Source organism: Acerihabitans sp. (assembly GCF_036398755.1).
In the GTDB taxonomy this organism is placed as follows: Bacteria; Pseudomonadota; Gammaproteobacteria; order Enterobacterales; family Enterobacteriaceae; genus Acerihabitans.
The window spans coordinates 1-48,967 of sequence record NZ_DASWOM010000128.1; the positions used below are offsets into that span (position 1 = coordinate 1).

44 protein-coding genes are annotated in these 48,967 nt (G+C 58.6%); 19 read left to right on the top strand and 25 right to left on the bottom strand.

Annotation, left to right across the window (positions count from 1 at the left end; translation table 11 throughout):
- From VGC33_RS20865 to bolA, 4 genes are all read right to left on the bottom strand, one after another.
- On the bottom strand, window positions 1-73 hold a 73-nt coding region (locus tag VGC33_RS20865), incomplete at its 3' end, for a hypothetical protein (protein ID WP_331122732.1).
- Between the two features lie 141 nt (window positions 74-214).
- The gene (clpP, locus tag VGC33_RS20870; protein ID WP_331122692.1) at window positions 215-847 is read right to left on the bottom strand and encodes an ATP-dependent Clp endopeptidase proteolytic subunit ClpP; all 633 of its coding nucleotides are present in this window, start codon (window positions 845-847) and stop codon (window positions 215-217) included.
- Window positions 848-1,259: 412 nt separating this feature from the next.
- Window positions 1,260-2,564 carry a trigger factor gene (gene tig / locus VGC33_RS20875; protein WP_331122693.1) on the bottom strand — a complete coding sequence of 435 codons (1,305 nt, stop codon included), beginning with the start codon at window positions 2,562-2,564 and terminating at the stop codon, window positions 1,260-1,262.
- A 465-nt stretch (window positions 2,565-3,029) separates the two neighbouring features.
- Window positions 3,030-3,344, bottom strand: a complete 315-nt coding sequence (gene bolA, locus VGC33_RS20880; RefSeq protein WP_331122694.1) for a transcriptional regulator BolA — start codon at window positions 3,342-3,344, stop codon at window positions 3,030-3,032.
- Window positions 3,345-3,650: 306 nt separating this feature from the next.
- Here bolA and VGC33_RS20885 point away from each other — a divergent pair, with 306 nt between their 5' ends.
- The 8 genes from VGC33_RS20885 (at window position 3,651) to VGC33_RS20920 (ending at window position 12,578) form a co-directional block, all read left to right on the top strand.
- Window positions 3,651-4,229, top strand: a complete 579-nt coding sequence (locus VGC33_RS20885) for a lipoprotein (RefSeq protein WP_331122695.1) — start codon at window positions 3,651-3,653, stop codon at window positions 4,227-4,229.
- A 76-nt stretch (window positions 4,230-4,305) separates the two neighbouring features.
- Complete coding sequence (gene ampG / locus VGC33_RS20890) at window positions 4,306-5,808, top strand: muropeptide MFS transporter AmpG (RefSeq protein ID WP_331122696.1); 1,503 nt, start codon at window positions 4,306-4,308, stop codon at window positions 5,806-5,808.
- A gap of 434 nt (window positions 5,809-6,242) precedes the next feature.
- Window positions 6,243-7,175 (top strand): cytochrome o ubiquinol oxidase subunit II, encoded by a 933-nt coding sequence (cyoA, locus tag VGC33_RS20895; protein WP_331122697.1) that lies wholly within the window; start codon window positions 6,243-6,245, stop codon window positions 7,173-7,175.
- A 5-nt stretch (window positions 7,176-7,180) separates the two neighbouring features.
- Window positions 7,181-9,175 carry a cytochrome o ubiquinol oxidase subunit I gene (gene cyoB, locus VGC33_RS20900; protein ID WP_331122698.1) on the top strand — a complete coding sequence of 665 codons (1,995 nt, stop codon included), beginning with the start codon at window positions 7,181-7,183 and terminating at the stop codon, window positions 9,173-9,175.
- Entirely contained in the window at window positions 9,165-9,785 is a 621-nt protein-coding gene (locus VGC33_RS20905) for a cytochrome o ubiquinol oxidase subunit III (RefSeq protein WP_331122699.1), read from the top strand. The genes cyoB and VGC33_RS20905 overlap by 11 nt, the downstream gene beginning before the upstream one ends.
- The gene (locus tag VGC33_RS20910) at window positions 9,785-10,120 is read left to right on the top strand and encodes a cytochrome o ubiquinol oxidase subunit IV (protein ID WP_331122700.1); all 336 of its coding nucleotides are present in this window, start codon (window positions 9,785-9,787) and stop codon (window positions 10,118-10,120) included. The genes VGC33_RS20905 and VGC33_RS20910 overlap by 1 nt, the downstream gene beginning before the upstream one ends.
- 15 nt (window positions 10,121-10,135) lie before the next feature.
- Complete coding sequence (cyoE, locus tag VGC33_RS20915; protein ID WP_331122701.1) at window positions 10,136-11,026, top strand: heme o synthase; 891 nt, start codon at window positions 10,136-10,138, stop codon at window positions 11,024-11,026.
- 187 nt (window positions 11,027-11,213) lie between these two features.
- Window positions 11,214-12,578: an MFS transporter gene (locus VGC33_RS20920; RefSeq protein ID WP_331122702.1), complete on the top strand. Its 1,365-nt coding sequence runs from the start codon at window positions 11,214-11,216 to the stop codon at window positions 12,576-12,578.
- Between the two features lie 305 nt (window positions 12,579-12,883).
- Here the strand turns inward: VGC33_RS20920 and VGC33_RS20925 are convergent, their stop codons facing one another.
- Window positions 12,884-13,375 carry a YajQ family cyclic di-GMP-binding protein gene (locus tag VGC33_RS20925; RefSeq protein WP_331122703.1) on the bottom strand — a complete coding sequence of 164 codons (492 nt, stop codon included), beginning with the start codon at window positions 13,373-13,375 and terminating at the stop codon, window positions 12,884-12,886.
- A 195-nt stretch (window positions 13,376-13,570) separates the two neighbouring features.
- Here VGC33_RS20925 and panE point away from each other — a divergent pair, with 195 nt between their 5' ends.
- A complete protein-coding gene (panE, locus tag VGC33_RS20930; protein ID WP_331122704.1) occupies window positions 13,571-14,488 on the top strand; it encodes a 2-dehydropantoate 2-reductase in 918 nt (305 codons plus the stop codon).
- Between the two features lie 88 nt (window positions 14,489-14,576).
- On the opposite strand, the gene thiI is transcribed toward panE, so the two are convergent.
- Window positions 14,577-16,025, bottom strand: coding sequence for a tRNA uracil 4-sulfurtransferase ThiI (thiI, locus tag VGC33_RS20935; protein ID WP_331122705.1), 1,449 nt, complete (start codon window positions 16,023-16,025; stop codon window positions 14,577-14,579).
- A 230-nt stretch (window positions 16,026-16,255) separates the two neighbouring features.
- Between thiI and xseB the strand changes: the two genes are divergently transcribed.
- The 3 genes from xseB to dxs are packed head-to-tail and all read left to right on the top strand — an operon-like array spanning window position 16,256 to window position 19,299.
- Complete coding sequence (xseB, locus tag VGC33_RS20940) at window positions 16,256-16,498, top strand: exodeoxyribonuclease VII small subunit (protein ID WP_331122706.1); 243 nt, start codon at window positions 16,256-16,258, stop codon at window positions 16,496-16,498.
- A gap of 3 nt (window positions 16,499-16,501) precedes the next feature.
- Window positions 16,502-17,398, top strand: a complete 897-nt coding sequence (gene ispA, locus VGC33_RS20945) for a (2E,6E)-farnesyl diphosphate synthase (RefSeq protein ID WP_331122707.1) — start codon at window positions 16,502-16,504, stop codon at window positions 17,396-17,398.
- Between the two features lie 38 nt (window positions 17,399-17,436).
- Window positions 17,437-19,299, top strand: a complete 1,863-nt coding sequence (gene dxs / locus VGC33_RS20950; protein ID WP_331122708.1) for a 1-deoxy-D-xylulose-5-phosphate synthase — start codon at window positions 17,437-17,439, stop codon at window positions 19,297-19,299.
- A gap of 156 nt (window positions 19,300-19,455) precedes the next feature.
- On the opposite strand, the gene VGC33_RS20955 is transcribed toward dxs, so the two are convergent.
- Complete coding sequence (locus VGC33_RS20955) at window positions 19,456-20,712, bottom strand: dicarboxylate/amino acid:cation symporter (RefSeq protein ID WP_331122709.1); 1,257 nt, start codon at window positions 20,710-20,712, stop codon at window positions 19,456-19,458.
- A gap of 220 nt (window positions 20,713-20,932) precedes the next feature.
- On the opposite strand from VGC33_RS20955, the gene VGC33_RS20960 reads away from it, so the two are divergent.
- The gene (locus tag VGC33_RS20960) at window positions 20,933-21,907 is read left to right on the top strand and encodes an aldo/keto reductase (protein WP_331122710.1); all 975 of its coding nucleotides are present in this window, start codon (window positions 20,933-20,935) and stop codon (window positions 21,905-21,907) included.
- A 43-nt stretch (window positions 21,908-21,950) separates the two neighbouring features.
- On the opposite strand, the gene pgpA is transcribed toward VGC33_RS20960, so the two are convergent.
- The 6 genes from pgpA to nrdR form a co-directional block, all read right to left on the bottom strand.
- Window positions 21,951-22,439, bottom strand: a complete 489-nt coding sequence (gene pgpA, locus VGC33_RS20965) for a phosphatidylglycerophosphatase A (RefSeq protein WP_331122733.1) — start codon at window positions 22,437-22,439, stop codon at window positions 21,951-21,953.
- A 15-nt stretch (window positions 22,440-22,454) separates the two neighbouring features.
- Complete coding sequence (gene thiL / locus VGC33_RS20970; RefSeq protein ID WP_331122711.1) at window positions 22,455-23,432, bottom strand: thiamine-phosphate kinase; 978 nt, start codon at window positions 23,430-23,432, stop codon at window positions 22,455-22,457.
- A gap of 73 nt (window positions 23,433-23,505) precedes the next feature.
- Window positions 23,506-23,925, bottom strand: coding sequence for a transcription antitermination factor NusB (gene nusB, locus VGC33_RS20975; RefSeq protein WP_162367690.1), 420 nt, complete (start codon window positions 23,923-23,925; stop codon window positions 23,506-23,508).
- 15 nt (window positions 23,926-23,940) lie between these two features.
- On the bottom strand, window positions 23,941-24,411 hold the full coding sequence (ribH, locus tag VGC33_RS20980) for a 6,7-dimethyl-8-ribityllumazine synthase (protein WP_331122712.1): 471 nt from the start codon (window positions 24,409-24,411) through the stop codon (window positions 23,941-23,943).
- Window positions 24,412-24,495: 84 nt separating this feature from the next.
- A complete protein-coding gene (gene ribD / locus VGC33_RS20985; protein WP_331122713.1) occupies window positions 24,496-25,620 on the bottom strand; it encodes a bifunctional diaminohydroxyphosphoribosylaminopyrimidine deaminase/5-amino-6-(5-phosphoribosylamino)uracil reductase RibD in 1,125 nt (374 codons plus the stop codon).
- Between the two features lie 10 nt (window positions 25,621-25,630).
- Window positions 25,631-26,080 carry a transcriptional regulator NrdR gene (gene nrdR, locus VGC33_RS20990; RefSeq protein WP_331122714.1) on the bottom strand — a complete coding sequence of 150 codons (450 nt, stop codon included), beginning with the start codon at window positions 26,078-26,080 and terminating at the stop codon, window positions 25,631-25,633.
- Window positions 26,081-26,256: 176 nt separating this feature from the next.
- Here nrdR and VGC33_RS20995 point away from each other — a divergent pair, with 176 nt between their 5' ends.
- Window positions 26,257-26,847, top strand: a complete 591-nt coding sequence (locus VGC33_RS20995) for a SadB/YajI family lipoprotein (protein ID WP_331122715.1) — start codon at window positions 26,257-26,259, stop codon at window positions 26,845-26,847.
- Window positions 26,848-26,924: 77 nt separating this feature from the next.
- Here the strand turns inward: VGC33_RS20995 and secF are convergent, their stop codons facing one another.
- The 5 genes from secF to queA form a co-directional block, all read right to left on the bottom strand.
- Window positions 26,925-27,893, bottom strand: a complete 969-nt coding sequence (gene secF / locus VGC33_RS21000; protein ID WP_331122716.1) for a protein translocase subunit SecF — start codon at window positions 27,891-27,893, stop codon at window positions 26,925-26,927.
- A 9-nt stretch (window positions 27,894-27,902) separates the two neighbouring features.
- Complete coding sequence (gene secD, locus VGC33_RS21005) at window positions 27,903-29,750, bottom strand: protein translocase subunit SecD (protein ID WP_331122717.1); 1,848 nt, start codon at window positions 29,748-29,750, stop codon at window positions 27,903-27,905.
- A 27-nt stretch (window positions 29,751-29,777) separates the two neighbouring features.
- A complete protein-coding gene (gene yajC, locus VGC33_RS21010; protein WP_331122718.1) occupies window positions 29,778-30,101 on the bottom strand; it encodes a preprotein translocase subunit YajC in 324 nt (107 codons plus the stop codon).
- Entirely contained in the window at window positions 30,102-31,250 is a 1,149-nt protein-coding gene (tgt, locus tag VGC33_RS21015) for a tRNA guanosine(34) transglycosylase Tgt (RefSeq protein ID WP_331122719.1), read from the bottom strand.
- 96 nt (window positions 31,251-31,346) lie between these two features.
- Window positions 31,347-32,420: a tRNA preQ1(34) S-adenosylmethionine ribosyltransferase-isomerase QueA gene (gene queA / locus VGC33_RS21020; RefSeq protein WP_331122720.1), complete on the bottom strand. Its 1,074-nt coding sequence runs from the start codon at window positions 32,418-32,420 to the stop codon at window positions 31,347-31,349.
- Window positions 32,421-32,524: 104 nt separating this feature from the next.
- Between queA and VGC33_RS21025 the strand changes: the two genes are divergently transcribed.
- Window positions 32,525-33,112 (top strand): acyl carrier protein phosphodiesterase, encoded by a 588-nt coding sequence (locus VGC33_RS21025; protein WP_331122734.1) that lies wholly within the window; start codon window positions 32,525-32,527, stop codon window positions 33,110-33,112.
- Between the two features lie 228 nt (window positions 33,113-33,340).
- On the top strand, window positions 33,341-33,943 hold the full coding sequence (locus tag VGC33_RS21030) for a peroxiredoxin C (protein WP_331122721.1): 603 nt from the start codon (window positions 33,341-33,343) through the stop codon (window positions 33,941-33,943).
- A 192-nt stretch (window positions 33,944-34,135) separates the two neighbouring features.
- Here the strand turns inward: VGC33_RS21030 and proY are convergent, their stop codons facing one another.
- From proY to phoB, 6 genes are all read right to left on the bottom strand, one after another.
- The gene (gene proY, locus VGC33_RS21035; RefSeq protein ID WP_331122722.1) at window positions 34,136-35,512 is read right to left on the bottom strand and encodes a proline-specific permease ProY; all 1,377 of its coding nucleotides are present in this window, start codon (window positions 35,510-35,512) and stop codon (window positions 34,136-34,138) included.
- A gap of 70 nt (window positions 35,513-35,582) precedes the next feature.
- Window positions 35,583-36,902, bottom strand: a complete 1,320-nt coding sequence (gene brnQ, locus VGC33_RS21040; protein ID WP_331122723.1) for a branched-chain amino acid transport system II carrier protein — start codon at window positions 36,900-36,902, stop codon at window positions 35,583-35,585.
- Window positions 36,903-37,361: 459 nt separating this feature from the next.
- Window positions 37,362-38,474 carry a cobalamin-independent methionine synthase II family protein gene (locus VGC33_RS21045; RefSeq protein ID WP_331122724.1) on the bottom strand — a complete coding sequence of 371 codons (1,113 nt, stop codon included), beginning with the start codon at window positions 38,472-38,474 and terminating at the stop codon, window positions 37,362-37,364.
- A 251-nt stretch (window positions 38,475-38,725) separates the two neighbouring features.
- Window positions 38,726-39,664: a PstS family phosphate ABC transporter substrate-binding protein gene (locus VGC33_RS21050; RefSeq protein WP_331122725.1), complete on the bottom strand. Its 939-nt coding sequence runs from the start codon at window positions 39,662-39,664 to the stop codon at window positions 38,726-38,728.
- A complete protein-coding gene (gene phoR, locus VGC33_RS21055; protein ID WP_331122726.1) occupies window positions 39,661-40,998 on the bottom strand; it encodes a phosphate regulon sensor histidine kinase PhoR in 1,338 nt (445 codons plus the stop codon). Before phoR ends, VGC33_RS21050 begins: the two co-directional genes overlap by 4 nt.
- A gap of 24 nt (window positions 40,999-41,022) precedes the next feature.
- Window positions 41,023-41,712 (bottom strand): phosphate response regulator transcription factor PhoB, encoded by a 690-nt coding sequence (phoB, locus tag VGC33_RS21060; RefSeq protein ID WP_331122727.1) that lies wholly within the window; start codon window positions 41,710-41,712, stop codon window positions 41,023-41,025.
- A gap of 211 nt (window positions 41,713-41,923) precedes the next feature.
- Here phoB and VGC33_RS21065 point away from each other — a divergent pair, with 211 nt between their 5' ends.
- Window positions 41,924-43,246: an exonuclease SbcCD subunit D gene (locus tag VGC33_RS21065; protein ID WP_331122728.1), complete on the top strand. Its 1,323-nt coding sequence runs from the start codon at window positions 41,924-41,926 to the stop codon at window positions 43,244-43,246.
- Window positions 43,243-46,929, top strand: a complete 3,687-nt coding sequence (locus tag VGC33_RS21070) for an AAA family ATPase (protein WP_331122729.1) — start codon at window positions 43,243-43,245, stop codon at window positions 46,927-46,929. The genes VGC33_RS21065 and VGC33_RS21070 overlap by 4 nt, the downstream gene beginning before the upstream one ends.
- On the opposite strand, the gene VGC33_RS21075 is transcribed toward VGC33_RS21070, so the two are convergent.
- A complete protein-coding gene (locus VGC33_RS21075; protein ID WP_331122730.1) occupies window positions 46,889-47,971 on the bottom strand; it encodes an SDR family oxidoreductase in 1,083 nt (360 codons plus the stop codon). The two genes, VGC33_RS21070 and VGC33_RS21075, sit on opposite strands and share 41 nt — an antisense overlap.
- A gap of 107 nt (window positions 47,972-48,078) precedes the next feature.
- Here VGC33_RS21075 and VGC33_RS21080 point away from each other — a divergent pair.
- Window positions 48,079-48,967: LysR family transcriptional regulator (locus VGC33_RS21080; RefSeq protein WP_331122731.1), on the top strand; the 889-nt coding region annotated here is incomplete at its 3' end.

A 48,967-nucleotide genomic window follows, 5' to 3' on the forward strand; every position in this document is an offset into this window, starting at 1 on the left:
CCTCATGCTGGCTTTTACCGCAGAAAGAGCAATACAGCAGCTTTCCTGAACCGTCTTTGCGCTTATCTGTCATCAGTAAACCTCTTTCTCTAGTCTTTGTCCCGCAGGCCAACCACGGCGGCAACGCGACTGCTTAACGTAAAACCGGCGTTTGAGTGGTGTTAGTCTACTCGAATGACTCAATACTGTAACTATAGTCTATCGGTATCCAGATTTACGCCGTCAAATCGCGTTTACTTAATATGGAATCCACTAAACCGTAGTCTACCGCCTCTTCGGCCGAGAGGAAACGATCCCGTTCCGTATCTTTTTCTATCGATTCAAGGGAGCGTCCCGTATGTTTGGCCATCAGCTCGTTCATGCGCGCCTTGACCTTGAGGATCTCCCTGGCATGAATCTCTATATCCGTCGCCTGGCCCTGGAAACCGCCCAACGGCTGATGGATCATCACCCGCGAGTTCGGCATGCAGAAACGTTTGCCCTTGGCGCCTGCGGTCAGCAAAAACGCGCCCATGGAAGCGGCCTGCCCCATACAGAACGTACTGACGTCGGGTTTGATGAATTGCATGGTGTCATAAATCGACATACCGGCGGTAATGACGCCGCCCGGTGAATTGATATAAAGATAAATATCTTTTTCCGGGTTTTCCGCTTCCAGGAACAGCATCTGCGCCACGATCAGATTGGCCATATGATCTTCAACCTGGCCGGTCATGAAAATAATGCGCTCTTTCAGCAGGCGGGAAAAGATATCGTAAGAACGCTCTCCGCGTGAAGTCTGCTCAACAACCATCGGCACCAATGCCATATGGGGTGCATATTGTTCTGTTTCGCCACTGTATGACATTATCGTCTCCTAGATAAAATTCGCTCGGCGTCTTTATATTTTCCGATTCTACTTGAGATGAAGATTGGAAGCCATGCTCAAGCCGTCGGGTCGCCTTGGTGTTCGGACAGATGTAATCAGCCAGGGACGTATCATTGTCTGGGCTTTATAATCCCATCTATATAGCTAGTTGGGGGGTCAAACGTCCCTTTTCAAGCGCCCGCCGCGTTTTCTTTAACGGTTTTCGTCCATGTCCTGGGGCGCCGCGCTCTGCCGCCCCACTTTTAGCATCGCGCAGCCGTTAAATATAGCGTTAATTACTTAACGCCGGCATCGGGAAGCACAAACCAACAAAAAGCCCGCCATCGGATGATGACGGGCTTTTAATGATAAACACACCGCACGGCCCGGGGCAAGCCCGGCCGGCCGTTTATCAGGCCGCGGTGGGCTGATTCATCAGTTCGGTGAACGTGGTGGGTTTATCCACCACCTTGGCGTTGGCCAGCAGAGCCTCAACCGCTTGTTCTTCCAAAGCAACATTACGCATATTATTCATCATTTCTTGATTTTTCGAATAATATTCAATCACTTCGCGCGGATCTTCGTACGCCGAGGCCATTTCCTCGATCAGGGTTTTAACCCGTGAATCGTCCGCCTTCAGCTCGTTGGTCTGGATAACCTCGCCCAACAGCAAGCCAACGCGCACGCGGCGTTTCGCCTGTTCCTCAAACAATTCGCGCGGCAGCTCAAGCGCCTGCTTTTCATTGCCGCCGAACCGCTGTGCCGCCTGGCGACGCAGCACGTCGATTTCGCCATCGATAAGTTTGGCCGGCACGTCGATTTCATTAGCGCTGATCAGGCCGTCGATGACCTGGTTCTTCACCCGGTTGCGCACGGCGTTTTTCAGTTCGCGTTCCATATTCTTGCGTACTTCCGCGCGCAGACCCGCGATGGAGCCGTCGGGCACACCGAAACGCTTGATAAACTCCTCGGTCAGCTCCGGCAGTTCGCGCACTTCGACTTTCTTCAGTGTTATCGCGAACTTGGCCGCTTTGCCTTTCAGATTTTCCGCGTGGTAATCTTCCGGGAAATTGACATCGATATCAAAAGATTCGCCGGCCTTATGACCGACAACGCCCTCTTCAAAGCCCGGGATCATGCGGCCCTGGCCCATTGCCAGAACAAAATCGCTGGCCTTGCCGCCGTCAAATTCCTCACCGTCGATGGTGCCGGAAAAATCAACGGTGACGCGATCTTCCGCTGTCGCGACGGCATCGCTTTCTTTCCAGTCAGCCTGCTGTTTACGCAGGGTTTCCAGCATTTGGTCGACGTCGGCGTCGTTAACTTCCACAATGGGTTTTTCGACTTCGATGGCGTCCAGGCCTTTCAACTCCACTTCCGGATAGACTTCGAACTCTACGTGGAAAGTGAAATCTTCGCCGGCTTTGTATTCGCCGGGTATGTAGTTGGGCGCGCCGACCGGATTAATCTTTTCCTGGATAATGGCATCGACGAAGTTGCGCTGCATAACATCGCCCAGCACGTCCTGGCGTACCGACATGCCATAACGCTGCGCAACGATGTTCATAGGGACTTTCCCTTTGCGGAAACCGTCGATGCGTACTTTCTTGGCGACATTCGCCAATTCGCTTTTTACCGCTTGTTCTATGCTGTCGGCGGCAACGGTAATTGTTACACGACGCCCCAGGCCTTCAGTGGTCTCAACAGAAACTTGCATCTTGTTACCTCAAAAAATCACAGTGCTCGGTCAACGCCAGAAGCCGTTTTCAAAGAAGCGGTCATCCAGGTCCACTGACGTGAAAATGGCCTCTGAGAACCGGGAGATCTGAGTGAACAGATACCTGTTCCCCGTCGTCGTCAGAAGCATCCCGAATACATTCCGGAAATATAAGACGCGGCATTATAGCGGCATAGAGTTTATGAGTCGAGAACAGCGCGAAAATTGCCGCATACAGAGCGCCATGGCGCACAAAAAACACAAAAACAGCGCCGGCGCCCGCCAACGCCGGCTTGGACCCCGGCGTGTTCCAGGGAGATCGCGCCAACACCCGATTGGTCCCCCCGGCGTGTTCGAGGTAAAGGGGAGCTATGAAGTGGATTAAGGCGTGGTATGGCGGCCCGACCGGGCGCCCCATGTCGGGGTAGCCCGCCCATTGCCGGGTTTTGATGAGGGGTTAACCGGTCAGGCGATAAGCCTGGCGCCGCGGCACGGCGGCGACGCGGGAACCGCGTTCTGCAGGCTGGTCCACTCTTTAAGGGTATAGGCATGCAGCGCGAGCGCATGAACCGGCCCGGCCAGTTCTTCCGCCAGCACGGCATAAAGTGAACGGTGCCGGGTCAATATGCGCTCGCCGCTGAAACTCTCGCTCACCACGATCACCTTAAAATGGCTTTCCGCGCCCGCAGGAACGTTATGCCGGTAGCTCTCATCCGCGACTTCCAGATAGACAGGATCAAACGCCGCCCTTATTTTTGCTTCAATCTGCTCGCGAAACATTTTAATCTCCTTACCGCGTAGGCCGCGTATCCCGCATCATCAATAAACTTTAGCCGACTTTTTATTAACCCATAGCACTATTATCATAATTATTTGTCTTAAAAAGCCGATACATCAGCTTGCTTTAACAATATATGAAGTTACGAAACGGTTAAAGAAACTTTTTGTGCCGTCCGCGGACAGGCTATGGGAATCGGGGCATTACACAATTTAGCGCGATTCAGATCTTCCCCCGGCGAGCGGCAATGTTATGATGTGACCAATTTATCTCACCCCCAGTGCATCTTAATGATTGAGAAGGCGATTATGCTTAAAAAATTATTTTTCCCCTTATTGGCCGCGCTACTGCTTGCCGGCTGCGCCGGTAAGAGCAACACCCTGGACATCACGCCTAAAATCGAATTGCCGCAGCAGGATCCGATGATCCGCGGCGCCACCGTCAGCGTTAACGGCGCCGATCAGCGTACCGACCAGGCGCTGGCCAAGGTTAACCGCGACGGCGAGCTGGTCGTGCTCACGCCCTCGCGCGACCTGCGCTTCCTGCTGCAGGAAGTACTGGAAAAACAAATGACCGCCCGCGGCTATATGGTTGGACCGAACGGCGGCGTCGACCTGCAGATCATCGTCAACAAACTCTACGCCGATGTGTCCCAGGGCAATGTGCGCTATAACATCACCACCAGCGCGGATATTTCTATTATCGCCCAGGCTAAAAACGGCAATAAACAGATAAAACATTATCAGTCGACCTACAATGTCCAGGGCGCGTTTGTCGCCAGCAACCAAAAAATAACCAATGCGGTCAACAGCGTGTTGGGAGACGTCATCAGCGATATGGCGCAGGACGCCAGCATCACGACGTTTATCAAGCAAAACGGCCAGTAATTTTTACGTTTCCTGCCCGCCTTCGGGCGGGCAGTCGCAGGTCGCGCACCGCCATAGAGACAGCAGAAAGCCGCCCATGCCTAATCACCAGCTCAGCCTTGCCACGCTCGCCCAGCCGCGATCCCTGATGTTACTGTGCCTGGGCTTCGCCTCCGGCCTGCCGCTCGCGCTGACCTCCGGCACGCTTCAGGCCTGGATGACGGTAGCCAATGTCGATCTTAAGACCATCGGTTTTTTTTCCCTGGTGGGTCAGGCCTACGTTTTCAAGTTTCTCTGGTCACCGCTGATGGACAGGTACACCCCGCCGCTGCTGGGCCGGCGGCGCGGCTGGCTGGTGATAACCCAGCTGTTGCTGATGGCCGGGCTTATCGCCATGGGCACGAGGGACCCGTCGCGGGACCTGATGCTGATGGCTCTGCTGGCGGTATGGGTGGCATTTTGCTCCGCCTCGCAGGATATCGTGTTCGATGCCTATAAGACCGATCTTCTGGCGCCGCAGGATCGCGGCACCGGCGCGGCGGTATCGGTGCTGGGCTATCGCATCGGCATGCTGGTATCCGGCGGCCTGGCCCTGTGGCTGGCGGATCGGCTGCTGGGCTGGCAGGCCACTTACTGGCTGATGGCCGGACTGATGCTGGTTGGCATGGTGGTAGCCCTGTTGGCGCCGGAACCGGACGATGCGATTCCCGCGCCGCGATCCCTGGAACAGGCGGTGATGGCGCCGCTAAAGGATTTTTTTGGCCGCAACAACGCGTGGCTCATCCTGATGCTGATTGTCCTTTATAAGCTTGGCGACGCCTTTGCCGGCAGCCTCAGCACCACATTCCTTATTCGCGGCGTCGGTTTTGCCGCCGGGGAGGTGGGCGTGGTCAACAAAACCCTCGGTCTGCTGGCAACCATCGTCGGCACGCTGGCGGGCGGCCTGTTGATGCAGCGCCTGTCGCTGTTTCGCGCCCTGATGCTGTTCGGCCTGCTACAGGCGGTTTCCAACGCCGGTTACTGGCTGCTGGCGGTAACGGACAAACATCTCCTGACCATGGGAGCGGCCATTTTTGTCGAAAACCTGTGCGGCGGCATGGGGACCGCGGCATTCGTGGCGCTACTGATGACCCTATGCAACAAATCCTTTTCCGCCACCCAGTTTGCCCTGCTGTCGGCGCTGTCGGCGGTGGGAAGGGTTTACGTCGGCCCCATTGCCGGCTGGTTCGTCGAGCTGCACGGCTGGGCCTGGTTCTATGTTTTTTCCATCTTCGCCGCCGGCCCCGGCCTGCTTCTGCTGCTGTTATGCCGCGAAACCCTGCAATTTACCCAGCAAACCGACGGCTTCCTGCGGCGCGAGAATTTTGCCGGCGCCTATCGCTGGGCGCTGCGCCTGCTGATGCTGGGCGCGGGGTTATTGGCCCTGGGCCTGATGCTGATGGCGTTGCAAGCCCTGGCGTGGCTGGCGCTCACGCCGATCACCCCTTTTTTATGGCAATCGGGGGCGATATTGCTGACTTTGGGTATACTAAGCGGATGCTGGTTTGATTTTTTATCCATGCGGCGCGCAAAAACGGGCCTAGGGGCGGTTAAAAAATAACCGCTCTTTTGCCGGCGCAATAATGTGCTAAAAATCGCCGGGGCGTGAAGAGGATTATTTTTTGTATCGGAATACGATATTTTTTTATGCCAGCAAGGTGACAATTCAGTCCCTCTACTATTTTCCAGCGGTCGTATTTGCCGGTTTGTGGTTTATTTGTCCAAAAATGCTGCCGCCGTGTTAATGCAATGATACGAAAAGCACGGCGTTATTCGTTTCGACGCCAATAATGCAGCCATTTCGACAATTTTTCTCTAAGCCTTTGTGGATATTCATGTTTTGTTATAATTTCAGATGTCGAAGATTCCGTTTGCAAAATGCGGAAACATGTTTCTGACAAAAGCTTAAGCGTGTTTACAGTACTGCAACCTTCCCGTAAAATGCCCACACACAAGAAACGACATTAAAGCCCTTTTTTTTATTGAGGTCGTTAGATGAGACTCAGGAAATACAATAAAAGTTTAGGGATTCTGTCATTGATTTGCGCATCCGCCCTGCTGAGCGGCTGCGATATGGCGTTAATGAATCCCAAAGGACAGATTGGACTGGAGCAACGTTCACTCATACTCACCGCACTTGGGCTGATGTTATTAGTGGTTGTACCTGCAATCGTCATGGCAGTGGTTTTTGCCATAAAATATCGCGCATCCAACACCCAGGCGACGTACAGCCCCAACTGGTCCCACTCCAATAAAGTGGAACTGGTGGTCTGGACTGTTCCAATCCTGATCATTATTTTCCTGGCGCTGCTTACCTGGAAATCAACCCATGCGCTTGATCCCAGCAAGCCGATTGCATCCGATGCCAAGCCTATCACCATCCAGGTGGTGGCCATGGACTGGAAGTGGTTGTTCATCTACCCTGAGCAGGGCATCGCCACGGTCAATCAGATAGCCTTCCCCACCAATGTCCCGGTCAGGTTTGAAATCACGTCCAACTCGGTCATGAACTCGTTCTTCATCCCGCGCCTGGGCGGCCAGATCTACGCTATGGCCGGAATGAACGCCACCCTGCACCTGATCGCCAACGAGACCGGCTCTTATGACGGCATTTCGTCGAACTTCAGCGGCAGAGGGTTTTCCGGCATGAAATTCAAAGCCATCGCCACGCCGGACCAGCAGGGATTCAACGATTGGGTGGCAAAAGTTAAAGCCTCGCCGGAAACGCTCACCACCATGGATGCCTACGAGCAGCTGGCCGCGCCCAGCGAATTCAATCCGGTTGAGTATTTCTCCAGCGTCAAGCCTGACCTGTACCATGCGGTGATTGATAAATTCATGGGCAAGGGCAAGAGCATGGACATGACCCAGGACAAGGGCATGGACATGAGCATGAGTGAGCACTCTCACGCGGGAACCGAGGAATAACTACGATGTTGGGAAAATTAACGCTGGACTCGGTTCCGTACCACGAACCGATCATTATGATCACCATCGCCGCCATTATTGTTATCGGCGCGGCGCTGGTGGCGGGCATTACGTATTTCGGCAAATGGGAATATCTCTGGAAAGAGTGGTTTACCACCGTCGATCATAAAAAAATCGGCGTCATGTATATGATTGTGGCGTTCGTCATGCTGTTGCGCGGCTTCGCCGACGCCATCATGATGCGTTCGCAGCAGGCGCTGGCCTCGGCCGGCGAGGCCGGTTTCCTGCCTCCGCACCATTACGACCAGGTGGTGACCGCCCACGGCGTCATCATGATCATCTTCATGGCCACCCCGTTCGTGGTCGGGCTGATGAACCTGGCGGTGCCGCTGCAAATCGGCGCGCGCGACGTCGCCTTCCCGTTCCTGAACTCGCTGAGCTTCTGGTTCTTCGTGGTGGGGGTGATTTTGATTAACGTCTCGCTGGGCGTGGGCGAATTCGCCCAGACCGGTTGGGTCGCCTACCCGCCGCTGGCCGGCAAGGAGTACAGTCCCGGCGTCGGGGTTGATTACTGGATCTGGAGCATCCAGATAGCCGGTATCGGCACAACGCTTACCGGGGTCAACTTCTTCGCCACCATCATGCGCATGCGCGCGCCGAATATGCCCCTGATGAAAATGCCGGTCTTCACCTGGGCTTCATTGTGCACCAACGTGCTGATTATCGCCGCCTTCCCGATCCTGACCGTGACCGTGGTCCTGCTGACCCTGGATCGCTATATCGGTACCCATTTCTTTACCAACGACATGGGGGGCAACATGATGATGTATGTCAACCTGTTTTGGGCATGGGGCCATCCGGAAGTCTATATATTGGTGCTGCCGGTGTTCGGCGTCTACTCGGAAGTGGTGGCCACCTTTTCCAAGAAGCGGCTGTTCGGCTATACGTCCCTGGTGTGGGCCACCATCGCCATTACCATCCTGTCGTTCTGCGTGTGGCTGCATCATTTCTTTACCATGGGTTCGGGTGCCAATGTCAACGCCTTCTTCGGCATCATGACGATGATTATCGCCATTCCGACCGGGGTGAAAATCTTTAACTGGCTGTTCACCATGTACCAGGGCCGCATCGTCTTTAACTCGGCCATGCTTTGGACCGTCGGTTTTATCATCACCTTCTCCATCGGCGGGATGACCGGGGTGCTGCTGGCGGTGCCGGGCGCCGACTTTGTGCTGCACAACAGCCTGTTCCTGATTGCCCACTTCCATAACGTCATCATCGGCGGCGTGGTGTTCGGGTGTTTTGCCGGCATGACCTATTGGTGGCCGAAAGCCTTCGGTTATACCCTGAATGAAAAATGGGGCAAGCGCGCGTTCTGGTTCTGGATTATCGGATTCTACGTCGCCTTCATGCCGCTGTACGTTCTGGGTTTCATGGGCATGACCCGTCGCCTGAGCCAGCAGATTGACCCGCAGTTCCATGCGATGCTTCTGGTGGCCGCCGGCGGCGCGGCGTTAATCGCGCTCGGCATCCTGTGCCAGGTGATCCAGATCGTGTTGAGCGTTATCCAGCGCGATCAGAATCGCGACCTGACCGGCGATCCCTGGGGCGGACGCACCCTGGAATGGTCTACCTCCTCGCCGCCGCCGTTTTATAATTTTGCCGTGGTGCCCGAGGTGAATAATCATCGCGACGCCTTCTGGCAAATGAAGGAAGACGGCACCGCCTACCAGAAACCGACGAGCTACGAGCCTATCCATATGCCGAAGAACACCGGCGCGGGCGTGGTGATCGCGGCGTTCAGCCTGTTCTTCGGTTTTGCCATGATCTGGCATATCTGGTGGCTGGCGGTTATCGGCTTCGCCGGCATGATCATTACCTGGATTGTGCACAGCTTCAAGGAAGACGTGGACTACTACGTACCGGTCGCGGAAGTGGAACGCATAGAAAACCGTCATTTTGAACAAATCAGCGAAGCGGGCCTGAATAATGTCAACTGAGATACTGCATAATCACGATAGCGTAACCGCCCATGCCGAGCATGGGCACCATGACGCCGGGGCGATTAAAGTCTTCGGCTTCTGGATTTACCTGATGAGCGACTGTATTTTATTCGCCACGCTGTTCGCCACCTATGCCGTACTGGTTAACAGCACCGCGGGCGGTCCGACGGGTAAAGACATTTTCGAACTGCCGTTTGTCCTGGTGGAAACCTTCTGCCTGCTGTTTAGCAGCATCACCTACGGCATGGCGATCCTGGCCATGAACAAAGGCATCAAAAGCCGGGTCAACGCCTGGCTGGGTCTGACGTTCCTGTTCGGGCTGGCGTTTATCGGCATGGAGCTGTATGAATTCCATCACCTGATTGCCGAAGGCAACGGCCCGGATCGCAGCGCCTTCCTCTCCGGCTTCTTTACCCTGGTGGCGACGCACGGGCTGCACGTGACCTCGGGCCTGATCTGGATGGCGGTGATGATGGTGCAGGTGGCGAAACGCGGCCTGACGCCGGTCAACCAGACCCGATTGATGTGTCTGAGCCTGTTCTGGCATTTCCTGGATGTTATCTGGATCTGCGTATTTACCGTGGTGTACTTAATGGGGTCATTGTAATGAGCAGTCATGCAACTACCGGGCACGGCGGTGCCAGCCACGGCAGCCTCAAGACTTATCTGGTAGGTTTTGTCCTGTCGATTATCCTCACCGTCATTCCATTCGCCATGGTGATGAACGGTTCGGCCACCAAGACCACGCTGATTGCCGTCCTGGCGCTGTGCGCCGTGGTGCAGATCCTGGTCCACCTGGTCTATTTCCTCCATCTGGACCGTTCCTCCGAGCAGCGGTGGAACGTGGTGGCGCTGGTCTTCGCCGTACTCATCATCGCCATTCTGGTTGTCGGTTCCCTATGGGTTATGCTGCACCTGAACTACAACCTGATGAGCCATTAACCGAGCGTAATCCTGATGATTAAGCAATACCTGCAAGTAACAAAACCAGGAATTATTTTCGGTAATTTAATTTCTGTCATCGGCGGATTTTTGCTGGCCTCCAAAGGCCATATAGACCATGCCTTGTTTTTCGCCACCTTAATCGGTGTTTCCCTGGTGGTCGCCTCGGGTTGTGTATTCAACAACTTTATCGACCGGGACATTGATAAAAAAATGGAAAGGACCAAGAACCGGGTTCTGGTGAAAGGACTTATCTCCCCGCAAGTGACCCTGGTTTATGCGACTGTGCTGGGTATCGCCGGTTTTGTGCTGCTGTATGTGGCGGCCAATCCGCTGGCCATGTGGCTGGCGGTGGCGGGGTTTATCGTTTATGTGGGCGTCTATAGCCTGTATATGAAACGCAGGTCGGTCTACGGCACCCTTATCGGCAGCCTGTCCGGCGCGGCGCCGCCGGTGATTGGTTACTGCGCCGTCAGCGGCCGGTTTGATATGGGGGCGCTGATACTGCTGCTGATTTTCAGCCTGTGGCAAATGCCGCATTCCTATGCCATTGCCATTTATCGTTTCAAGGACTACCAGGCGGCCTCGATCCCGGTGCTGCCGGTAAAACGCGGCATATCGGTAACCAAAAACCATATTACCCTGTATATCATCGGGTTTATGGTGGCGACACTGATGCTGACCCTGGGGGGTTACGCCGGCTATAAATATTTTATCGTCGCGGCCGCGGTCAGCGTCTGGTGGCTGGGCATGGCGCTGCAAGGGTATAAATCGGCCAACGACGATAGAGTCTGGGCGCGCAAGCTGTTTATTTTTTCCATCGTGGCGATCACCTCGCTGAGCGTGATGATGTCCGTGGACTTTATGGTCCCGGCCAGCAACAGCCTGTTGTCCTATGTCTGGTAATTATTTGCGCTGATACAATGCCGGCACGCTTAGTTCCCGCCGGCATTCCCTCCCCCTCCCCACCGCCATTGCCTGCTAAGTTATCGTCAGTTGGCGATGGTGATCTGTTACATCTGTTAAGATACCCGCCGTTTACCCGGCGCGCCGATGGCATTAAAATATCGCGGGCAGCTCTCTTGAGGTAGTAATGAACGACAACAAAATGACCGGCGGCGAACTGCGCGCCACCTGGGGTTTGGGCGCGGTGTTCTCGCTACGCATGTTGGGCATGTTTATGGTGCTGCCGGTACTGACCACTTACGGCATGGCGTTACAGGGCGCCAGCGAAGCCCTGATTGGCCTGGCCATCGGCATCTATGGCCTGGCGCAGGCGGCATTCCAGGTGCCTTTCGGCCTCATTTCCGACCGGGTCGGGCGCAAGCCGCTGATTATCGGCGGGCTGCTGGTGTTTGCCCTGGGCAGCGCTATCGCCGCCCTGACCGACTCGATCTGGGGGGTGATACTGGGACGCGCATTGCAAGGATCGGGGGCCATCGCCGCCGCCGTGATGGCGCTGCTGTCCGATTTAACCCGCGAGCAGAACCGCACCAAAGCCATGGCCTTTATCGGCGTCAGCTTCGGCGTCACCTTTGCCATCGCCATGGTGCTGGGGCCGATAATCACTCATGCTCTGGGCCTGCATGCGCTGTTTTGGGGTATCGCCCTGCTGGCCCTGGCTGGCATAATCATTACCCTCGCCGTGGTGCCGGCGGCGGATAGCCATGTGCTTAACCGCGAGTCCGGCATCGTCAGGGGCAGCTTTAGCAAGGTGCTGGCCAACGGCCAGCTCCTTAAACTCAATATCGGCATTTTTTGCCTGCACGCCCTGCTGATGTCGAGCTTTGTCGCCCTGCCGCCGATGATGGCCAAGGCCGGCCTGGCGCCCGCCGATCATTGGAAAGTCTATCTTATTACCATGCTGGTATCCTTTGCCGCCGTGGTGCCTTTTATCATCTACGCCGAGGTGAAGCGGCGGATGAAGCGGGTGTTTATGATCTGCATCACCCTGCTGCTGCTGGCGGAAATCGTGCTGTTGGCGGCGGGAGAACATTTGTGGACGATATTTGCCGGCATCCAGATTTTTTTCCTGGCGTTTAACGTGATGGAAGCCATCCTGCCTTCCCTCATCAGCAAAGAAGCGCCGGCGGGCTACAAGGGCACCGCCATGGGCGTCTATTCCACCAGCCAGTTTCTCGGCGTGGCGGCCGGCGGCAGCCTGGGAGGATTATTGTATCAGTGGCATGGGGCATGGCTGGTCTTTACCTTTGGCGCGGCGTTAACGCTGCTTTGGTGGGTTGTTAGCACGACGCTTAGGGAACCGCCTTATGTCAGCAGCCTGAGAATTACCTTGTCGGCATTGGCAATTAAGGATAGCGCGCTGGCGGAAAGGCTTAAAGCGCAGCCTGGGGTTACCGAGGTGGTGGTGGTGCCGGAGGAACGGAGCGCTTATATCAAAATTGATACCAAGCAAACCAGCCGATTAGAGCTCGAACGGTTGATAAGCTTGGCGTAAAGCTAATTTATTATGACCTCTTTCAGGTACTGAAGTGAATAAATCCCAGGCGCTAGTCGAAAATGCAGGCATATATGTATGGGCAAAGGGTTCAAAATTTTATAGCATTATCTGCGGCCGCCCAAAAAAAACTTCAGGAATTTATTTCAGTAGGCAAGCATCAATTATGAAAAAAAGAGTATTCAGGTGACATTTTTTGATGTGCCAAAGCGGGGAATTGCACCCATGCATATTCAATAACGGACGCCTATCTTATTAAATTCTTTGATTAAAAAGAGCAAGTCGCCCTGCCCTCAATTCTGCGCCTAATCGCGAAAATTCGTAAACTGAAACGGCTGGCCCAGTTCGCCGCCTTTGACCAGCGCCATGGCGCCCTGCAAATCATCGCGGGATTTGCCGGTGACCCGCACCTGCTCGCCCTGGATTTGCACCTGCACCTTGAGCTTGCTGTCTTTAATCAGTTTCACCAGTTTTTTGGCCAGGGTGGATTCAATACCTTGCTTGAGCTTGGCTTCGACGCTGTAGGTTTTGCCGCTGCGCGCCATCTCGTCGGGCAGTTCTATCGCCCCGCCCTCAATGCCGCGTTTGGCCAGCTTCTCACGCAGGATCTCGACCAGTTGCTGCACCTGGAAATCGGATTCGCTGGTGGCGGTGATGCTTTGGTTTTTTTCATTCAGCTCAAAGCTCGCGGGAACGTTCCTAAAATCCCATCGGGTCGTCAGCTCACGGCTGGCGTTCTCAACCGCGTTGCGCACTTCCTGCATATCTATTTCTGAAACGATGTCAAATGAGGGCATAATGTGTCTCCGGCTGCCATTCTTTGGCACGTATCATACCTGCTTGGTTTGCCAGATACAAAATACTGTCCGTGGCGGCGGCAAAAATTAATTGGCCATAAACGGCGCTTCCCGGACAGCGAAAATGTCTATAATCATTACCAATCGATGCGCGGGCAGACGCAAGTTGGCTTAATACACAGCAAAGGTTAAAACATGAATATTACCGTTCTCGGGTGTGGCGCCATCGGCCAGCTGTGGTTGGCCGGTCTGGTGAGCCAGGGGCATAACGTTCAGGGATGGCTGCGCGTGCCTCAGACGTCTTGTACGGTGGATGTGGTAACGCCCCGGGGAGAGAACGTGCGGCATCAGTTGCCCGCCAATAATGCCGCGCTGCTGGCCGAAAGCGGTTTATTGCTGGTGACGCTGAAAGCCTGGCAGGTTTCCGGCGCCATCCGCACGCTGCTGCCCCAGTTGAAAGCGGACTGCGCCATTTTATTGCTGCATAACGGCCTGGGCACCCGCGAAGAACTGCCTCCCCTGCCCCAGCCGCTGCTGCAGGGCATTACCACCCACGCGGCTTATCGCAGCGAGACCGGCAGCATTATCCATGTCTATAACGGCACCACCCGTATCGGTCCCCTTACACCCAATGGGCAAACCATCAGCCACCTGGCCGAGGTGTTGCACGAAGCGTTGCCGGACGTGGCCTGGCATAACAATATCGCCGCCTCCTGCTGGCTGAAACTGGCCGCCAACTGTGTTATCAATCCGCTGACGGCGGCGTATGAATGCCGTAACGGCGAGATAGAACACTATATTGATCAAATCGAGGCGCTGTGCCGAGAAGTGGCGATGGTCATGGATCGCGAGGGCTACCATACTTCTTATGAGAGCCTGCTGTTTTACGTTGGGCAAACCATCAAAAGCACCGCGGGCAATACCTCGTCGATGCTGCAGGATATTCGCGCCCAGCGCCATACCGAGATTGACTATATCAATGGATACCTGGTGCGGCGGGCGCGGGTCCACGGCCTGAGCGTACCGGAAAACCAGCGGCTGTATGAGCTTATCAAACAGAAAGAGGACCATTATGGCCGCCTTGGCGATGGGATATCCGGCGACTGGGAGTGAGGCAAACGGCACCGCGGCCTCGTTAGCCCGGCCGGCGCCGCGGCATGAAAGGCGGCCGCGCCCCGGCGATCGGGCCGGGACAGTTTGACTACGGGCGGTAGACCTTGACGTTGTGAAAACCCTGCTCGCGCAGGTACAGCGCCTGTAGACGGCTCATGACGCCCCGGTCGCAATACAGGAGATAGGACTTGCTCTGGTCGAGGGCGCCGAACTGGGCGCCGAGCTTATAAAACGGCAGCGCCTGGACCACGATATTATCCATCAGCAGCGGCTGGCTTTCCTGTTCGTCCACCGGGCGGATATCCAGCACGATATCATTGCCGCCCACGTCGGCGGCGGTTTCCACTTCCACCACGTCCTGGCGGGTCTGCTCGATAATGTCGCGGATATCAATGCTGCTCGCCTCCGCCACCGCCCGTTCCAGCACGCTGAAGTCAAACTGCGCTTCTTCCTGCTCGATGCGGTGCTTCACCGCCTTGACCGTGGGGCTTTTGGAAATCACGCCGCAGTACTCCGGCATGGTTTTGGCGAATTCCTCGGTGCCGATGGCGCGCGCCATATTGATGATCTGTTCTTTATCATGGGAAATCAGCGGCCGCAGCACCAGCGTATCGGAGACGTTATCAATCAGGCGCAGATTGGTGAGGGTCTGGCTTGAGACCTGCCCCAGGGCTTCACCGGTGACCAGCGCCTGGATGCCGAAGCGCTCCGCCATTTCAGATGCCGCGCGCACCATCATGCGCTTGAGCACCACGCCCATCTGGCCGTCATCGACTTTTTCCAGGATTTCACCCACCACGGCGGCAAAATCAATGGCGATAAAGCGCACCCGGTGGGAACTGCCGTAGCGATTCCACAGATGGTGGGCCACCTGGCGCACGCCGATTTCATGCGCCGCGCCGCCGAGATTAAAGAAGCAATAATGCACCCGGCAACCGCGGCGCATCAGCATATAGCTGGAAACACCGGAATCAAAACCGCCGGAAATCAGCGACAGCACGTCTTCCTGGGTGCCGATGGGGAATCCGCCGATGCCTTCGTAGCGCGCGGTGACAAGCAGCAGGCGGTCATCTTCGATTTCCAGATGGATGGTTTCTTCGGGATGGTTGAGCCGCACGCGGGTGCCCGCCACGTTCTGGTTCAGCCCGCCGCCGACGTAGCGTTCCACATCCTGCGAGGTAAACTCATGGGTGCCGCGGCGTTTCACGCGTACGCAAAAGGTTTTATCCACCAGGCGATCGTGGTATTGCGCCAGGGTTTGCTCATAGATGTCGTGCATATCCGTATAGGTGTGTTCCTCCACCGCCAGGATATGATGGATGCCCGGAATTCGGGTCAGCGCCTCGCAGATAACCTGGCGCTTGCTCTCGTCCCTGGCGCGTACGATGATGTGATCCCAATGACGTACCACCGCCAGGGATTCGTCATAATGCTTCATGACGTTGCGGATATTGCTTGAGAGAATTTTAATAAAGCGCAATCGCACCGATTGACTCTTTATCGTAATTTCCGGGAACAGTTTGATGATAAACTTCATGGCGATAGTCGTTATATGATCAGAAGAAAAAGGTAACGTAACGGAACACGTCATATAATAAGATAGGGGTGATACGGCACAGCGCGCCTGGATATTATCCCTAGCCTCCGAGGCGCGCAGTATATCACTTTACGCCGCGGCATTGAGTCCAATTTGCTTATCATCGCACTCTGGGCTAACGTTGTCTGTTTTCATAAACCATGCCCTTTACGTTGGTGAAAAAAATCGTTATGCCGAAAAAAACCGAACAGCCCGCCAGTTTTGAAACTGCGCTGAAAGAATTGGAACAGATTGTCACCCGCCTGGAGTCAGGCGAACTTCCGCTGGAAGAGGCGCTGAGCGCATTTGAGCAGGGCGTGCAGTTGGCGCGCCATGGCCAGCAGACCCTGCAGCAGGCGGAGCAGCGGGTGCAGATATTGCTTGGCGACGAGAACAACGCGCCGCTGACATCTTTTACCCCGGACGCGGAATAAATCATGGAGTTCGCGCTGCAGCTTAAGGCCTGCCATCAGCGGGTCGACGGGGCGCTGGACCGGTTTTTCGCCGCCCTCGATTCCCGCGAGCCGCTGATCCAGGCCATGCGCCACGGCGCGTTATTGGGCGGCAAGCGCCTGCGCCCGTTCCTGGTTTACCGTACCGGCCAGCTGTTCGGCCTGCCTTTGGCGGATCTGGACGCGCCGGCGGCGGCGGTGGAGTGCATCCATGCCTACTCCCTGATACATGACGACCTGCCGGCGATGGACGACGATGACCTGCGGCGCGGCCAGCCGACCTGCCATATCAAGTTTGGCGAAACCACCGCCATCCTGGCCGGGGACGCGCTGCAAGCCCTGGCGTTTTCCATCCTGGCCGATGCGCCGATGCCGTCGGTGGCGGCGCAAGATCGCCTGTCGATGATCTCGGCGCTGGCCCAGGCCAGCGGCGCGGCCGGCATGTGCCTCGGACAGGCGCTGGATCTGGCGGCGGAAGCGGCGCCGGTCGCTCTGGCGGGTCTCGAAACCATTCACCGCCATAAAACCGGGGCGCTTATCCGCGCGGCGGTGACCATGGGCGCGCTGGCGGCCGGAGAACCGGGACGGCTGGCCCTGCCCTTTCTCGATCGTTATGCCGCGGCCATCGGCCTGGCGTTTCAGGTGCAGGACGATATTCTCGACGTCGTGGGCGATACCGCGACGCTTGGCAAACGCCAGGGGGCCGATCAACAGCTGGGCAAAAGCACCTACCCGGCGCTGCTGGGGCTTGATAACGCGCGCGCCAAGGCAGATGATCTGATCCAGGATTCATTAGCGGCCTTAATGCAGGTCGAAAGCCTGGGGTATGATACCTCGGCCCTGAACGCGCTGGCGCGGTTTGTCATTGAACGCGATAAGTAAAAAAAAGCGTCTTTTTCCCTCTCTGACATGAGTATCCGATGAGTATTGATCTGACGAAGTACCCAACGCTGGCGTTAGCCGAAATTCCCGCCGAACTGCGGCTGCTGCCGAAAGAGAGTTTAGTCAGGCTTTGCGATGAACTCCGGCGCTTCCTGCTGGACAGCGTCAGCCGCTCAAGCGGCCATTTCGCCTCGGGTCTGGGTACCGTGGAACTTACCGTCGCGCTGCATTACGTCTACAACACCCCGTTTGACCATGTGGTGTGGGACGTCGGTCATCAGGCCTATCCGCACAAAATCCTGACCGGGCGCCGCGACCAGATCGGCACCATTCGCCAGAAAGACGGTTTGCATCCCTTTCCCTGGCGCGGCGAGAGCGATTATGACGTGCTGTCGGTCGGCCATTCCTCCACCTCCATCAGCGCCGGCCTGGGCATGGCGGTGGCCGCCGGACATGAGGGCAAAGGGCGCCGTACCGTCTGCGTTATCGGCGACGGGGCCATCACCGCCGGCATGGCGTTCGAGGCGATGAACCATGCCGGTGATATCAAGTCGGATCTGCTGGTGATCCTTAATGATAACGAAATGTCGATTTCCGAAAACGTCGGCGCGCTGAACAACCATCTGGCGCAGATCCTCTCGGGCAAGCTGTATTCCACCCTGCGCGAGGGCGGCAAGCGGGTGCTGTCCGGCATCCCGCCCATTAAGGAGCTGGTCAAGCGCACCGAGGAGCATATAAAGGGCATGGTGGTGCCGGGCACGCTGTTCGAGGAACTGGGATTTAACTATATCGGCCCGGTTGACGGACACGACGTGCTGGGGTTGGTCCATACGCTGAAGAACATGCGCGCCATGAAAGGCCCGCAGTTCCTGCATATCATGACCAAAAAGGGCAAGGGCTACGCCCCGGCGGAACAAGATCCCATCGGCTGGCATGCGGTGCCGAAATTTGATCCCGCGGCCGGCACCCTGCCCAAAAGCGCCGGCGGGCTGCCCACCTATTCGGCGATTTTCGGCAATTGGCTGTGCGAAACGGCGGCCACCGACGATAAATTGATGGCGATCACCCCCGCCATGCGCGAAGGCTCGGGCATGGTGGCTTTTTCGCGCCAATACCCGGGCCAGTATTTCGACGTGGCCATTGCCGAACAACACGCCGTGACCTTTGCCGCGGGCCTGGCCATCGGCGGTTACAAACCGGTGGTGGCCATCTACTCCACTTTTTTGCAGCGCGCCTACGACCAACTGATCCATGACGTGGCCATCCAGCGTTTGCCGGTATTGTTCGCCATCGATCGCTGCGGCATCGTCGGCGCCGACGGACCGACCCATCAGGGCGCGTTTGATTTATCCTTCCTGCGCTGCGTGCCCCATATGGTTATCATGACGCCGAGCGATGAAAACGAATGCCGGCTGATGCTGCATACCGGCTATCACTATCAAGAGGGACCGTCGGCGGTGCGTTATCCGCGCGGCAGCGGCACCGGCGCGGCGTTTTCGCCGCTGGCGCCGCTGGCCATCGGCAAAGGCGTGATCCGCCGACAGGGCGATAAAATCGCCATCCTCAATTTCGGCACCCTGCTGGCCGAGGCGCGCATCGTCGCCGACGCGCTGAACGCCACCCTGGTGGACATGCGCTTCGTCAAACCGCTGGATGAAACTCTTATCGAGGAACTGGCCGCCAGCCATGAAGCGCTGGTGACGCTGGAGGAGAACGCCGTCATGGGCGGCGCCGGCAGCGGCGTGAATGAATTCCTGATGCACCAGCGGCTGCTGGTGCCGGTATTGAATATCGGCCTGCCCGATCGGTTTATTCCCCAGGGCGGCCAGGAGGAAATGCGCGCCGCGCTCGGGCTGGACAGCGCCGGGATCCAGGCCCGGATTGAGCGCTGGCTGGCTTGACTCCTCGGCACGGCGCCTTGGGTAAGCTCGGTGCTGGCGGGCCTACCGTGCCATGGGGCGCTCGGGCAGGCGGGAAAACCACGCCTGCTTCGACCCCATTGGCACGCTCACCCTTTAACACGCCTATTGTAAGCCCGGTGCTGGCGGGCTATTTATTCAGTGATTTTCCTGCCATTCGCCCGACGCCTCAGGCTCCGTTTCCGGACGGGACAGCATGGCGGTGGCGATACCGTTGCCCAGCACGTTGATGCCTGAACGCCCCATATCCAGAACATGGTCGATGCCCATCAGCAGCAAGATACCCGCCACCGGGATATTAAAGCTTGGGATCGTGGCCGCCAACACCACCAGCGCCGAACGCGGCACGCCGGCAATGCCTTTGGATGCCAGCATCAGCGTCAGCATCAGCATGGTGATTTGCGCGCCGGTCAGCTGGATGTTATAAGCCTGGGCGATAAACATGGCGGCAAACGAGCAGTAAATCATCGACCCCACCAGGTTAAACGAATATCCCAGGGGCAGCACAAACGAGGCGATATTATTCGGACAGCCGAAGCGCCGCAGCTGCTCAAGGGTTTTAGGATAGGCGGCCTCGGAGCTGCTGGTGGTGAACGCCAGTAATACCGGTTCTTTCAGCAGGCTTAACAGGCGGAACGTGGCGGATTTCAACACCAGGTAACAAAAACCGATCATCAGCACGCAGCACAGCGCGATGGCCAGGTAATAGCCGCCGATAAACGACGCGTAGCTCTTCAGGATGCCCAGCCCTTCGTTGGCGATAACCGACGACACGGCGGCGAAGATGGCGAGCGGCGCCATATACATCACATACCCCGTCACCTTCAGCATGATGTGGGACACCACGTTCAGGCCGTCCGCCAGCGGTTTATTGAACTTTTCGCCCAGCGAAGCCCCTGCTATACCGAAAAACAGCGAAAACACCACGATCTGCAGGATTTCGTTATGCCCCATGGCATCGACGATGCTGGTGGGAAAGGTGTGGGCGATAAAGGTCTTGAACGACATGCCGCTGGCGGCCAGGCCGGTATCGACCGTCTGGACGGGGATTTGCAGGTTCAGACCGGCGCCGGGCTGCATCAGGGTGACCACCGTCAGCCCCAAGAGGATGGAGACCACGGAGGATGAGATAAACCAGAGAAAGGCTTTGCCGCCAAGGGCGCCGATGGCCGAGGTATCGCCCATACTCATGATGCCGACCGTCAGCGTGGTGAATACCAGCGGCGCGATAACCATCTTGATCAGGCGCAGGAAAATATCGGTTAACAACGCAACGTTGTCCGCATAGGCGTGCGCGTTCGCGACGCTTGCGAACTGATGCACCAAGGCGCCCGTGGCGATGCCCAGCAGCATAAAGGCCAGGATAAAGGTGGTTAACTTGTTAGATTTAGACATGATTTCCCGGTGTTCAATATAGCTTACGCTTTTATAGTGGTGAGGGGTTGAGGTTAAGTCGCATAATCATCCTTAATGAAGAGGTAATATTCCATGCAATGGGTCAAGGAAAACCGCATTAACCGGTTTGCCGGCCCGGGCGCCGGGCGGCAATGACCCGCCGCCCAGAACAAACTGACTATAATGTAAAAATTAACATCACCGCCATCAGGAGATAACCATGCAGTTTACCACGCTTGGCAAGACCGATCTTCGCATATCCCGCCTGTGCCTGGGTTGTATGACCTTTGGCGATCCCGCGCGCGGCAAGCATGCCTGGACCCTGCCCGAGGAGAGCTCGCGGCCGCTGATCAAGCAGGCGCTTGACCTGGGCATTAATTTTTTCGATACCGCCAATAGCTATTCCGACGGCAGCAGCGAGGAAATCGTCGGACGGGCGTTAAAGGACTTTGCCCGGCGCGAGGACATCGTTCTCGCCACCAAGGTCTATTTCCCCATGAGCAATCTGTCGGAAGGCCTGTCGCGCGCCAATATCCTGCAATCCATTGACGACAGCCTGTCCCGCCTTGGCACCGACTATGTTGACCTGCTGCAAATCCACCGTTGGGACTACAATACGCCGCTGGAGGAAACGCTGGAGGCGCTGCACGACGTGGTGCAATCCGGCAAGGCGCGTTTTATCGGCGCGTCGTCCATGTACGCCTGGCAATTTGCCCGCGCCTTGTATACCGCCGATTTGCATGGCTGGACCCGCTTTGTCAGCATGCAGGATCAGTACAACCTGATCCAGCGCGAGGAGGAGCGTGAAATGCACCCCCTGTGCCGGGCGGAAGGGATCGCGGTGCTGCCGTGGAGCCCGCTGGCGCGCGGCAGGCTGACCCGCCCCTGGGGCGAAACCACCGCGCGGGAAGCCTCGGATCTGGTCAGCAAGACGCTTTATGATAACAGCGCCGACGCCGATGCCCGCATAGCCGAACGCGTGGCGGCCATTGCCGACGACAAGGGGGTCTCGCGAGCCCAGGTGGCCCTGGCGTGGGTACTGAGCAAGCCGGCGGTGACCGCGCCCATCGTGGGAGCGTCGCGCGCCGAACAGCTAGACGACCTGACCGGCGCCCTGGACATCACCCTTGATGAGCAGGATATCGCCGAATTGGAGACCGCCTACGCTCCGCACCATCCGGTCGGTTTCCAATAAACCTGCGGCGGTAAGCAAAGCCTCGCCCCGGGCGGGCGGGGTTTCATAACAGCGGCCAGTGATGGCCGACGAAATAGATCATGCCGGCGCCGATAATGCCGGCCACGATATCGTCAATCATAATCCCCATGCCGCCGTGTACCTCCCGATCGAACCAGCGGATCGGCCAGGGCTTCCAGATATCCAGCACGCGAAACAGCAAAAAAGCCGCCGCTACCCAGCGCCAGTCGTTGACCGGCAATGCCATCAGCGTTATCCACATGCCGACAAACTCATCCCAGACCAGACAGCCGTGATCGTGTACGCGCATATCCCGTGCGGTCTGATGGCAGGCATAAACCCCCAGGCAGATGCTTAACATCACCACCAGTGAATACAGCTGCCAGGGAAGCTGGATAATCAGGCACCACAGCGGAATGGCCGCCAGGGAACCGGCGGTGCCGGGCATCCAGGGAAACATTCCGCTGCCGAATCCGGTGGCCAGCAGATGCCAGGGATTACGCAAGCGTACCCGCCCCTTGGCAAGGGCCATTTCCATGGTCATGGCTTACTCCTGGTTAAAATGGTCAAAACCCTGCCAATCGAAGGTGACCGGCTGGTTATCGCGTAATAATTGCAGGCCTTCACTACGGGGTCCAATCTGGCCGATGCAGGTAAAATCGGCGCCGGTATGTCCTAAGGCGACATCAAGCGCGCCGCGGTTGATTTCCGGCACGGTAAAGCAGAGTTCGTAGTCTTCACCGCCGCTCAAGGCCCAGCGCAGCGCCTGTTCCGGCGTGGCGTGGCGGCGCAGGGCGGTGGAATAAGGCAGGTCTTCCAGATGGATGCGCGCGCCGCATTCGCTCCTGTCGAGGATATGGCGCAGGTCGGACACCACGCCGTCGGAGATATCTATCGCCGAACTGGCCAGATCGCGCAGCGCCTGCCCCTGGAGGATACGCGGCTGGGGCCGCAGGTGGCGCGACAGCAGGTACTGGCGGTCCCGCGCCGAATCGACATCAAGCCGGTTTTGCAGGATGGCCAGGCCGGCGGCGCTGTCGCCAAGGGTGCCGGTGACATAAATCCAGTCGCCGATGCGGGCGCCGGATCGGGTGATGGCGCGCCCGGCGGGGATGAGCCCGTGGATGGTCAGCGTCAGGCTGAGCGGGCCGCGCGTGGTATCGCCGCCAATCAGCTGCATGCCGTAGTAGTCAAGCTGTTCATACAGGCTGTCGCTATAGGCGCCAAGCCAGGATTCATCGATGTCGGGCAGGGTGAGCGCAAGCGACAGCCAGGCGGGATCGGCGCCCATGGCGGCCAGGTCGCTGAGATTTACCGCCAGGGATTTATAACCTAAATCGGCGGGAGAGATGTCCGGCAGAAAGTGAATGCCCGATACCAGGGTATCGGTGCTGACCGCAATCAGTCGTTTTTCATCAACCGACAGCAGCGCACAATCATCGCCGATGCCCAGTACCACATCGCGCCGGACGCTCCTTACGCGATTGAAATAGCGGGCAATGAGGTCAAATTCGCCACAGGCCATAACCTATCCAAATATGTTGTCTATTATGCTATTGCGGAAAAGGGCCGCGGCCGGAGAACCGGCCGGAAAAGCGTTACTTTCTGTTGGGACGGATATGCGGGGCCGCTTTGTCCAGCACGCCGTTGACAAACTTATGGCTTTCTTCCGCGCCGAAGGTCTTGGCCAGTTCAATGGCTTCATTGATAGCCACTTTGTAAGGCACATCCAGGCGTTTGCTTAATTCATACAGCGCCAGGCGCAAAATTGCGCGTTCCACATGGCCCAGCTCGTCGAGCTGGCGTGAAAGGTAGGGCGCCATAAGCTGGTCCAGCTCCGCTGCATGCGTCGCCGTACCGGTATACAGCTCGCGAAAGTAAGCGATATCCACATCCTTGACATCCTGCTCCGCAAGGAACTGGACTTCAATATCCGCGATATCGTTATGAGATAACTGCCATGAGTAAAGCGCCTGGACGACACATTCACGGGCACGGCGACGAGCAGCAGGTTTCACGAATTTCCCCTTTACTTACGCTTTGATAGCTTTCAGTACGTTAATCATTTCCAATGCGGTCAAGGCTGCTTCCGCACCTTTATTGCCGGCTTTGGTACCGGCCCGTTCTATTGCCTGTTCAATGCTCTCCGTTGTCAGCACGCCGAAGGCTACGGGCAGCTCACTGCTCATGGCGACGCTTGACAAACCGGAGCTGCATTCGCCGGCGACATATTCAAAATGCGCGGTGCCGCCACGGATTACCGTGCCCAGCGCCACCACGGCGTCAAATTTTTTGCTATTGGCCAGGGCGCGCGTTGCCAGCGGCAGCTCGTAGGCGCCCGGTACCCAGACCACGGTGATATTGGCGTCTTTGACTTGGCCGATGCGCTTTAGGGCATCAATCGCGCCGTCAAGCAGGCTGTCGTTGATGAAGTGGTTAAAGCGCGCAATGGCAATCGCTATACGGGCATCCGGAGTGGCTACAACACCTTCAATAACGTTCATGGTTTTCCTTCAATTGGCAAATAGTGGTAATTGCCCACGAGGGGGCGGATTCTAACATATTCTTTTGCCCGCCGCTCGGGCCAATTACTGCGGGTGCCGCGGTTTGAGCCGCAGGCGGATATCCGGCCCCACCTGGCACAAGTCGGTAAAGTCAAACGCCGGCGCCTGAGCCAATGTCTCAAGTCCAGGCAGGTTACATAACCCACGCGCCTCGGCGCCCAGGAGTTTGGGCGCGAGATAGACAATCAGTTCATCCACGACCCCGGCGTCAAGCAAGGCGCCGGCAAGCGAAGCCCCGCCCTCGACCCACAGGCTGTTGACCTGGCGCCTGGCCAGCAGCAGCATCAGCGCCACGATATCGATATGCGCGGCGGCGCCCCGCGCGGCGGGCACCCTGAGCTGTTCGACCTCCAGCGGCCAGGATAAGCTGTCCGGTTGCAGGCGGGCGAGCAGCGTTGGCCCGGGCTGGGCCACCACGCGGTGCCCGGGCGTGACCCGGTTCCGGCTATCGATAACCACCCGTAAAGGCTGGCGCAGCGTTTCCCGGGCATATCCCGCGCGAATACCGTCCGGCAGGTCATTCCAGCGCACCGTCAGGGCCGGGTCGTCGGCCAATACCGTGGCGGCGCTGGAGAGAATGGCGCCGGCCTGGGCGCGGAACGTCTGCACGTCCGCGCGGGCCTGGGGGGAGGTTATCCACTGGCTTTCGCCGGAGGCCATGGCGGTACGGCCGTCAAGCGAGGCGGCAAGCTTAAGCTGTACATAAGGAAAGCCGGTGCGCATGCGTTTCAGGAATCCCGGATTCAGCGCCTCGGCCTCATTCATCATCAGCCCGTGCTCTACCGACACGCCGGCCTGGCGCAGGAGATACATGCCGCGCCCGGCCACCTGGGGATTGGGATCCTGCATCGCCACCACCACCCGCGCCACCCCGGCCGCCACCAGCGCGTCGGCGCAGGGAGGGGTGCGGCCGTGATGGCTGCAGGGTTCAAGGGTGACGTAAGCGGTGGCGCCGCGCGCCGCATCGCCCGCCATGCGCAGGGCGTGGACTTCGGCATGGGGTTCGCCGGCGCGCTGATGATATCCCTCGCCGACAATGTTGCCGTCGCGCGCGATGACGCAGCCGACGTTAGGATTGGGCGCGGTGGTAAAGCGGCCGCGCCGGGCCAGCTCAAGGGCGCGCGCCATGAAATATTCGTCAAGCGGCATAACGAGGTCCTTAGTCCTGGAGTCGGGCAATCTCTTCACCGAATTCGCGCACATCCTCAAAGCTACGGTATACCGAGGCGAAACGGATATAGGCCACTTTATCCAGCTTTTTCAGCGCGTCCATCACCAGGTTGCCGATCATCTTGCTCGGCACCTCACGTTCCCCGGTCGCCCGCAGCTGTGATTTGATATGATTGATGGCCATTTCGACATCGTCTGATTTGACCGGCCTTTTTTCCAGCGCCTTCAGGAAGCCGCCGCGCAGCTTGTCTTCATTAAACGGCTCGCGGATTTCATTACTTTTGATAACCCGGGGCAAGACCAGCTCCGCCACTTCAAAGGTGGTGAAGCGCTCATTGCAGACCAGGCACTGCCGGCGGCGCCGGACTTGGGATCCTTCCCCCACCAGACGGGAATCAATGACCTTGGTATCGACTGCGGAACAAAAGGGACAATGCATAAGGCGTCCTGCGCGGCGAAAACGGATAGGTTAGTTTAGCGCGAACCGGGCCGACAACAAAGAGGCAAGCCCCGGCAAGGGGTCGGTTCCAGGCAGGCGGGCGGTTATCATTTCATGACATCGCGCAGGTTCCGGGCTAAGCTGTATTCAACTGACAGAAAAAGGAAACTGTTGCTATGACAATCAGTTATCGTTCGCTTTACGCTACACTCGCCCTGCTGTCGCTTGCGGGCTGCGCCCAACAACCGAACCCTAAAATCCCGGAGTTGAAGAAGGAAATCGTCCAGCTCAACCAGCGCCTGCAGTACCTAAACGATGAGGCCTCGGCGCTAATGCAGCAAAATGCGCTTAATGAGCAGTCCACCGACGGCGTTTACCTGTATCCGGCGGCGCGGACCGGGGCGCGGGTCGAAAGCAATATCGGCAGGCTACAGGTCAGCCTGGGCACGGTGGAAACCGAAGCCAATGGGTCGCGCGCGCTGCTAAGCATCCGCACCGCCGACAGCTCGGCGCTGCCGCCGTTCCATGCGGTGGTGGACTGGGGCCAGGTGGATCCCGCCTCCGGCAAGCCGCTGACCGCCGATACGCTCAGCCAGCCCATCGTGGTGCCCACGTCCCTGCTACCGAAACCGGAAGCCACCGTCGAGCTGCGGCTTAGCGGCCTGACGCCGGAACAGGTGGGTTTTGTCCGCCTGCGCGATATAATCCGCAACGCCCCCGAGACGCCGCCCGCGCCGGACGCGGTAAAACCGTTGTCGCGCCAATAGGCGCTTTAGCCGCAGGCGCTGGACCATAAAAAAACCCCGCTAACGCGGGGTTTCAACGGCCGGTTCGCCAGCATGCGCTACGGTAGCAGCGATGGCTGGTCGGCGCCTTCTTTCTCGACTTTCTGCTGCATCATGTGTTCGCGCTTCATGCCCAGCTTCAACGCCAGGGCCGAGGCCACATAGATGGACGATACCGTACCTATGGTTACGCCGATAAGCATGGTAAGCGAAAAGCCCGCCAATATCGGACCGCCGAAGATAAACAGCATCAGCACCACCATGAGCGTGGTGGCGGAGGTCATGATGGTGCGGCTTAGGGTCTGGGTCAGCGACACGTTGATAATTTCGTAAGAGCTGCCGCGGCGGATCTTGCGGAAATTTTCACGAATACGGTCGGAGACCACGATACTGTCGTTAAGCGAATAGCCGATGACCGACATCAGCGAGGCGATGATGGTCAGATCGATTTCGATGTGAAACAGCGACAATACCCCCATGGTAATCACCACGTCATGCGCCAGCGCCAGCACCGCGCCCAGCGCCAGGCGCCATTCGAAACGAAAGCCGACGTAAATCAGGATGCAGATCAACGCCACCAGCAGCGCCATGCCGCCGGCCTGCGCCAGATCGCCGCCCACGCTCGGCCCGACGAACTCGATGCGTTTGACCACCGCGTTCTGCTCGAAGGTCTGGTTGATTACGCCAAGCACTTTATTGCCCAGCTCCTGCCCCGCGCCATCCTGCACCGGCGGCATGCGCACCATGATATCGCGGCTGCTGCCGAAATTCTGGATCAGCGGTTCCTTGAAACCGGCCTTTTCCAGGGCATCGCGCATGGCGTCCAGATCAACGGATTTCTCCAGGTTCAGTTCAATCACCGTACCGCCGGTGAAATCCAGACCCCAGTTAAATCCCCTGACGGACATGATGGCGACCGAGATAATCAGCAGCGTAATCGAGATGCTGAACGCCATATAATCCCAGCGCATAAAGTCATAGACTTTACGGCCGTAATTCAAATCTTCAACACTATGTTGCTGAGCCACAGCCCACTCCTAAATTGACAGCTTGTTGATGCGTTTACCGCCGTAAAGCAGGTTAACGATGGCACGCGTGCCGACAATCGCCGTAAACATCGAGGTGGCAACCCCAATCGCGGTGGTGATGGCAAAACCCTTGATCGAGCCGGTGCCGACCGCATACAGGATAATGGCGGTGATTAGCGTGGTGACGTTGGCATCAACGATACTGGAGAATGCGCCGCGATAACCTTCATGGATTGCCTGCTGGATCGATCGGCCGTTTTTCAGCTCTTCCTTGATACGTTCGTTGATCAGCACGTTGGCATCCACCGCCACCGCAAGCGTCAGCACGATCCCGGCGATACCCGGCATGGTCAATGTCGCCCCCGGCAGCAGGGACATGATACCCACGATCATCACCAGGTTGGCCACCAGCGCGGTGGTGGCGATCAGGCCGAACTTACGATACCAGACCACCATAAAGACAATGGACGCCACCAAGCCCCACAGACAGGCTTGCAGCCCCTGGGTAATGTTCTGCATGCCCAGGGTCGGGCCAATGGTCCGCTCCTCGACAATCTGGATCGGCGCAATCAATGCCCCCGCGCGCAGCAGCAGCGACAATTGGCGGGCTTCGTTCGGATTATCGATGCCGGTGATACGGAAGCTGTTGCCCAGGCGCGACTGGATGGTGGCGACGTTGATGACCTCTTCCTGTTTCACCAGGATCGAGCGGCCGTTGGCGTCTTTTTTGCCGCTGTCCTTGTATTCCACAAACAGCGTTGCCATCGGCTTGCCGATATTGTCCTTGGTGAAATTGGACATATTGGTGCCGCCGGTGCTGTCCAGCGAGATATTCACCTGCGGACGGTTATATTCATCGGCGCTGGAAGTGGAGTCGGTAATATGGTCGCCGGTGAGGATAACGCGTTTATACAGCACCACCGGCTGGCCGTCGCGGGTGGATTTCACTTCGGAATCCCCCGGTACCCGGCCGCTGGCGGCCGCGGTGCGGTCTACCGTGCTATTGACCAGGCGGAATTCCAGGGTGGCGGTGGCGCCGAGAATTTCCTTGGCGCGCGCGGTGTCCTGGATGCCCGGCAGTTCAACCACGATGCGGTCGGCGCCCTGGCGCTGCACCAGCGGTTCGGCCACGCCGAGCTGGTTGACGCGGTTACGCAGGATGGTAATGTTTTGTTGTACCGCGTATTCCCGCGCCTCGCGCAGGCGGGTGTCCGCCATGACGGCGCGCAGTCCGGTGTCGCCGACGTTGTTGAACACCAGGTCGCGATGGCGCGGCGTCAGGTATGAAACCGCCTGATCGCGGGCCGCCGCATCGCGAAAGCCCACCTCGGTGCCGTTATTATCGGATTTACGCACCGTGGCGTAGGGGATCCCTTTTTCACGCAGATCGGTGCGCAGGGTATCCATGGTCTGCTCCTGGAGTTTGCCCAGGGCGGTGTCCATATCCACTTCCATCAGGAAGTGAACGCCGCCGCGCAGATCCAGGCCCAGCTTCATGGGTTCGGCGCCCAGCACCGATAACCACGGCGGGGTGGCCGGGGCCAGGTTCAGCGCAACGATATAATTTTCGCCAAGCGCGTTTAACAGCGCCTCGCGGGCGCGCAGCTGCACGTCAGGATTGGCGAACCGCGCCAGGATGGCGCCATTTTCCAAAGCCACGGACTTGCTGGTGATATTTTGTTCTTTCAACACATTCTGGATCTGGACCAGCGTCGTCTCACTGGCGGCGGCACCGCGCGCGCCAGTGATTTGTACGGCCGGATCCTCACCATATAGGTTTGGAAGCGCATACAGCAGCCCGACGACCAGCGCCAGGATCAGCATAATGTACTTCCATAAAGGATAACGGTTTAACACGGCAGTTCCCTTCGGGAAAATCGTTAATTACAGCGCTTTCATCGTACCTTTCGGCAGAACAGCAGCCACGAAATCACGTTTGATGACAACTTCGTTGGTATCGTTGAGCGCAATGGCGATATAGCCGGTATCCGTGACTTTGGTGACACGTCCGACCAGGCCGCCGGTGGTCAGCACTTCGTCACCCTTGCCGATGGAGTCCATCAATTTTTTATGATCTTTGGCGCGTTTTTGCTGCGGACGCAGGATCATAAAGTAAAAAATCAAACCAAATACCACCAGCATGATCACCAGGGAGTAAGGACTTCCCTGAGACGAGCCGGAGGCTGCGCCAGAACTGAAAAAGCTCATTTAAATTCCCTCATTGTTATTTAACTCGACGACTAAAGGCGGAACGGGAAGCCCCCTCCGACCATAAAATTCTTCCACAAAGCGTCCTAATTTACCCTCTCCAATGGCCTGGCGTAAACCCGCCATCAGACGTTGATAATAACGCAGGTTATGGATGGTGTTCAGACGCGCACCGAGTATTTCGTTGCAACGGTCAAGATGATGCAAGTACGCGCGGCTATAATTGCGACAGGTGTAACAATCACAATGCTCATCCAGGGTCGATGTATCGCTTTTATGGCTGGCGTTGCGGATTTTCACCACGCCGCCGGTGACAAACAGATGGCCGTTGCGCGCATTACGGGTGGGCATGACGCAATCGAACATATCGATGCCGCGCCGTACTCCCTCCACCAGATCCTCGGGTTTGCCCACACCCATCAGATAGCGCGGTTTATCCGCCGGAATCTGCGGGCAAACGTGCTCCAGAATGCGATGCATGTCCGCTTTCGGCTCGCCCACCGCCAGGCCGCCCACAGCGTAACCATCAAAACCTATCTCTACCAGTCTTTTTACCGATACATCTCGTAAATCTTCGTAAACGCCGCCCTGGATTATGCCGAACAGCGCATTTTTGTTTTGCAGCTGGTCAAAACGCTCGCGGGAGCGGGCCGCCCAGCGCAGCGACATCTCCATCGATTTTTTCGCGTAGTCGTGGTCGGCCGGATACGGCGTGCATTCATCGAAGATCATGACGATATCCGAGCCGAGGTCGTATTGGATTTCCATCGATTTTTCCGGGCTGAGGAAAATCGCGTCGCCGTTGATCGGATTGCGAAAATGCACGCCCTCCTCGGTTATCTTGCGGATATCCCCGAGGCTGAATACCTGGAAGCCGCCGGAATCGGTCAGGATCGGACCGTGCCACTGCATAAAATCGTGCAGATCGCCGTGCAGTTTCATGATCTCCTGCCCCGGGCGCAGCCAAAGGTGAAACGTATTGCCCAGCAGGATCTGCGCGCCGGTTTCGGCCACTTCCTCAGGGGTCATGCCCTTTACGGTGCCGTAGGTGCCCACGGGCATAAACGCCGGCGTCTCAACCGTGCCGCGATCAAAGGTCAGGCGTCCACGACGCGCCAGGCCGTCGGTATTGATTAATTGATACTTCACTCGTCCTCCGGCACCGGATAAACAGTCCGATGCGGTCATTGCCGCAACCCTATTGTCGCGGCAAGAAAAGCCCGGCGGAGAGTCCCGCCCGGCCGGTTATGCGTCCCCGATGGTTTCCTGCGCCGCCTGGGGATTGGCGGTGATAAACATGGCGTCGCCATAGCTGAAAAAGCGATATTGTCCGGCGACCGCCTCGTGATAAGCCGCCATAGTATGCCGGTAACCGGCAAAGGCGGATACCAACATGATCAAGGTTGATTCCGGTAAATGAAAATTGGTCACCAGCACGTCGATAACCCGAAAGCGGTAGCCTGGGTAAATAAAGATATCGGTATCGCCGAAAAACGGCGTAAGTTTCCCGCCGGCGGCGGCCCGGGCGGCGCTTTCAAGCGATCGCACCGAGGTGGTGCCCACCGCTATCACCCGGTTGCCGCGCGCCTTGCAGGCCAGCACCGCGTCGACAACCTGCTGGGGGACCTCGGCGTATTCCGTGTGCATGACATGTTCTTCAAGCTGGGAAACCCGCACCGGCTGGAAGGTGCCTGCGCCGATATGCAGCGTGACAAAGGCCATCTCCACGCCTTTGCCGCGCAGCGCGTCAAGCAGGGGCGCATCGAAATGCAGGCCGGCGGTGGGCGCCGCCACCGCGCCGGGACGTTCGCTGTAGACCGTTTGGTATAATTCACGGTCGGCGGCGTCGTCCGGGCGATCGATATAGAGCGGCAGGGGTATGTGCCCGGCGTCGTTAAGCAGCGTCAGGACATCCCGTTCCTCGTTGAATAGCAGCTCGAACAGGGCGTCATGGCGGGCCACCATGGTGGCGCTGATGCTTTCATCGTCGCCGAGCAGCAGCGCGCTTCCGGGTTTGGGCGATTTAGAGGCGCGCACATGGGCCAGCACGCGGTGTTCATCCAGTACCCGTTCCACCAGCACTTCGATTTTACCGCCGCTGGCCTTGCGGCCGAACAGGCGCGCCGGGATAACGCGGGTATTGTTGAATACCAGCAAATCGCCGGGAGACAGTTTGTCCAGCAGGTCGGTAAATACGCCGTGGGTTATCTCGCCCGACGGCCCGTCCAGCGACAGCAGGCGGCAGGCGCTGCGCTGCGGCTGGGGATAATGGGCAATCAGGTTTTCGGGAAGATCATAGGAGAAATCGGCCACACGCATTTCAGTTCACTTTACTCAAAAAACAGGCGGGTTAGTCTAGGGCTATGCGTCGCCCGCTGCAAGAAATAAGCGGAATCAAACTCTTTTTAACCTATACTCATGGCATGAATTTTCTTGCCCATCTTCATCTCGCCTCGCTGGCGCAAAGCTCATTACTGGGCAACCTGATGGCGGACTTTGTCCGCGGCAATCCCGACGGCCAGTTTGCGCCGCCGGTGGTGGCGGGTATCCGTATGCACCGCAGGATTGATGTCATTACCGATAGCCACCCCGAGGTCAAGACCGCGAAGATGTTATTCAGCGCCGGTTACCGGCGGGTGGCGCCGATTGCGCTGGACGTGGTGTGGGATCACTTCCTGGCGCGGCATTGGCTGCGCCTTGAGCCGGGACTGCCGCTGCGCGCCTTTATCCAGCGCGTCGAGAGCGAAATAACACCCGCCCTGCCGGATACGCCGGAGTCGTTCCAGGCGCTTAATCACTACTTGTGGCGCGAGCGCTGGCTGGAGCGTTATGCCGATCTGGCGTTTCTGGCGCCGGTTTTCAACGGTATGGCCGGCCGTCGCCCCCGGCTGGTGGCGCTGAGCGGTATCTTTCCGGAAATCGAGCGGCATTATCCCGCGCTTGAGGCCTGTTTCTGGCGTTTGTACCCGGACCTGATGCATATGGCGGGCCGGGGTGCCGAATCACTATAAGTGTCGCTTGGCTATTTGTGGCGCGGTGTTTGAGTTAACGCCTTTTGGCCTTTCATCGGAAGGGCTTATTTTGTATTATAAATATTGAATAATAGGCTCTTCAATTGGTCAAAGCTATCTCACCGATTGGCGTCATGGCCTTTTACCCCTGGACATGAGACCTTATACTGGCGCTCGTTTCGTTTCTTTTATTAGCAACTCACTTAACCGCTTTTTACAGGAGTACTCATGGTACTGGTAACCCGTCAAGCCCCCGATTTTACCGCAGCAGCTGTGTTGGGCAGCGGCGAAATCGTTGAAAATTTCAACCTGAAAAGCCATATCAAAGGCAAGCCCGCCGTTATCTTCTTTTGGCCGATGGACTTTACTTTTGTGTGTCCGTCTGAGCTTATCGCTTTTGACAAGCGTTATGCTGAATTCCAGAAGCGCGGCGTGGAAATTATCGGCGTGTCCTTTGATTCCGAGTTTGTGCATAACGCCTGGCGTAAAACCCCGGTGAACGAAGGCGGCATCGGCGAAGTGCAGTATCCGATGGTAGCCGACGTGAAGCATGAAATCATTCGGGCCTATGGTATCGAGCATCCTGAAGCCGGCGTTGCGTTGCGCGGTTCGTTCCTGATCGATAAAGAGGGCGTGGTGCGTCATCAGGTGGTCAACGATTTGCCGCTGGGCCGTAATATTGACGAAATGATGCGTATGGTTGACGCGTTGCAGTTCCATGAAGAGCACGGTGAAGTGTGCCCGGCCCAATGGGAAAAAGGTCAGGAAGGGATGGGGGCGTCGCCGGAAGGCGTGGCGAAGTACCTGTCCGAGAACGCCAGCCGTTTGTAATAGTCTGTTGATTTTGCCTGCTTAGCGCGGGCAATCGAAATATACCGTCGGATAACCGGCGGTTTTTTTATGCCTGAATTCGACCCCATCGGCACGCTCTCCCTTGAACACGCCTGCTTTTGAGTCCGATGCTGGCGGGCCTGGCATGCCGTGGGGCGCTTTCCCTTTAACGCGACGTATGTAAGCGCGGTGTTAGCGGGCGATTGCCAGTCGAGCTTTATGGCGTTGCATCAGGGCATAACTGATAAGCAGTAATATCAGCCAGATCCCGCCGGCATATAATGAGACGCGCGTTACCGGGAAATAGCCTATCAGGCCGATGATAAACAGCAGGAACAGCACGCCGGCCGCCGAGGTCAGCGCGCCGCCCGGCAGGGGGAACGCCAGCGACTTGGCCCGCTGCGCGCCGATCCGTCGCCGAAAGCCGATTTGCGAGCACAGGATCATGATCCATACCCAGACCGTGGCAAAGGTGGCCAGCGAGGCTATCACCAGGAAAATATTTTCCGGCATGATGTAATTGAGGTAAACCGCCAGCAGCAGCGCGAAGATCATCGCCAGTACCGTGACCCAAGGGATGCCGTTGCGCGATACCCGGGCGAACATTTTTGGCGCGTGTCCCTGTCCGGCCATGCCGTGCAGCATGCGTCCGACGCCGAACACATCGCTGTTTATCGCCGAGAGCGAGGCCGTGAGCACCACGAAATTGAGGATGCCGGCGGCGGTCGGGATGCCAAGCTTCTGGAAGGTAAGCACAAAGGGGCTGCCTTCGGTGCCCACCTGATCCCAAGGGTAGATGGACATGATGACAAACAGCGTACCGACATAAAAGACCAGGATGCGCCAGGGTACGGAGTTGATTGCCTTAGGGATCGATTTTTCCGGTTCATTGGCCTCGCCGGCGGTGATGCCGATAATTTCAATGCCGCCGTAAGCAAACATCACCATTTGCAGCGACAGGATCATGCCCATTACCCCGTGGCTGAAAAAGCCGCCGTTGGACCAGAGATTATGGATGCCGGTCGGCTGTCCGCCGTTTCCCAGCCCCCAGATAATGATGCCGAAGCCGGCCAGGATCATAATGATAATGGTGGCCACCTTGAAAAACGAGAACCAGAATTCCATTTCGCCGAAGGCTTTGACATTCAGCAGGTTGATGGCGCCGATAATCAATACCACGCTCAGTACCCATACCCAGTGCGGCACCGTCGGGAACCATACGCCCATGTAGATGCCGAAGGCGGTGACGTCGGCGATGGCGACAATCAGGATTTCGAAGCAATAGGTCCAGCCGGTGATATAGCCGGCCAACGGCCCGAGGTTATCCTGGGCGTAGCGGGAGAAAGACCCGGCATGGGGGCTGTGCACCGACATTTCACCGAGTGCGCGCATGATAATATAGGCCACCACGCCGCCAATCATATACGCCAGCAGCACGCTGGGACCGGCCATTTTAATGGCGTCGGCGGAGCCGTAGAACAGCCCGGTGCCGATGGCGGAACCTAAGGCCATAAAGCGAATATGCCGAGTGGTAAGACCCCGTTTTAATGCCGAGGGTTGTTGTTGCATGACCCGTTTACCCTGTTTTTCAGTCGAGAATAGCCACGGGGCGACCCGTGGCGAATAAAGCGCGCAAAGTTTATAACCGGACGATGGCCTTGTGATGCGCGGCGTACTTATCATAGAAAGCGACCATGATGCCGATGGCAAGCGTGGGCGGCAGCCAGGCCAGGCCTTGGGCCGACAGCGGCAGGTGCTGTATCCACTCGGGCAGCCAGAGGTGGAATGATGAGAGCTTTATGGCGTCCACACCGCCGAAAACCAGGCTTATCAGCATTGCCGGCGCGATAATCAGGGTGCTGCTGCGCCACCAGCGCAGCGTAAAGCTGAGCAGGATAAGCACGATGCACGGCGGGTAGATCGCGGTCAGCACCGGAATGGAAAACTGAATCAGGTGGCTTAGCCCGAGGTTGGACACCAGCATGGAAAATATGCCGAGGATAAACACCAGCGTACGGTAGGAGAGCGGCAGGTGCTCGCTGAAGAATTCGGCGCAGGCGCAGGTCAACCCCACCGCCGTCACCATGCAGGCGACAAAAATCAGAATGGCCAGAAAGCCGCTGCCGGCATTGCCAAAGGTGTACTGGACGTAGGCATGGAGGATTTCGGCGCCGTTTTGCGCCGACGGCAGCAGTGCGCTGCTGCCCGAACCAAGTTTAAACAGCGTGATATAGACCGCCGTCAGGCCGGCGCCGGCTATCAGCCCCGCCAGTATGGTGTAGCGGGTCAGCAGGGCGGCGTCGCTCACGCCGCGCGAGCGGGCCGCGTTGACAATCACGATGCCGAACACCATGGCGCCCAGGGTATCCATGGTCAGGTAGCCGTTGACAAAACCGTTGGAGAACGGCATATGGGCATAAGCGTCGGTGGCAGGTATGGGATTGCCCGCCGGCCACAGCAGCGCGGCGGTGCCCAGTACCGCCAGGGCCAGCATTTTCAGCGGCGCCAGGATGTGCCCGACGGTATCCAATAAGCGGCCGGGATAAAGCGAGATGCCGATCACCAGCGCGAAATAGACCAGGCTGTAGAGAAACAGCGGCAGTTCGCCCTGGCCGGTAAAGGGCGCCAGGCCGACCTCAAAGGATACCGTCGCGGTGCGCGGCGTGGCGAACAGCGGCCCCACCGCCAGGTAACACACCACGGCCAGCAGCAGTCCCGCTTTCCTGCCGATGGGGGAGCTGAGGGCATCGATGCCCCCGCCCACCCGGGCCAGGGCAATCACCGTCAGTACCGGCAGTCCCACCGCGCTTATCAGGAACCCCGCCGCCGCCCACCAGACATAAGGGCCGGATTGTAATCCCACCATCGGCGGAAAAATGATATTGCCCGCGCCGACAAACAAGGCGAAGGTCATAAAACCCAGGGCAAGGATATCTCGAATGCTTAAACGCTGACTCATGGAATAATATAATGCCTGTCTGAAAGCGAAAGATAAGTAAAACCTATGGCAACTGCGTCACCTAACAAGGGTTATTACAGCATCAGCGGCAATAGAACACGCCGAGGGTGGTGCCGTAACTGCGTCATTCGATCGGCACGGAGCGCCAAACGGGGCAAAAGGCAGCGTAACTAATGCCATAACCGGTGCAATAACCGGCGCAATTTAAACGTTTAACGCGCGATAAGGCAATAGTTGAGGTTAAAAGCAGAGTAATCAGCCAATAAAACGGCCTAAAAGCAGTGAATACTGTCAGTTTTTTCGGTATAACCGCGACAAGATAGCTGAAGAAGCTCACTTTTAACCATAACACAACCCGATGGATGCCTGGCGCCGTTGATTGCCCATTGAGCGCGCCCGGCATATCAGCCGATGGCGCGCGGGATGGCCGGCGCGGCTAAGGGGATTAAGCGCGGACGTTTACCAGGCGCGGCGCGCGACGTCTACGACCAGCCGCAGTTTGTCCCACTGCTGGGCTTCGGTCAGGCGATTGCCCTCTTCCGTCGAGGCAAAGCCGCACTGCGGGCTGAGGCACAGCTGATCCATGCTGATGTAGCGCGTGGCCTCGCGCAGCCGGACCAGCACCGCGTCGGGATCCTCCAGTTCTCCGGTTTTCGAGGTTATCAGTCCCAGCACCACCTGCTGGTGGCCGGGTTTGATAAAACGCAGCGGCTCGAAACCGCCGGCGCGTTCGGTGTCATATTCCAGGAAAAAAGCGTCAACCTTGACCTCGCCGAACAGAATCGGCGCCACGGGTTCATAACCGCCCTCGGAAATCCAGGTGGAGCGAAAGTTTCCGCGGCAGACATGCAGGCTGACCACCAGATCGTCCGGTTTGCCCGCCAACGCTTTATTGAGCACATCCGCGTAGATGCGCGCCAATTGCTGCGGGTCTTCGCCGCGCTCGCGGATCTGGCGCTGCTGGTCGGTTGAGCACAGATAGGCCCACACGGTATCGTCCAACTGCAGGTAACGGCAGCCGGCGTCGTAAAAGGCGCGGATGGCGTCATGCCAGGTCTGGGCCAGATCGGCGAAATAGTCCGCCAGATCGGGATAAACGGCGGCGTCGATGGCGCCGCGACCGCCGCGAAAATGCATCACGCTCGGGCTGGGTATGGTCATTTTAGCCACCGCGTCGCCGGCCACGCCGCGCAGATACCGAAAATCCGCCAGCATCGGATGATGGCGGAACGCCACCTTGCCGGTGACTTTGATGCTGCGCGCTTTGGTCTGCACGCCGGAAAACTGGATCCCCTGGGAAACCTCGTAGCCTTCCACGCCCTCCAATCCTTCAAAAAAATCGAAATGCCACCAGGCGCGGCGAAACTCGCCGTCGGTGACCACCTGTAGCCCTAAATCGCGCTGCAGTTCAACCACCCGGGCTATTTCGGCATCCTCGACGGCGCGCAGCCGCGCGCTTGTGATATCCCCTTGTTGCAACTGGCGGCGGGCAAGCTTGATCGCCTCGGGGCGTAACAAACTGCCCACCACATCCGCGCGAAAAGGAGGAAGATTTCTTTGTTTTGTTTGCATAGTAGAACGGCTCCGGCGTGGCGGGCCGCGCTATGGGCCGCCAAAGGGGATTTAAGTAAAGGGCCCTGGATGTTAACAGTCACGGCAGGAAATAGTTTCCGCGGGCAACTCATGGACATCCGGACGTCTATATTGACTGAGCCATACTACCATGCGTTAGCGCGGCGCATTCACGAAGAAAATTCATTCGAGTTGAAAAGCTTTCATGTTGAGCTGCGGGTCACCGCTTTCCCTCGCCGTTCCGCCGCGTCTTATTCCAGCCCGATATCCCGGCGCGCCTTGATCCTTACCGTTTCCGGCAACGGCTGGTAGCCGCCCTGGCGGGCGCGGCTTTGGCCCCGGGGCGATAAAATCCGGTCCATAAACGCGGCGGTGCCCGGGGCCAGGGGAACGTCGGGCGGTTTATTCAGATAAATATACAGGTAGCGCACCAGCGGATAGTCGCCGTTCAGTAAGGTCGCCTCATCCGGCGTTACCCGGCGGCCGGCGTCATCGGTTAACGCCAGGATCCTGACGCCTGTGGTATGAAAACCCATGCCGGCGAAACCGATGGCGTTGCGTGACGCGCTTACCGCCTGCGCCACCGACGCCGAACCGGGCAGCTCGTTAACCGACTCCAGCAGATCGCCGCCGCACAGTACGCGCTGGCGAAATAATCCATAGGTGCCGGAGGCGGAATTGCGGCCGTAGCGCAGCAGGGATACATCAGCCCAGCCCCCGGTAAGGCCGAGTTCGCCCCAGCGCGTGATCGGCCGGGCATCGCCACAGCTGCGGGTGATGGAAAAAATGGCGTCCAGCTGGCGCAGGCGCAGGGTCGGCAAAGGGTTGTCCTGGTTAACCAATATCACCAGCGCATCCAACGCCACCGGCACCGCCAGGGGTGGATAACCGTAGTGACGCGCAAACGCGGCGATTTCCGGCCCGCTCATCATGCGGCTCATCGGCCCTATTTGCGCCGTGCCGGCGGCCAGCGCGGTTGCCGCCGTGGCCGATCCGCCCGCCTGGATCTGCACGCCGACATCCGGGAAGTCATGCCTGAAATCCGCCGCCCACAGCGCCATGATATTCGCCAGGGTATCGGAACCGCTGCTGGTAAGGCTACCCGACAGTACCGGCAGCGGCCGCGCCGCCGCGGGCAGGACCGCCAGTATCCAAAGCAGCCAGCCCAGGGTTTTTACCGCTTTTATCATCGGGATCTAATACGTGGTAAGTGAGTGGCGCTATTGTCGGTCAGGACGGCGGGTACAATCAACCGGTTGGGCAAGGTAAAAAAGAAACGGGTACCGGCGCCGGGTTCGCTGATGACATCAAGCCGCGCATCGTGATTGCCAAGGGCGTGCTTTACGATGGCAAGCCCGAGGCCGCTGCCGCCGGTCTGGCGCGAACGGGCCTTATCGACCCGGTAAAAACGCTCGGTCAGGCGCGGCAGATGTTCCGGGGCGATGCCCGGCCCGTTATCGCTGACCTGAAACTGCGCGCCGTCGGGCGTACGCTGCCAGCACACCTCGATACGGGTGCCCGGCGGCGTATGGATGACCGCATTGTAGATAAGGTTGGACATCGCGCTGCGCAGCTGATCTTCATTGCCGCGCACCATTAACTGTTCGTTGACCCGAAACACGATTTCATGCCGTTCCTGGCTGAGCGCGCCGGCGCTTTGCTGCAGGCGCCTGAGGATGGCGGGAATATCGATGCGATCATTGACTTCGCCCTGCGGCGCGGCCTCGATACGAGATAAGACCAGCAGTTGCTTGACCAGGCGCTCCATGCGCTGCGTCTGATCCTGCATGGTATGCAGGGCCTTGGCGCGGATGGCCTCATCCATATCCTGGTCGCTCATCATTTCCAGATAACCCTGCAACACCGTCAGCGGCGTACGCAGCTCATGGCTGGCATTGGCGAAAAAGTTGCGCCGGGCCCCTTCCAGCTGACGCATCTGGGTCACGTCGCGCGCCACCATTAACAGCTGATCGTCGGTATAGGGCATCACGCGGAATTCTACATAGCGTTGCTTGTTAAGCAGTAGCGTTAACGGCCGCTCGAAAGATCGGCTCTGTATATAGCTGTTGAATTCAGGATAACGCAGCAAGTTGAGGATATGCTGGCCGTTGTCTTCCGGCCAGCGGAACCCGAGCAGCTGTTGCGCCAGGCCGTTGCACCAGAATATATGGCCGTCGTCGGTCAGCATCACCAACGCATCCGGCAGGGTTTCGGCGCCGCTGCGAAACCGTTTAAACAGCGTGGCCAATTCCCGCCGCCGCCGCCGGTGGCGCAACTGCATCTGATGCAAGCCGTAAAACAGCGGTTCCCAGCTTCCCCGCCCAACCGGCGGCTTATGCCTGAGATCAACCCATAGCCAGCGCGACAGCCGCAGTTGGTAATAATAATTGCGCACCAGCGCCGCCAGCAGCGCCGCCACCAGAAGCCAGGCCAGATGGCCGACGAAAAGCGACAATAACAGGGCCGGCAGGCAAAACAGCCCCAGCTCAAGCACTATTTTACGCCAGGATAATCGTTCTAGCACCGGCAAAGCTCCCCTGTTACCGCGCTAATAGCGCGCGGAAAAACGATAGCCGGTGCCGCGGACCGTCTGCACCATCCGATCGTGACCGCCGGTTTCCAGCGCTTTGCGCAGCCGGCGAATATGCACATCAACCGTCCGGTCCTCAACATACACATTAGTGCCCCAGACATGGTTTAACAACTGTTCGCGGCTATATACCCGTTCGGGATGAGTCATGAAAAAGTGCAGTAGTTTAAATTCGGTAGGCCCCATCTCCAGCGCCAGCTCGTTGGAGGTCACCCGGTGCGACGACGGATCCAGGCTCAGCCCCTGCAGTTCGATTTTATCTTCCACCGCCATCGGCGAAATGCGGCGCATTACCGCCTTGATCCTGGCCAGCAGCTCCTTGGGCGAGAACGGTTTGGTAATATAATCATCCGCGCCCACCTCCAGCCCACGCACCCGGTCTTCCTCCTCGCCGCGCGCGGTCAGCATCATGACCGGGATATCGCGGGTGAGCACCTCGCGTTTCATATGTTTAATAAATTGAATTCCCGAACCGCCTGGCAACATCCAGTCGAGCAATACCAGATCCGGATAAGGCTCCGCCATACGGCTCACCGCCGCGCCGTAGTCTTCGGCTTCGATGGGCTGGAAGCCATTCTGTTCAAGTACGAAGCACACCATTTCACGAATCGGCGCTTCGTCTTCCACGACTAATATGCGTTTTGCCATTTTTTCCTGCCATTAATCTCTGCGGTTAACGTGCCCGGGCATTATGCGTCACTTTTATGACAGATTTATTAAAATCAGCCCATTGTGCCGCAAGCTTAGCGCATGGCGATTTTTTTCGGCTTGGGCGGCCAAAATTAAACACTTTCCGTCGGCATCGACCGGGCGAGGGTTTATACTCTCGCCCTGACTTTTGCACTCTCGCTGGAGCGTCATGCGGATCATCCATACTTCTGACTGGCATCTGGGTCAGTCGTTTTACACCAAAAACCGCGCCCGCGAGCATCGGGCTTTTTTGCAATGGCTGGTGGCCCAAGTGGAAGAGCAGGATATCGACGCGGTGATCGTGGCCGGCGATATCTTTGATACCGGCACCCCGCCAAGCTATGCCCGCGAACTGTTCAACCGTTTCGTGGTGGCGTTGCAGCCCACCGGTTGCCGGCTTGTCGTGCTGGCGGGCAATCACGACGCGGTGGCGACCCTGAATGAATCCCGCGCGCTGCTGGCCTGCATGAATACCCGGGTTATCGCCGGCATCCACGGCGAAGGCGCGATCGGCGGCCGGGACGATGACGATAGCGCCGCCGGTAACCCCGACGACGACAGCGGCGACCAAGCGGTTTTTGTGCTGTACGATCGTAGTGGAAAGCCGGGGGCGATACTGTGCGCTATCCCTTTTTTACGCCCGCGCGACCTGCTGACCAGCCGCGCCGGACAATCGGGCGATGAGAAGCAACGGGCGCTGATGGATGCCATCGCCGCCCATTACCAGACGCTTTATGACCGGGCGCTGGCCCTGCGCGCCCAACTGCCCGGCCGGCTGCCGATTATCGCCACCGGACACCTGACCACGGTGGGCGCCGCCACCACCGATTCAGTGCGGGATATTTATATCGGCAGCCTCGACGCGTTTCCCGCCCAGCTGTTCCCCCCGGCGGACTATATCGCCCTTGGCCATATCCACCGACCGCAGTGCGTGGGGGGACAGCAGCACATCCGCTATTGCGGCTCGCCCATCGCCCTGAGCTTTGATGAAACCGGTCAGCCCAAGCAGATCAATATCGTCAGTTTTGACGCCGAGGGGGTGGCGGAGATCACCCCACGGTTGATACCGGAAATCCAGGCCCTGCGCCTGATAAAAGGCAACCTGGCGGAAATTGAAGCCCGGCTGCGCGCGTTCAGCGACTATCCGGCGTCCACCCCGGTCTGGCTGGATATCGAAGTGGTGACCGACGCCTGGCTGAATGATATCCAACAGCGTATCCAGCAGTTGGCGGCCGATTTACCGGTCGAAATCGTGCTGTTGCGGCGTAACCGCGAGCAGCGGCCGTCGGCCATGGAGCGCCGGCAACGGGAGACGTTGGTCGAACTGAGCGCCGGCGACGTGTTTGAGCGGCGCCTGGCGCTTATCCCCCCTCCCGCGCCGGATAACCTGGACGCCATACGCCTGCTCTACCGCCAGGTGACGGCGGAGGTGCAGCGGGACGCCGCGGCGGAAAACCCGCCGGCCGCCGAGAACGAAGGCAACATCCGATGAAAATCCTGACGCTGCGGCTGAAAAATATCAACGCCCTGCGCGGCGAGTGGAAAATTGATTTCACCGCCGACCCGTTTGACCGCGCCAGCCTGTTTGCCATTACCGGGCCCACCGGCGCCGGCAAGACCACCCTGCTGGACGCCATTTGCCTGGCGCTGTATCACTGCACGCCGCGGCTGGGTTCCTCGCCCGGCCAGGAGCTGATGACCCGCCAGACCGCCGATTCACTGGCGGAAGTCGAGTTTTCGGTCAAAGGCGTGGGTTATCGCGCCTTCTGGAGCCAGCGGCGCGCGAAAAACAGCCCGGAAGGCAAACTGCAAAACGCCAGGGTCGAACTGGCGCGTTTGGCCGATGGGGCGATCCTGGCGGATAAAATCAGCGATAAGCTGCGTTTGACGATTGAACTGACCGGCCTGGATTTCGCGCGTTTTACCAAATCGGTGCTGCTGGCGCAGGGGGATTTTGCCGCGTTTTTAAACGCCGATGCCAAAAATCGCGCCGAACTGCTGGAGGAGCTGACCGGCACCGCTATCTACGGCCGTATTTCCACCGAGATTTTCGAGCGTCATAAAACAGCGCGCACCCAGCTGGAAGCATTGCGCGCTCGCGCCGCAGCCATCGAACTGCTAAGCGAACCCCAATTGCTTGAACTTGACGCCGAACTGGAAAATCTGCGCCGGGAGCAGGCCCGGCTGAACGCCGCCCAGGCGCAGGCGCAACAGCATCAGTCCTGGCTGGAGCGGCAGCGGCAGTTGTCCGACAACCTGACGCAGGCGACGGTCCAAGAGCACGCCACGGCAAGCGAGGCGCTGGCGGCACAGGAATCGCTTGCCCGGTTGGCGCGCGGGGAACCGGCGGAATCCCTGCGGCCGTTACTGGACGAGCACCAGCGCAGCGCGCTGGCCCAGGAACAGGTGGAACGGGCCATTGCCCTGGGATGCGCCGAAGAGCTGCAAAACCAGCAGGCCCTGCAACCCTTGATTACGCTTGCCGACGCGGCTCGTCAGGCCTGGGAGCAGCACGCCGGGCACCAGTTGGCGCAACAGCAGTTGATAAACGAACGGATTGTGCCGCTGGACCAGCGAATCGCCGGGCTGGCGCAACAGGCCGGGCAACTGGAGCAGCAGCGCTCGGCGCAAACGGAACAGCGGCGTAAAAAGGAAGCGTTGCTGACGCTGAAACAACAGGAATATCAACAGGCCGGACAGCAGGCGCAGCTTGCCGCCCGCTATCTGCTGGAGCATGCCCCCTGCCGGCAATGGGGCGAGCATTTACCTCTCTGGCGCGAGCGTTTTGCCCGCCGCCGGCGCGAACAGCGCGACATTGATGAGTTAAGTCGCCAGTGCGCTGAAATAGCCCGGGAGCAGCAGCGCCTCGATACCGCCCATCAGGCGGAGCTCGGCGCGTCGGAAGCTTGCCGGCTGCGGGTCGCCGCCCTGAAGGCGCAGGTGGAGGAGCTGCAACGGCTGCGGGATCAACAGGAAGCGCGGTCCCCGGCCGCCGCCCTGCGCGCCGAATGGCAGCAAAGCCAACAGATGCGCGGCCAGCGCGCATTGCTCGCTTCCCTGCTGCCGCAGATTGAGCGTGCCACCCGCAGTCTGGCGGCAAACCAGGCGCGGGAAGCCCTGCTGCGCCAAGACAGCATCGATACCAGCGCCAGCCTGGACGGGCTGCGGCGGGCGCTGACCGATAAAACCGCCCTGCTGGCGGAGATAACCGAGCGCCACCGGCTGGAACAGCATATCGTCTCGCTCGGCGAGCTGCGCGGGCAACTGCTTCCCGGCAAACCCTGTCCGCTGTGCGGCGCCACGGAACATCCGGGCATCGGTCTGTACCAGGGACTGCGGCCGGAACATACCGACCGGCGCCGGCTGGACCTGCTGTCGGAAGTGGAAAAACACCATGCCGAGGTGGTGGCGGCCCAGACCCGCCATGAGATGCTGCTTAACCAGCAGCGCCAGGCGCAGGACGAACAGACGCAACTGCGGCAAGAGCTGGCATCGCTTGAGGAGCGCGGCCAACAGGCCGCCGCCGCGCTGGGCGTCGCGCCCTCGCCCGCCGAACCGGCGGCCGTCGCCGCATGGCTGGCGCAGCACGACGCGCGCGAACAGGCGTTACGCCTGCAGTTGGATGCATGGGAACAGGACAGCCAGCGCTGGCAGGCGGCCCGCGATGCCCTGGCGCAGGCCGATATCGAATGGCAGCGGCTGGACTCGCGGCTGGCGCTTAACGCCCAGCAGCGGGATACCCTAAACCTTCGGCTGCAGCAGACCCGGCATCGCCTGCGCGAACAACAGCAACAGATTGACGAACTGGCGGCGCAAAGCCTTGATTCCCTGGCTCTGCTGGGATTAACCCCGCCAGCCGATGCCGACGTCGATGCCTGGCTGGCCGAACGCCAGGAGGAATGGCGGCAGTGGCAATATCACCAGCAGCGGGAACAGACGCTGAACAACGACCTTATCGTCCTGGACCGCGAGATTCGCGACCACCGGGAATCCCTGGACGAACTGGGCCAGCAGCTGATCGCCCTGGCGCAGCTCCAGCAGCAAACCGGCGATACGCTGCGGCAGGCGCGGGAAGAGCGCGGCCGGCTGGCCGGCGATGAAAGCGTGGCGCAATTGAACGCCCGGCTGCGCGCGCGCGCCGAAGAGGTCGAGCTGGCGCGCAGGCAGACCGAACGGCAAGTGGCGCAGGCGCAGGAAAAGTTACATCTGCTGGCCGGCGATATACGGGCACAGCGCCGTCAGCTGCAAGAGTTTTCCCGGCAAACACAGCGGGCGGAGCGGGCCCTGCGTGACGCCATCGACGCCAGCCCTTACGCCACCCCGGCCGAATTGCAATCGGCCCTGCTTCCCCCTGAGGAGCGGGATCGTCTGCGTGCGCTGCGCGAGCATATCAACCAACAGCGCCAGCGCGCGGAGGCGATGCGCCAGCAGGCGGAACTGGCGCTGCGGCAAAATCTGGCGCAACGGCCGGGCACCCTGGACGCGGATGCCGATTCCGCCAGCGTGCAGCGGACGTTGGCCGACATCGAGGCTTTGTTATGGGAACAGGCGCAGCGCCACGGTCAGGTGCAGCAGCAATTGGCCAGCCACCATCAGCGCCGGCGCGAACAGCAGGGTCTGCTGGCGGAAATTGCCGCTGGCGAAGGCCGCTATACGGACTGGAGCTACCTTAATGAGCTGATTGGATCCAAAGAGGGCGACAAGTTTCGTAAGTTTGCCCAGGGTCTGACGCTCGAGCATCTGATCTATCTGGCGAACCAGCAGCTGTCGCGCCTGCACGGCCGCTATCAGCTTCAGCGCAAAACCGAGGCGGAGCTGGAGCTGGAAGTGGTGGATACCTGGCAGGCGGACGCGGTGCGCGATACCCGTACCCTGTCTGGCGGTGAAAGCTTCCTGGTCAGCCTGGCCCTGGCCCTGGCCCTGTCGGACCTGGTCAGCCATAAGACCCAGATTGATTCGCTGTTTCTTGATGAGGGCTTCGGTACCCTGGACGCCCAAACCCTGGATATTGCCCTGGATGCGCTCGATTCGCTCAACGCCACCGGCAAGATGATAGGCGTCATCAGCCATGTGGACGCCATGAAGGAACGCATCCCGGTACAGATCAAGGTGAAAAAGATTAACGGCCTGGGCTTCAGCCGGCTGGAGGCGCGTTATGCGGTGCGCCCGGAATGATCCGACGTTGACGGAATTCATCGAACAATGCGTAAAACATTGCTTCGGTCTCGACATAATCATGAAAGCCGAAGCGGCGAGCCTTACTGCCGTCGGCGAACATATCGTAATCCCAGGAAAAGACAAAATCAGCAAACGGCCAGCCGGTTACCACCTGGTAATCCGGGATGGCCAGGCCGTGCCGACGGGTTAATTCCCGCCAGAGATCCGCTTTATCCGCCATCACGTCCTTTAACGGCATGGGCAAAGGCGGCGCCACCGCCAAATCGAAATAAGCGGCAATCTTCGGCCACAGTTCGCTCCAGCGAAACAGATCGCCATTGTTGATATTAAACGCCTGGTTCCCTGCCTTGGGGTCGGTGGCGGCCCAGAGCGTGGCCCTTGCCAGCAGCCCCGCGTCGGTCATTTCCAGCAGGGCATGGTAGGCGCCCGGTTTGCCGGGAAAACGCAGCGGCAACCCCAGCGCCTGGCTGATAACCGCATACACGGCGATGCTCAAGGCCAGGTTCATCGGATTACCCAGTGAAAAACCACCCACCACGCCTGGCCTGATGGCGGACCAGGTCCAGGGTTTATGCTGTTGACGTTGCATAAGCCAGTCCTGTTGCTCAACGTTAAATTCCGGCGGCATATGCCCCGCATCACTTTCCCGCGCCGGGGTCTTGAAGGGGCCCAGATGCGCGCCATACACTTTATAGCCTTGCATCAGGCTGATATGTTCAAGTTTACCGGCAACCGGCTCGATCGCCTCGACGACATTCTTCAGCATCATCAGGTTGGGGGCAACCAGCCCGGCCCAATCGGCGGCGTCCTGATAAGCGGCGTAGAAAATATGGGTCACGGCGGTCAGCGGCCGCAGCGCCCGCTTCGTCGCCTGCGCATCCAGCAAATCCACCGCCAGGTAGCTGACGCCCGGCCGTTCGCCGCCGCCCCGGCGTGATAGTCCGATAACCCGCCATTGCCGGGACTCCAGCTCGGCGATTAGCCGGCCGCCGATAACGCCGTTGGCCCCGACCACCAGGGCAACCCGATTGTTTTGCATAACTCTCTCCGATAGATGACGATGCGCCACTATAATTGATAAGCAATTACGGGATAATATGGCCTTTACTGTTATCAGTTATAAGAAATATTAATAAGCAGGACGTCATGGATAAACTCACCGCGATGAACACCTTCGCACGCGTGGCCGAACTGGGCAGCCTGTCGGCGGCGGCCCGCGACCTTGGCCTGACGCAATCAGCCGTGAGCCAGCAGCTTGCCGGTCTGGAAAAACAGCTCGGCACATTATTGCTCTACCGCACCACCCGCTCCGTCACCCTGACTGAAAGCGGCAATCTTTATTATCTCCAGGTCAGGCAGATCCTCGCGGCGGTAAACGAAACGGAAGAAACGCTGCGGGGATTGAACCAGAAGCTGGAAGGCAATATGCGTATCCATGCGCCGACGGGCCTGGGACATGGGTATATCGCCCGGCTGGCGCTTGATTTTCAGAAGCGTCATCCGGATCTCGTTATCGAGCTGTTGCTGGACGACCGCGTGGCGGACGTCATCAGCGAGGGGATTGATGTGGCGATCCGGCTCGGAGAACTGCGTACCGCGGGGACGGTAGCGCGCCGGTTGGGCACGCTACAGCGCATCCTGGCCGCGTCCCCCGATTATCTTGCCAGGCACGGCGCGCCGCGCGCGCCGGCTGAATTAGCCGATCGTCCCTATATTCGCTACAGCGGCCGCGGCGATGGCGCGGGACTGACCCTGTTCGGCCCCAACGGCGCTGAGGTATTGACCGTCCACCCGGTGTTCCTGGCCAATAACAGCGTTACGCTTATCAAGGCCATCGAGGCGGGACGCGGGATCGGCGGCGTGCAGTTGCCGCTTATTCGCCGGCAATTAGCCGCCAAGACCCTGGTGCGGGTGCTGCCCGATTATTGCTTTGCGCCGATGGCGGTGCACGCCGTTTATCCCGCCGCGCGGTTTATTCCCGCCAAAGTGCGGGCCTGGGTTGAGTTTCTGGTCGTCGCCCTGGCGGATATTCTGC

Coding starts and splice junctions, on each gene's coding strand:
- clpP (WP_331122692.1), bottom strand. CDS start 847: ATGTCATACAGTGGCGAAACAGAACAATATGCACCCCATATGGCATTG.
- tig (WP_331122693.1), bottom strand. CDS start 2,564: ATGCAAGTTTCTGTTGAGACCACTGAAGGCCTGGGGCGTCGTGTAACA.
- bolA (WP_331122694.1), bottom strand. CDS start 3,344: ATGTTTCGCGAGCAGATTGAAGCAAAAATAAGGGCGGCGTTTGATCCT.
- VGC33_RS20885 (WP_331122695.1), top strand. CDS start 3,651: ATGCTTAAAAAATTATTTTTCCCCTTATTGGCCGCGCTACTGCTTGCC.
- ampG (WP_331122696.1), top strand. CDS start 4,306: ATGCCTAATCACCAGCTCAGCCTTGCCACGCTCGCCCAGCCGCGATCC.
- cyoA (WP_331122697.1), top strand. CDS start 6,243: ATGAGACTCAGGAAATACAATAAAAGTTTAGGGATTCTGTCATTGATT.
- cyoB (WP_331122698.1), top strand. CDS start 7,181: ATGTTGGGAAAATTAACGCTGGACTCGGTTCCGTACCACGAACCGATC.
- VGC33_RS20905 (WP_331122699.1), top strand. CDS start 9,165: ATGTCAACTGAGATACTGCATAATCACGATAGCGTAACCGCCCATGCC.
- VGC33_RS20910 (WP_331122700.1), top strand. CDS start 9,785: ATGAGCAGTCATGCAACTACCGGGCACGGCGGTGCCAGCCACGGCAGC.
- cyoE (WP_331122701.1), top strand. CDS start 10,136: ATGATTAAGCAATACCTGCAAGTAACAAAACCAGGAATTATTTTCGGT.
- VGC33_RS20920 (WP_331122702.1), top strand. CDS start 11,214: ATGAACGACAACAAAATGACCGGCGGCGAACTGCGCGCCACCTGGGGT.
- VGC33_RS20925 (WP_331122703.1), bottom strand. CDS start 13,375: ATGCCCTCATTTGACATCGTTTCAGAAATAGATATGCAGGAAGTGCGC.
- panE (WP_331122704.1), top strand. CDS start 13,571: ATGAATATTACCGTTCTCGGGTGTGGCGCCATCGGCCAGCTGTGGTTG.
- thiI (WP_331122705.1), bottom strand. CDS start 16,025: ATGAAGTTTATCATCAAACTGTTCCCGGAAATTACGATAAAGAGTCAA.
- xseB (WP_331122706.1), top strand. CDS start 16,256: ATGCCGAAAAAAACCGAACAGCCCGCCAGTTTTGAAACTGCGCTGAAA.
- ispA (WP_331122707.1), top strand. CDS start 16,502: ATGGAGTTCGCGCTGCAGCTTAAGGCCTGCCATCAGCGGGTCGACGGG.
- dxs (WP_331122708.1), top strand. CDS start 17,437: ATGAGTATTGATCTGACGAAGTACCCAACGCTGGCGTTAGCCGAAATT.
- VGC33_RS20955 (WP_331122709.1), bottom strand. CDS start 20,712: ATGTCTAAATCTAACAAGTTAACCACCTTTATCCTGGCCTTTATGCTG.
- VGC33_RS20960 (WP_331122710.1), top strand. CDS start 20,933: ATGCAGTTTACCACGCTTGGCAAGACCGATCTTCGCATATCCCGCCTG.
- pgpA (WP_331122733.1), bottom strand. CDS start 22,439: ATGGCCCTTGCCAAGGGGCGGGTACGCTTGCGTAATCCCTGGCATCTG.
- thiL (WP_331122711.1), bottom strand. CDS start 23,432: ATGGCCTGTGGCGAATTTGACCTCATTGCCCGCTATTTCAATCGCGTA.
- ribH (WP_331122712.1), bottom strand. CDS start 24,411: ATGAACGTTATTGAAGGTGTTGTAGCCACTCCGGATGCCCGTATAGCG.
- ribD (WP_331122713.1), bottom strand. CDS start 25,620: ATGCCGCTTGACGAATATTTCATGGCGCGCGCCCTTGAGCTGGCCCGG.
- nrdR (WP_331122714.1), bottom strand. CDS start 26,080: ATGCATTGTCCCTTTTGTTCCGCAGTCGATACCAAGGTCATTGATTCC.
- VGC33_RS20995 (WP_331122715.1), top strand. CDS start 26,257: ATGACAATCAGTTATCGTTCGCTTTACGCTACACTCGCCCTGCTGTCG.
- yajC (WP_331122718.1), bottom strand. CDS start 30,101: ATGAGCTTTTTCAGTTCTGGCGCAGCCTCCGGCTCGTCTCAGGGAAGT.
- queA (WP_331122720.1), bottom strand. CDS start 32,420: ATGCGTGTGGCCGATTTCTCCTATGATCTTCCCGAAAACCTGATTGCC.
- VGC33_RS21025 (WP_331122734.1), top strand. CDS start 32,525: ATGAATTTTCTTGCCCATCTTCATCTCGCCTCGCTGGCGCAAAGCTCA.
- VGC33_RS21030 (WP_331122721.1), top strand. CDS start 33,341: ATGGTACTGGTAACCCGTCAAGCCCCCGATTTTACCGCAGCAGCTGTG.
- proY (WP_331122722.1), bottom strand. CDS start 35,512: ATGCAACAACAACCCTCGGCATTAAAACGGGGTCTTACCACTCGGCAT.
- brnQ (WP_331122723.1), bottom strand. CDS start 36,902: ATGAGTCAGCGTTTAAGCATTCGAGATATCCTTGCCCTGGGTTTTATG.
- VGC33_RS21045 (WP_331122724.1), bottom strand. CDS start 38,474: ATGCAAACAAAACAAAGAAATCTTCCTCCTTTTCGCGCGGATGTGGTG.
- VGC33_RS21050 (WP_331122725.1), bottom strand. CDS start 39,664: ATGATAAAAGCGGTAAAAACCCTGGGCTGGCTGCTTTGGATACTGGCG.
- phoB (WP_331122727.1), bottom strand. CDS start 41,712: ATGGCAAAACGCATATTAGTCGTGGAAGACGAAGCGCCGATTCGTGAA.
- VGC33_RS21065 (WP_331122728.1), top strand. CDS start 41,924: ATGCGGATCATCCATACTTCTGACTGGCATCTGGGTCAGTCGTTTTAC.
- VGC33_RS21070 (WP_331122729.1), top strand. CDS start 43,243: ATGAAAATCCTGACGCTGCGGCTGAAAAATATCAACGCCCTGCGCGGC.
- VGC33_RS21075 (WP_331122730.1), bottom strand. CDS start 47,971: ATGCAAAACAATCGGGTTGCCCTGGTGGTCGGGGCCAACGGCGTTATC.